Genomic DNA, 56,345 nt, shown 5'->3' with positions numbered 1-56,345 from the left:
AGACCCTCGATGTCGGAGGTCAACGGCGCGTTGTAGCCGATGTGGTAGGTGGCGTGCTGGCCGACGATGTTGACGATGCCGGAATGCGCCTTCTTGGCGTTGTGCAGATTGGCAAGGCCGTTGGCGAGACCTGGCCCGAGATGCAGCAGCGTCGAGGCCGGCGTTCCCTTCATGCGGAAATAACCGTCGGCCGCACCGGTGACGATGCCCTCGAACAGGCCGAGCACGCAGCGCATGCCCGGGACCTTGTCCAGTGCCGCGACGAAATGCATCTCCGAGGTGCCCGGATTGGTGAAACAGACATCCACGCCGCCCGCGACCAATGTCCGCACCAGACTTTCCGCACCGTTCATGAACTCGCTCCCATTTCGAGATGTTCTTGAGGTCGCTCCAGACCATGATCTGATCCAGTTGAATCAGATCATGCCCTTATCCTTTTGTTTGGTCGCGTTTTCTTTACGCGAACCGGTACCCACTTCGCTTGAAAACGCTCCAGATCAACCATTCTTCATCCGCTTCGTCAAAGGCTTGGCCGGACAATGCAGGTATCGCTTGCGAACTGTTGCCTTTTTAAACCGTGTTGTTCGAAAGTGCCGGAAGTCACGGCTTCGTCGCTTGCGAAACGCCGGCAATTGTGGCCTCTCTGGCTGCATATTTGATTGTTCGCGAGGGGACGGCCATGCGCCCGATTGCCTTGATGTTTGCCGCGCTCACGATCCTGGCTGGCGCCGGCCAGGCCCACGCCCAGTTCTTCGACTCCCGGGGCTACCAGTCCGACGCCTCGAGCTTCTTCGGCGGCGGGGACGCAAGCCCGATCCCGCGTACCACTGTCAACTACCCGACCAATTACGCCCCCGGCACCATCGTGGTGAACACGGCCGAACGCCGGCTCTATCTGGTGCTCGCGAACGGCCAAGCGCTGCGCTACGGCATCGGCGTCGGCCGCGACGGCTTCCGTTGGGGCGGTGTCCACCGCATCTCCGCCAAGAAGGAATGGCCGTCCTGGACGCCGCCGTCGGACATGCTGCGCCGCCGCCCCGATCTGCCGCGCCACATGGCCGGCGGCATCGAGAACCCGCTCGGCGCGCGCGCGATGTATCTCGGCTCGACGCTCTATCGGATTCACGGCTCGAACGAGCCCGAGACGATCGGCCAGGCGGTCTCGTCGGGCTGCTTCCGCATGACCAATGAAGACGTCAAGGACCTCTATGATCGCGTCTCGGTCGGCGCCACCGTGGTGGTGAAGAACTGATCGCGTCGATTTCAGCGGGACCAGGCCGCGGCCATCCGGCACGATCGCTGATCCCGCCACCTTGATCACGTCTTGCGCTGCCGCAAACCTTGCGGCAGCGTCGTCATGATGTCCCAGCCCCGCCTCTCGATCCTGTTCGTTGTCGCCGCAGCGCTCGCCGCTTGCCTTGCTGACGCCGCCAGACCCGCAACCGCCACCGAAGTACCGGCAATCACCGCGCGCCAGCGCCACGAGAAGAAGGTCTTCACCGACGCCGAGATCGTCGAGGGCTTTCTGAAGACCGCGTTCGGTGCCGAATATCATCTCGCCGGACGGGTGGACCGCATCCGCAAATACGACAGCCCGGTGCGCGTGTTCGCCGACGGCAGCCGCGCCGACCGCAAGGCCCAGCTCGCCCAGGTCATCGCCGACATCGGCGCGAAGGTGCAGCATCTCGACATCGCGATGACCGACGACAAGGATGCGGCCAGTGTCGTGGTCAAGTTGGTGCGCGATCGCGAGCTGTACCGCACGATCGCGACCTTCTACGGCCAGGAGCGCGCCAAGGAGATCCGTTCCTCGCTCGATCCGCAATGCCTGTCCGGCTTCCGCAAGAACGAGAAATACGAGATCGAGCATTCCGACGTGATCCTTACCGTCGACAATGGCGATTTCGTCTTCCTCGACTGCGCCTATGAGGAGCTGTTGCAGTCGCTCGGCCCGATCAACGACACTGCGACCGTGCCGTGGACCATGTTCAACGACAGCGTCTCGATGGGCTTCTTCGACGTCTACGACCAATATCTGCTCAATCTGCTCTACGACCCCCGCATCAAGCCCGGCATGAACGTGCAGGAGGTCAAGGCCGTGCTGCCCGCCGTGCTGACCGACGTCCGCGCCTGGGTGGCGAAGGTGAACCATCTGGAGTGAGGGTACTCTTGCTGCATGGGCACGGACGCTCACGGCATACACGGCCGTCGTCCCTGCGAAAGCAGGGACCCATACGCCGCGGCGGGTGTTGTGGACGGGACTCGTCGCTCCAGCATCGCGCACCAATAACCATTCGTGGTTATGGGTCCCTGCTTTCGCAGGGACGACACCGAGAATGTTGCACGGCTGGTGAGTCATATCCCGCTTGACCTTGCCCCTGCGGCCGCTCCATAAGAGGCGCGGTCAGACAATGCGAGGTGATTCGATGAATGCTGCTGCCGCCCGTTTCCTCAGCCCGTCCGAAGCTGCCAGGCAGCTCGGTATCTCGGCGAAAGCGCTGCGCCTCTACGAGGAGCGCGGCCTGATCGCACCCGGCCGCACGCCGGCGGGATGGCGCGCCTATGGTGCGGCCGAGATGGCGCGCTGCGCCGAGATCGTCGAGCTGCGCGCGCTCGGCCTCAGCGTCGGCGAGGTGGCGCGGATCCTGAGTGGCGACGCCGTCATGCTCGACCGCGTGCTGGCCGCGCACGAGGCCACGCTCGAAGCCCGCATCCGTCACTGCGGCGACAGCATCACCAGGGTGCGCCGGCTGCGCACCGACCTCGGCGGCGGCAAGATGCCCGCGACGCGCGACGTCATCGGCGCGGTGAGGACGCGGCCGGCGGTCGGCGTCGCGTTCGATCTGCCATGGCCGTGGGGCGGTGAGCGCTTCGAGCTGCGCGACATCAAGCCGCTGAACTACATCGTCGGCCCGCTCGGCAGCGGCAAGACGCGCCTCGCACAGCGCCTTGCGGAGGCACTGCCCGAGGCCAGCTTCGTGGGGCTGGACCGCACAGCCGACGGCGGTGCGCCCGTTCGCGCGCGCCTCGATGCCGACCCGGCGCATAACGCTCGGGTCGAAGCGAGCCTTGCCGTCCTCCGGGCCGGCGGCGCAATGGACTCGACCGCGCTGACCACCCTGCTCGCGGCCATCGAGGCCTGCGACGGTGCGATCCTCGTGATCGACATGCTCGAACAGGGGCTCGACGCGGCCAGCCAGGAAGCCATGATCGCGTTTCTGCGCCGTCGCGGACCGGAGGCCCGGCCGCTGTTCTTCCTGACACGCTCCAACGCGATCCTGGACCTCGACGCTGTCGGCGACGACGAAGCGATCATCCTGTGCCCCGCCAATCACAGCCGGCCGATCTGCGTCACGCCGGTGCCGGGCGCCCCCGGCTATGAAGCGGTCGCGACCTGCCTCGCCTCGCCGGAGGTGCGGGCGCGGACCGAAGGCATGATGGCGTGGCGACCATCCTGACTTCTCGCATTGGTTGTATTATAATCACATGACAATGCATGATGCAGGTCGGATGCACTCAGAAAAAGTGTGCTATAAGCTCACACACAATGAGCGAGCTTCCCCGTATCCAGGCCTTGCGTTGCTTCATCACGGTTGCCCGTGAGGGCACCGTGTCGCGCGCCGCCGCGATGCTGAAACTGACCCAGCCCGCGGTCAGCCTGCAACTGAAGGCGCTGGAGGAAAGCACCGGACTGCAGCTGTTCAACCGCACGCCCAGCGGCTTCACGCTGACCGAGGCCGGCGCCGCGCTGCTGCCGCTGGCGCACCGGGCGGTGGCGGCGGCATCCGACTTCAAGGCGACGGCGGATTCGCTGAACGAGGCGCAGCGCGGCACGCTGCGCGTCGGCACCATCCTCGACCCCGAATTCACCCGGCTCGGACCGTTCGTGCGCAGCCTTGCGATGTCCTCGCAACGCACCGAGGTCTTCCTGCGCCATGGCATCACCGACGACGTGCTGGCGCAGATCGGCCGGGGCGAGCTCGACGTCGGCTACTATGTCGACGCCACGCCGCCGGAGCAGCTCCTCCATCACAGCTTCGCCGAGCGGACCATCGCCGACGGCCGCTACCAGCTGGCGCCGCTGCTCAGCTACGACTACCGCGTCATCGCACCGATCGGCTGGCGGGACCGGGTGATCGGCAAGGGCTGGGCAGAGCTCGCCGAGATGCCCTGGCTGGCGACACCGCCGCATTCCGGCCACCGGCGGATGCTCGACGACATCTTCCGCCCGCTCGGCGCCCTTCCGAAGCGTGTCGGCTATACCGACCAGGAAGAGGCGATGATCGACTTCGTCGAATCCGGCCTGTGCCTCAGCCTCGCGCGCGACAATGTGCTGGCGACCCGGATGGCGCGCCCGCATCAGTTCGTCGTCGCCGACAAGGTGAAGCTCACCTGCGACCTCTCCTTCGCCACCCTCGCCGCCCGCCGCCACGAGCCGGTGATCGCCCACGCCTTCGCAAGCGTGCGCGCAGTGTGGAGTATCAAGCCGGCGATCGCCGGCGCCGGACCGACGCGGACACGGAAGGTCGCGAAGAACGTCTGACGCGGACACACGGACTAGACCGGCGGCGACAGAGGCCGGCCGGTCGGCGTTGGGGCCAAAAGCGGAAGTCTCGCTGCTCTTTCAGGGATACGGGAGATGGAGTAGTCTTCCGATCAGGAATTGCCTGCGGCCCGTCCCTTGAAAAGCAGGGAGCTTCGGGCAGGTAAAGCGTATTTCATGATGTGTGCGCAGTTTGGCGCAGAGAAGATGTCTGTCCGCACTTTTTTGCGCGACAGCAGGACGCCGGGAAAATGGAAAGGACGGTTTAGGCGCGCGTGACGGTCGGGCGAGCAAGCTCGCGCGCCATTGCCGTGCAAATGGAGATTTTAGAATGAGCACTTACTCGGCACGCATATTGTTTGCGACCAGCCTTATCACTGCGGCGCTGGCAGGCAGCGCAATCGGCCAGCAAGAACAGAAGCTCGGCACAGTGACCTTTCCTACATCCTGCGACCCCAATGTGCAGGCCGAGTTCAATCGCGGCGTCGCGATGCTGCATTCGTACTGGTTTCTGATCGCCCGGCGGAAATTCGAAGCAATCGCGCAGCAAGACCCCGGCTGTGCGATGGCTTATTGGGGCGTGGCGATGGATCTGCTTGGCAATTCGCTGGCAACCACGCCGACGGCGGCGGAGGCGCAGGCAGCCTGGGAAGCGCTGGAAAAGGCGCGGGCTGCCGGGCCGAAGACACCGCGTGAGCACGACTGGATTGAGGCACTGAGTGCCTACTTCCGCGATCATGACAAGGTCCCCGCAAATGCCCGTCTGGTGGCCTACAACGCCGCCATGGAGCGTATGGCGCAAAGCTATCCTGACGATTACGAGGTGCAGGCCTACTATGCGCTGACGCTGCAAGCATCGGCGCCGAAAAGCGACCTCACTTACGCCAATCAGCTCAAGTCGGCGGCAATCCTGGAAAGGCTGTTTGAACAGAACCCGCAACATCCAGGTGTGACCCACTACCTCATTCACGCCTACGACTTTGCGCCGCTCGCCGCAAAGGGGGTTGCGTCCGCCCGTCGCTATGCGGGCATCGCGCCGGCTGTGCCGCATGCGCGGCATATGCCGTCGCACATCTACTCCATGGTCGGGCTCTGGGAGGAATCCATCGCCTCGAACGCTTCGGCGCTCGAGATCCAGCCGGACTACTATCATGCGTCGGACTTCAGCGTTTATGCGTATCTGCAGCTCGCACAGGACGAGAAGGCAGATGCGATGATCAAGAAGTCGCTTGCCACCGCCGATCGCGGCGATCGACCGATCAACTTTGTCAATTTCACCGCCAAGGCGGCCATGCCGGCTCGCTATGTCCTGGAGCGGGCAGATTGGACCGGCGCTGCGACGATGCCGATGATACCGACCAAGTATCCGATGGCGGATTCGCTGATCCGCTTCACGCGCGGTCTGGGCATGGCGCGTACCGGTGATCTCGCCGGGGCCAAGCAGGAAATCGAAGCAATGAAAGCGTTGCGGGCGACGCTGCAAGGCGCCGACCAGTCCTACTGGGCCGACCGCACCGAAGAGCAGATGCTCGCCGTTTCCGCCTGGGTCGCACTGAAGGAAGGCGACCGCGGTCAGGCGTTACGGTTCATGCGGGCGGCGGCTGACGCCGAAGATGGCAGCCTCAAACACGTTGCGATGGAGAACCGCCTGTTTCCGTTCCGCGAATCGCTGGCCGAATTGCTGCTCGAGACAGGGCAGCCCGCAGCTGCTCTGAGCGAGTTTGAGACTGCGCTCAAGCAAACTCCCAATCGCTTCCGCGCCTACTGGGGGGCCGCCCGCGCCGCTGACGGTGCCGGCGATCGCCAGAAGGCAAGCGAGTATTTCGGCAAGCTCGTGGAGCTGACCAAGAGCGCCGATTCCGAGCGGCAGGAAATTCGTGAGGCCAAGGCATACTTGCAGGATCACACCGTCGGTAGTGCTCGACAATGACTGTAGGCGATCGGCTCGAGACCCGACGGCCGTCACTGCCGGGACGACAACAATGATCCGCGTGATCGCAGCGGCTGCCGTGCTCGGTGCGCTGGTCGGCAGCATCGCCATCTACTCGAAAACTTTGGCGGATCGGCAAGCCGGCCTGCCATTCGGCGGACACGACCGTGGAACAGAGGCGGCGATCAAGCCCGAGGCGTGGCCGATCTGCACGACCATGACGTCCGTCGCTCCGGATGCCGACTGGGTGCAGCTCGATCCGGATTTCAAGGCGGGCAAGAAGGCACTCGTCGCAGGCGATTGGAATCGAGCGATCGCCGCGTTCGAACTCGCCGCCTTGCGTGACCCCCTCAATGCCGACACCCAGAATTACATCGGGTATGCCTATCGGCGGCTACGCCAGCTTGGTCCGGCGATGGGCCACTACCAGCAGGCGTTGATGCTGAATCCAAGACACCGCAGCGCGCATGAGCACCTTGGCGAGGCATATCTCATGCTTGGCGAGCCCGCCAAAGCCGAGCAACTGCTTACCGCGCTCGGAAATCTCTGTCTCATTCCCTGCGAGGAATATGGCGATCTCAAGCGGATCCTTGCTGCCTACAAAGGGCAGAACGGCGAGATCAGATAGCCCGAACGGGCACGGAGCCGCACCGTTGAGCTTGCTCGATCATGTTTGTCCAAAGCCACCGTGCGAATGCCGGGAATGACCAAAGCGCGTCTCACGAGGCATTTCCTTCGGCGCATCTCCTACTTCAAAGCCAAGCTGGTGCAGAACGCAGAGACTTCACCGCTTCTCCAACCGTTATGCAGGCCGGTCTCCGTGCACTCATTATAGCTCTTGAAGTGGACGCCGCCGGGCCCGACGTTTCGGCATCCAGTGTAGGCGGACGCGCCGGCCGACCACGAGCATCCGACCCAGGGGCGGTCGCCCGACCTGAAGCTCGTCATGCAACCGCCGATGCAGAACACCGAGGTCGCAGCCGTATGCGCAGACGATGAGGCGGCGCTGCGGGCCGCCGCGTGCTGGCTCGACCGGTGTGGACCGGCAGCATGCCGCGGCGCGTCAACCGAAACCTCAGGCAGCGGGCTGGGTTGCGACCACGCTGGAGCGCTTGATCCGCACAGCAGCGGCACAATCGACAACGCGGCGACGGCGACATTCCTGACGAAGAGCGACGAGCCTTTCATAGCCAAGTCCTCCCAAATGCCGGATGGCAATTCCATCCCGGGATGCAGGCTAGCACACATTCAACCGCCTGAAATTTCTATTCGGCGGGTTGGCAGGTCATCGTGAGCCCCGACCTAGGCCGCAAACACCACCGGTTTCGTGATGTCCGCCATCGTCGGCACCAGCGACGGCGCCTCGCAATCCTGCAATGCGAGCTCGTCGACGAGCTCGCGCAGCCTTGGCGGCAAGTCGGCGTAATCGCCGCGCAGGGCATGACGCAGCCGCTCGCCGATCTCTTCGCAGATGGCGCGCGCGTGCTCGGACGCGATCGGATGAGGCTCACACATCGACGTGCACCGCTTGGGCGTGAGCTGCTTGCAAAGGCCGCGAGCCGTTAGACGGCATTTCCGCGAACGCGGATCCCGCATGCGCACATGCGATCAAAACCAGGATCCGAACGATGCTGAACATGGTTCGTACTCCCTCTTCTGATCTCTCAATAGCAGCAGGTCGTTGCCACCCGATTAGGGAAACTGGTTCTCGCGGCCTTTAAGGAAGTGGTAAACGCGAGGTTCAGGAACGGGCCGCAGCCGATCGTGTCCCCCGCGAAGGGGACAGACACAGCCAGCGGAATCAATATGATGCGGACCCGGACGCCGGTCGGCTATCATCGGCCGCGCATTCAACAAAAAGAACGTGCTGGGAGGATTTGCAATGAAGCTGGCCATGGCCGGACTCTGGGTACTCGCGGGTGCGATCCTGATTGCACCGGACGCGCGGGCCGACATCAAGGTCGGCGTCGTGGTGTCGGCGTCCGGACCGGGCTCGGCGCTCGGCCAGCCGCAGATGCGCACCATCGCCGCGCTGCCGAAGGAGATCGGCGGCGAGAAGGTCACCTATATCGCGCTCGACGACGAATCCGATCCGACCAAGGGCACGCAGAACGCCCGTCGCCTGGTGATCCAGGACGGCGTCGACATCCTGATCGGCTCCTCGCTTACCCCGGTGACCATGCCGATGCTCGACGTCGCCGCGGAAGCCAAGACGCCGATCATCTCGCTCGCGGCGGCGACCGCGATCGTGCGGCCGATGGACGACCGCCGTCGCTGGGCGTTCAAGGTGGTGCCCAATGACGACCTGATGGCGGCGGCGATCCTGAAATACATCGCCAAGTCCGGCATCAAGACGCTCGGCTATATCGGCGTCTCCGACGGCTATGGCGAAGGCTACTACAACGAGGTGTCGCGGCTGGCCCCTCAGCTCGGCCTCACCGTCACGACGCATGAGGTCTATGCGCGCGCCGACACCAGTGCGACGGGCCAGGCGCTGAAGGTGATCGCGACCAATCCGGAGGCGGTGTTCATCGCCTCCGCCGGCACGCCCGCCGTGCTGCCGCAGGAGGCGCTGCGCGGCCGCGGCTATGCCGGCAAGATCTTCCAGACCCACGGGGTTGCGTCGGAGGAATTCATCAAGCTCGGCGGCGCCAATGTCGAGGGCGCGATCTTCACCGGCGAAGCCTTCACGATCGCCGACGATCTGCCGGCGAACGATCCGTTCCGCCAGGTACGCGACGAGTTCGTGGCGTCCTATGAAAAGGCCAACGGGCAGAAGCCGAACATCTTCGGCGCGCATCTGTGGGACGCGGTGACGCTGTTCAGGCGCGCCGCGGCGATCGCGTTGAAGACGGCAAAACCCGGCACGCCGGAATTCCGCGCCGCGCTGCGCGACGAACTGGAACGCGGCAAGGACGTCTATCTGAACAACGGCCTCTCGACCATGAGCCCGACCGACCACAACGGCTACGACGAGCGGTCGGCGTTCCTGATCAAGGTCGACGGCGGCAAGTTCCGGCTGGTGAAGTAGGTCGCCAAGTTCAGCTAGTCGCCGCCCCATCGCCAGCGCGGCGGCTCGCCCTTCCACCAGCAGACGCCGGTGAGCAGGACGCTCAGCGCGAGCACGCAGCCGACAAAACGAGCCGGTGAGTGCGGCAGGTTCATCGCGCCGCTGACCGCGATCAAAGCCACGAAGCCTGCGAGAACCGACCAGCCCTGCCAGTTGTTGGGTGGTCCCCAGCCCCAGCCGTAGCGCTTGGCGGGAAACCAGTACCTGTCGTCACGCGGCATGGGATGGCTCCGGCTCTCGAGATCCCGATTTCGTAAATCCCTTGCGTTACACCTTGCCCTTGCCCGATCCGCAGATGCCCTTCAGCGCCTGCCATTCGGCTGATGACAGCAGCGGCTGGCCGTTGGGCTTATTGCCGGCGTCGGCCTTGTCCATGCGTGCGAGGCGGTCCTCGGTCAGCGGATGGCTGGAGATCAGCGAGAAGCCCTTGCCGCCTTCCTTGCCGGTGACGCGGAACATCAGTTCGCCCATCGGCTTCGCCGGACGGCCGAGCTTGTGCATGGTCTCGATCGCGAACGTATCGGCGTTGGTTTCGGCGTCGCGCGAATAGGATGACGTCACCAGCGAGCGCGACGCGAAGATCAGCGCGCCGGAGCCGGTGACGTCGCCGAACAACAGCCCGATCAGGAACGAGGTGCCGCCATTGTGGATCAGCTCGCGCATGCTGTCGCGATGCCGGAGATGGCCGAGCTCATGCGCCAGCACGCCGGCGATCTCGTCGGGGTTCTCGGCCTTCTCCAGCAGCCCGTCGAACAGAAACACCTTGCCGCCCGGCAGCGCGAAGGCGTTCGGCATCGGCGTCGCCAGCACGTCCGACTGCACCGAATTGTCGAAACCTGCGGACTCCCGCAACTTGCCGACCAGCTTCGCGAATGCCGCCTGGCCGGCCGCGTTGCTGCAGGGCTTGCCGTCGAACAGCACCTTGACCTGCGCCTCCGCGACATCGCCGATGCGGCGCTCGAAAGAGTCCGGCACCAGCGGCGTCAACCGCTCGGCGGCCAGCGGCACGCCGAACAGCACCACCAGCACGATCGACACCGCAGCCGCGACCGACCAGCCGACGATCGCGACGACGCCCTTGCGGTTCGGCAGGTCGGCCTCGAGCGTGGCGCAGCGCGCGACCAGTTCGGCGATCAGCGCTGGGTCGCGGATCTCGAGCCGCGCCAAAGATGGCGCGGTCAGGCAGCTCAGCCGCAACAGGCCGGACGGACTGTCGGCACGGCGGATGTCGTGAAACGCCCAGCGCGCGAGCTGTTCGTCGCCCTGCCTGATCTCCAGCGCATCGGACAGTTTGAGCGCGACGATGCGCCGCCGGTTCGACAGGCCGTCGAAGAAGACGCCGCCGGGATCGGGCGTCGCCGCGGAGTTGGTCGCGCTGGAGTCTGACTCCATGTCGCTAGAATCCGCCGACATCGAGGCCATCGGCAAAACCCTCGCCGAGCGCATTGGCGAGATCGCCGCGCGCGGTGACGTTGGCGGCGGCAGCGATGTTGTGCACGATGGTCGAGGACAGCACCCGGACCCAGAGATCGCGCATCAGATAGACCCGCATCACCACGTTCATCGCCAGCGCAAAGGCGAGATAGCCGATACCGAGCAGGACGATCAGGGGAATGCTCTTGGCGAACGCCTCGGTCTTGAAGAACGTATCGATCGAAGAGCCGCTCATGCTGGCGACCAGCAAGGTGCTGAGCACAACGTAGACCGCGAACACCACGACGAGCAGCAGGATGCAGCCGATGACCTTCCAGTAAAGGCCGATCAGCGCGCCGCGGCTGAGCGTCGATTCAAGCCGTACCTCGCCGAAGCGGATGCCCGACAGCCACCAGCGCCATTCGACCGCCTTGAACGCGGCATAGGCGAACGGGGCGAAGACGTAGGACGACAGCGCGAACGGCATCAACAGCCACAGCCACCAGCCGCGCTTGAAGAACTCCCAGCCGCGGCCTTCGAACGAGCCCTGCAGGTCGCCGTAATAGGAATGCCGCATCTTGTAGCGTTCGAGCGCCGCCTCGCGCCACGGCAGCGCCAGGCCGAACGTGATCACGACCAGCAGGCCCCACAGCGAGGCGTTGAGCGCATAGATCCAGCCCGAGCCGCTCATCCAGAAGCGGACGCCGCGCCACACCGTGCGGGTCAGGCGGTAGCGCCGCGCGCGATAGATCGCGAACTGGCCGAACACATAGAAGAACGCGACCAGCGGCAGCGAGGCGAACGCCTTGAGATGCTCCGCCTCGATACCGATCAGGAAGTAGCCGAGATAGACCGGCAGCAGGATCGCCAGCGCGACCAGGAAGCCGATCAGCAGCTCCTTGCCGCGGCCGGTATATTCCGGCGCGTCGCCATCGATCAGGGTGTTCGACCAGAGGTGGCGGCGGATGTCGGTGGTGAGCCAGAACCGGTAGAAGCCGACGGTGACCAGCTCGAGCCCGGCGCCGCGCGCGACCAGGCGGAGGAACTCCTTCCGGCTCCCTGAAAATGCCACAGGCATCGGCGGCGGAACCGGTTGCGGGGGCGGCTGCGGCGGCCCCAGCGGGGTCCAGCTCATGTCGTTCACGGGATAACTCCAGGACGGGACAATCTCTGCGCATCAAAAGCACAGGTTTGTCGCTCTGAGTGTGATCCAGGTTTCACACGAGGTCGAGATCGCCTGGCGATTTTTGGCTGGGTGCGGTTGGCTATGCCTTAACGGCTGCCCGGAAACAGACCGGTCCTCGATGCGGGTATCGACCAGCGTCGGAGCCTGGCGGCCGCCGCCCTGTGCGGACACTTTGAGAACGACTCGCTTTCGTTTTGAGAACAAGTCGATCCCAGATCCTCCTGAAAGAACTTGCGAATTTCGCCTCGATTTCTTCGCCGATTCTGGAGCTCAAAAATGCGAGGGAGGTCAATTCAGCGTCTTCGTGTCCCTCCTCCGGGAAACCCGGCGCGGTTCACTTTCTGAGATGGTCCTCCGGGATGGCCAGGATTGCTGTTCTCGCCGAAACGCGCCGCACCTTGCCGCATGAGACTGCGACCGCAGTTCGCTATCGCAGCTTGCCGAGCCACAGCGCAGCGAGCGCCGAGCGATTGCGCACGCCGAACTTGGCGTAGATCGACTTGACGTGGAAGTGCGTGGTGTTCGGACTTTGGTCGAGCCTCTGGGCGATCTGCTTTTCCATGTGCCCGTCGAGCAGTGCGAGCAACACCCTGCGTTCAGCCGGTGTCAGGGGCGCGTTGGCGATGAGCAGACCGTGGCTGAGCAGTTGTTGCCGGTAAAACCATCTCAACCCACGCATCACGAAGTCCAGGCGCTTGCTGTCCGGCGTCGAGAAGCGGGGCGCCTGCGCATCGCGAAACACGAATAGGTGAATCCTGACGTCGTCATTGAGTGCACAGCGCACGGAAATGCTGTCGGCGAGACCGACTTCCAGGTAGTGCCGCCGATAGTGTTCGCCCTCGAACCATGCCGGCGGCAGCGCTTCGAAGAGCAGGCGGGTGCGGAACGGCTCATCCCCCGACACGGCGAGGATCTGAGACAGGTCGACGTCGGTGGACCAGAGCGTATCGAACTGCTCCTGCACGGATGCGGCCACCGCCGGTATCGGGTCCAGCAGCCGGACGAGGCGAGGACGCCAGCCGAGCAAGGGATCGGTCCGCGTTGGCGACGGCAATCGCACGACCACGGCCCACAGCGCATTGCGTGCCGACAACATGGCACACAGGGTGGCCAGCAGGTGCGTCAGTGCGGCGTCGCCGTCGCCGACGGAGAACTCGGCCAGCCGATCCCAGAGTGCGTAGACGTTTTGATTCTGCGGATTGGTGGAATCCGTGGATAGATGCATGTCCCCCCTTCCCCCGAAAAGAGTGTGCAGGTCATCGAACTTCAGGCGAAGCATAAGGGACACCAGACCACCTTTCTAGGTAGTTCCCAGGCGCATCAAACGGCGCGATACAGTGCGGGTATTGCGAAGACTGGTCTTCTCACCGACACGATATTCGGAGATTAACGATGCGCACAGCAACGGGCGCGCGGCGGCTTGACACGCCCGACGACGACCGGACGGAGCGGCGATGGCGTCTCGGCTTTTTCATCGCCCTATCATGCGCAGTCTTGATTGCACTCGCGGCCTTCGTGCAGGAGCCACCCGGCGAAGGGGCAATCCGACCTACTGGCCCGCTGCCAGCGATCGACATTCCCTGATCGAGCGCTGTTGGCACCCTCCTGGAGATCATCATGCGCGCCGTTGCAGCTGCTGCGATTGCAAAGGCTTTTGTCCGGGTATTCCCGGCATCGTCAGTGCAAGCAAACGTCCTTAAGCAGACCGCGTCGTTCTGCGGAGCCGCCCTCCTGGTGTGGCTGCTATCGGTGACTTATGGGCTGGATCTCAGTGCCGGATTCTTCTAGCCGATCGGCATGTGATCTTGGGTTTGCTTCGGTATCCGGGCCCCTTCAGCCGCATGTGCAGGGGGCGTCGCGCTCTTCAGGGGCAAGTTCATAAAAGGACGCGGAAATGCTCTGCCCAGACGGTCTGCTCTGCGGCTCGAAGTCCTGGGTTGAAGCTGCCGGCTATCTCGCATCGCTTCTCGTCTTCGCCACGTTTTGCATGAAGACGATGCTCCCGCTCAGGATCGCGGCCATCTTGAGCAATGTCGCGTTCATCGCATACGCGTTCTGCGACGGCTTGTATCCAATCCTGATCCTTCACTCGGTTCTGCTGCCTCTCAACGTCGTCCGAGCAGTCCAGATGCTCCGCCTCAGGCGAATTGTGGAGCAGGCCTCCAAGGGCGAATTCACGACCGAACCGCTACGTCCGTTCATGAAAGCGGCGACGTGGAAGGCCGGGGAGATCATTTTCAGGCAAGGCGATCACGCCGATCGCATCTATCTGCTTGCAAAGGGAAGCGTACGCCTCAATGAAATCGATCTCGTTCTGGGGGCGGGAGAGCTGTTCGGGGAAATTGGCGTTTTCTCGACGGCACATCAGCGTACCCAGACGGCTCAGGCAATTTCCGATGTCGAGCTGCTCTGGCTCACCGAGGGCGAGCTGGCCCAGGTGTGCCACGCGGATCCTGCCCTCGCTTTCCACTTCCTGAAGCTGTCGATCAACCGCCTGCTGACCAACACGGGACGCCAGCCGGGTCGTTCTTTCGCGGTCCCTATACCCCCGGCCGGCGAGAACGAGCTTCGAACCTCAACGAGGGAAATCCATACTTACCGATCAGGTGATGGAACGACCAGCAAGGACGCCGCCGCAAGCGAGGACAGGTACGATGAACAAATGGATCCTGTCGGCATGCATTCTGGTGCTGACGGCGGCTCCCGCAGCGGCCGGCGACGTGCGGCTGGATTCCTATCGCAATCCAGCGAATGAGAGTTTCCGCATCTTCAATCATATGTACCTGGACGGCGTGAAAGGCGGCCTGATGGCCTACAATGCATGGCTGCGGCGCCACGGCCAACCGTCGTTCTGCATGCCCGGCAACCTCGCATTGTCCACCGAGCAAACCGAGGAGATCATGCTGAAGTCGGCCGACAAGCGGTCCGCAAAGGGCGATGCCTTGGTCGCGCTCCTGCTGCTCTGGGGCATGCAGGACACCTACCCCTGCGAAAAGCCCGGCACCGAAAAAACCGACAGCCAATAAAGGCCCAGCCCCGTTCGCACGCCTCCGCCCGGCCAAATCAAACACCGTTTCAAACGCGCATGGTCGCCGCTGCTCCGCCTCCACAACAGGAAAAGCCCGGATTCGGCCGTTTTGGCCGGCTACCAATGCGGCCAAATGCGCGCTGAGAGCCCTTGCGCAAACCGCGGAATGGGAATGTAATTCGGTAAAACATGTCGCGCCGGCGATGCCCCGGCAGCACAAACGGTTGAGGAGCCGCTCATGCACGGGACCATCGATCTCGCCGAGGCTACGAATCTGGACGCCGCCCGCGAACGCGCCAACACGCTTCCGCTCGCGGACTACGATCCCGGCGATCCCGAGCTGTTCAAGAACGATACCTTCTGGCCATATTTCGACCGGCTGCGCCGCGAGGATCCGGTGCACTACTGCAAGGACTCGATGTTCGGTCCGTACTGGTCGGTCACCCGCTACAACGACATCATGGACATCGAGACCAACCATTCGGTGTTCTCCTCGGCTGCCTCGCTCGGCGGCATCACCATCCGCGACGTGCCGCCGGATCTGCGCCGCGAAAGCTTCATCGCGATGGACCAGCCGCGCCATTCGGCGCAGCGCAAGACCGTGGCGCCGATGTTCACGCCGACGCATCTTGACGAACTCGCAACCAATATCCGCAAGCGCTCGACCGAATGCCTCGACAACCTGCCGCGCGGCGAGGTGTTCGACTGGGTCGACAAGGTCTCGATCGAGCTGACGACCCAGATGCTCGCGGTGCTGTTCGACTTCCCCTGGGAGGACCGCCGCAAGCTGACGCGCTGGTCCGATGTCGCGACCACCCTGCCCGGCGCCGGCGGCCTCGTCGCCACCGAAGACGAACGGCAGGCCGAACTGATGGAATGCGCGAGCTATTTCGCCAGGCTCTGGAAGGAGCGCAGCAACCAGCCGCCGAAGAGCGACCTGCTCTCGATGATGGCGCACAGCGACGCCACGCGGAACATGGACCCGAAGAATTTCCTCGGCAATCTGATCCTGTTGATCGTCGGCGGCAACGACACCACGCGCAACACGCTGTCCGGCAGCATCTATGCGCTCGCCAAGCATTCGGAGCAGTACCGCAAGCTGCGCGAGAATCCGGCGCTGATCGACAGTTTCGTGCCCGAGGTGATCCGTTGGCAGACGCCGCTTGCCCATATGCGGCGCACTGCGCTCGCCGATTTCGAATTCCGCGGACGCCAGATCAAGAAGGGCGACAAGGTCGTGATGTGGTACGTCTCGGGCAACCGCGACGAGGAAGCGATCGAGAAGCCCTACGAGTTCCTGATCGACCGCGCCCGCCCGCGCACCCACATCTCGTTCGGCTTCGGCATCCACCGCTGCGTCGGCCTGCGGCTCGCCGAACTGCAGCTCAAGATCATCTGGGAAGAGATCCTCAAGCGCTTCGACACCATCGACGTGGTGGAGGAGCCGCAGCGGGTGTATTCCAGCTTCATCAAGGGCTACGAGACGCTGCCCGTGCGCATTGCCGCGTGACGCATGGAAGGTTTACCCCTCTCCCGCTTGCGGGGGCGGGTTGGGGTGGGGTTTCGCCGCAGACGAAGTCTTTGAGTGGAGAAAGCCCCAACCGGATCGCGTCTTCGATGCGATCCGACCTCCCCCGCAAGCGGGAGAGGTGGAAGCCAGAGCATTCAGTGGAGCTACCGGAGATGAACGTCCAGACCGCCATCCGTGCCGACCGGGCCGAACTGCTGCGCCAGGCGCGCGAGGAAGCCTATGCGACGCCGCTGAAGGACTTCCATCCCGGCGCGCCGCGGCTATTCCAGAACGACACGCTGTGGCCGTGGTTCGAGCGCCTGCGCAAGGAAGAGCCGGTGCACTACTGCACCAATGCCCCGATCGAACCGTATTGGTCGGTCGTGAAGTACAACGACATCATGCATGTCGACACCAGCCACGGCATCTTCTCGTCGGACTCCACGCTCGGCGGCATCTCGATCCGCGACGTGCCGCCCGGCTACGACTACCCGAGCTTCATCGCGATGGACCAGCCGAAGCACGCCCATCAGCGCAAGACCGTGTCGCCGATGTTCACGCCGACGCATCTGGATGAGCTCGCCAAGCTGATCCGCCAGCGTTCGGCCAGCGTGCTCGACAATCTGCCGCGCAACGAGACCTTCAATTTCGTCGAGCGCGTCTCGATCGAGTTGACGACCCAGATGCTGGCGACGCTGTTCGACTTCCCCTGGGAAGAACGGCGCAAGCTGACGCGCTGGTCCGACGTCTCCACCGCGCTGCCGAAGAGCGGCATCGTCGACTCGCCGGAACAGCGCCGGCAGGAGATGGACGAGTGCTACGCCACTTTCTCGAAACTCTGGAACGAACGCGTCAACTCGGCCCCGCGCAACGACCTGTTGTCGATGATGGCGCATAACGACGCCACGCGGCACATGGATCCCGATAATCTGATGGGCAACATCATCCTGCTCATCGTCGGAGGCAACGACACCACCCGCAACACCATGAGCGGCTCGGTGCTGGCGCTGCACGAGCATCCCGATCAGTTCCGGAAGCTGAAGGAGAACCCCGAACTGATCGACACTATGGTGCCCGAGGTGATCCGCTGGCAGACGCCGCTCGCGCATATGCGGCGCACCGCCCTTCAGGATACCGAGATCGGCGGCAAGACGATCAGGAAGGGCGACCGCGTCGTGATGTGGTACGTCTCCGGCAACCGCGACGACGAGGTGATCGAGCGCCCCGACGAGTTCATCATCGATCGCGCCCGGCCGCGCATCCACCTGTCGTTCGGCTTCGGCATCCATCGCTGTGTCGGCATGCGGCTCGCCGAACTGCAGCTCAAGATCGTCTGGCAGGAGATGCTGAAGCGCTTCGACCGCATCGAGGTGGTCGGCGAACCGAAGCGGGTCTATTCCAGCTTCGTCCGCGGCATCGAAAACCTGCCGGTGCGTATCCCGGGCTGAGCTTAGATAGTCCTTGGCCACACATGCGATCGGCCCTATGTCTGGGCTGAGCGGTCGATGCGCCGCGTCTCGCAGTTTGGGCCAGTTGACGGAACATGAACCGAAAAGAACGGCGTGCGGCCGGTAAGCGACGGGACGAGTCCACCAGGAACGCACCTGCTTTCGGCTCCGCGGGCGTCAGCATTGCTGGCCTCGCTGCGGAGGCAAGCCGCTTCTACGGAATGCGCCGCTTCAATGAAGCGCAGGAGATTTGCCGGCAAATTCTCGCGCGTGAGCCTGCGCATGTGCAGAGCCTGAACCTTCTCGGCCTGATGGCGCAGGCATCCGGCGATCACCGGGTCGCGGCGAAGATGTTCGCGAAAGCCATCGCTTCGGACGAGGTGAACGCCGCCTGCCACTACAATGCCGGCAACTCCTGTTTGGCGCTGGGCAATCGCGCCAAGGCGTCCGCGCATTTCAGCAAGGCGCTTGCGCTCGGCATGGATGCGAAGGCTGTCAGCTTCATCCTCCAGAGCCCTACCGTCACCGCCTATGTCGGGCGGATCGCCGGTCAATGGCCGCTGCCGGTACCGAGCGTCGAACTGTTCGGCAGCGAAGGCATTGCGCCGCTTGCGGGCGACCTGTTCCTGCGGTCGGCGATGGAAGCGACGACGCTGGCGAGCATGCAGCTCGAGGTGCTGCTTGGATATGCGCGGACCGAGCTGCTGCGGCTCGCGAGCAACAAGAGCGACGTCGACGACGACATCGTTGCCTTTGCCTGCGCGCTCGCCCGGCAGTGCTTCATCAACGAATATGTCAATGGACAGGCTGCGGTGGAAAGCGAGGCAGCGGGCGCACTGCGCGATCGCTTGCTGCAGGACCTGGCATCAGGTGCCGCGATCACGCCGCTCACGCTGGCCGTCGTTGCGGCCTATTTCCCGCTTCATGCCCTGCCTGAGGCGGACGCACTGCTGCGCCGGGACTGGCCTGCGACCACAGCCGGCCTGTTGCGGGTGCAGCTTCGCGAGCCGCGCGAGGAGATGGAAGAGCGCAACGCCATTGCGGCGCTCACCCCGATCAGGAACGACGTATCCGTCGAGGTGATGCGCCAGTACGAGGAAAATCCCTATCCGCGCTGGACCGTGAACCCGCTAACGGCGTTCACCGCCGATCGCGCGCGGGGACGAACCGTCGCGACCGCGGAACAGCGAGCCGAGCGGGATATCCTGATCGCGGGTTGCGGCACCGGTTCGCACGCGATCCAGATCGCGCAGGTCTATCCGAACGCCCGCCTGCTCGCGGTCGATATCAGCATGACTAGCCTCGCCTATGCGCGCCGCAAGACGCGGGAGCTCGGCTTGCGCAACATCGAATATGCACAGGCTGATATCCTCGAACTGGGTTCGATCGATCGCACCTTCGACAGCATCGAGTCGGTCGGCGTGCTGCACCATCTGGCCGAGCCCATGGCCGGCTGGCGCGTGCTGGTCTCGCTGCTGCGGCCGGGCGGCACGATGCGCATCGGCCTGTACAGCGATCCGGCGCGCCGCGTCATCGTGGAGGCCCGCGCCCGTATCTCCGCGCGCGGCTATCGCGCCACTGCCGACGATATCAGACGATGCCGGCAGGATATCTTCCGCGAGGCGGACCAGTGGAGACCGCTGATCGGCGCCAAGGATTTCTACAGCATGAGCGGCTGCCGCGATCTGCTGTTCAACGTCATGGAGCACCGCCTCACGATTCCCGAGATCGCGGCATTCCTGAACGAGCATGGCCTGACATTCCAGGGCTTCGAGCCGTTTGACGATCCCGCGGTGCTCGAACAATTTCACAAGCAGTTTCCGGGCACGGCGGACGAGACCAATCTGGATCAGTGGCATCGCTTCGAGGTCGCTCATCCCGAGACGTTCTGGGACATGTACGTCTTCACGGTGACGAAGGACGCGCCCTGACGCTTTCGGACGCTGCCGATCCGGTCATGCCCCGGTCGGATTGAAGACGGCGTTGGTGCGCTCGCGCGCGATCCGCTCGCCGCGCAGGGCGAGGTCGCGCAACTGAACGAACATCATCGCCGTCATCAATGCATCATCGAACGCATCATGCTGGTTGAGGGAGGGAATGCAGAGGTCCTCGAGGATTGCAGAGAACGAGAGATCAATCGACGTGTTGGGCGGCGCGTCACCGTATTTGCGATCATAATACAGCCGTGATACCTCGATGCGTTCGTTCGGCAGTTCGATCCCCACCAGCGGCAGGATGTACTTGTCCAGCATAGCGACGTCGAAGTCGATATAGTAGCCGATCAGCGGGCGTGAGCCGATGAAACGCAAAAAGCTCGGCAACACCTTCCAGACGATCGGCGCGGCCTCGACGTCCGACTGACGCAAGCGGTGGATCTTGATTGCCTCCGCCTTCATCTCACTGTCGGGATGCACGACTGCTTCGAAATGCTCGCTGGTCAGAATGCGGTTGCCACGGATCTTGATGGCGGCAATGGTGACGACGTCGTCTGTCCGTACGTTGAGACCGGTCGTCTCGCAATCAATGACGACGACGTCGTCGTCCGGAGGACGATCGAACATGAAGCGGTACGACTGGTCGCTCAGAGTCGCCCGGTGGAGCAATCGTTTGATCGCACGAGGAAGCATCCTAGAACATCGTAAGCTTGAAGTGGTGCCGGATCATCTCGCGAAACTGCTTCACCACCTGGAGTGCGTCGCGCAGCAGATGACGTTCCATGCTGGACAGATGCGCCGGCCTCACCAGCGTGCCCGACGTGCCGGCGGACGCAGCCAGTTGTCCATCGAGCCGGAGCATCAGCAAGAACCGGAAGGCTTGCTTCAGGTCGCGTCCAAACTCGGCGCGTAATACGCCCAACTCGCACAGCCGGGATATCCGCTGGTCGGTGGAGGCCTCGCGCAGCCCCTGCTCCAGCGCCAGGCTGCGAACGCCGTGGACGATGGGAAAGATGCCGCCCTTCTTGAGATCGAGCGCATCCCCGGAGCCTTCAGACGTGATCAGCTGGTTGAACAGGCCGATTGGCGTTTCGAAAGCATCGATCGCGCGCGCGAAATGGGCCAGAAAGGCCTGCTCGCCCCGTATCAGGTCGATCAGCTCCGCCTTGGCACCGTCGAGCAGCTGCGCATTGCCGGCGATCGCTTGCGCATCGTAGATGATGGCGACATTCATGTGGGCGGTCTCGTCGGGGAGCGCGACCCAGCGACGAAAATCCGCGAGGTATTCGGGAAGCGGTCTGGACCACGCCGGATTGCTCACCATGACGTTGCCGGGACAGGGCGGAAAACCGAAACTCCGCAGAGCGCCGGAGAAAGCGCCCCGGAACGCTTCAAGAGTTCCTGCGTCGACTGGGGCGGACAGGATGAGACCATTGTCCTGGTCGGTGCGCATGGTTTGCTCGCCGCGCCCCTCACTGCCCATCACGATAAGGCAGCTGCCGCTGCGCAGCTCGTGCGGCGCTACCATTTCGAACAGCCTCGACAGCAGGCGCCTGTTGAGGTCGGAGACGATCTCAGCGATCACCTCCACCTTGACACCTTGTCGCCGCAACGCCCGTGTTTGCGCTTCGATCTCGCGCGCCGCGACGGCCAAATCCCGCTGGTTCAAGGCCCGGTCGATACGACCGGCCGTGACCTGGGCGCTTCCTGCCAGAAATCCCAGCAGGTCGATCTCCTCCAGAATGCCGACGAACTGTTCGCCGTCTTTCACTGCAAGCCGCCGCTTGTTGTGTTTCGTCATGAGCAGGAGAGCTGAGGACACGAAATCGTCGCGACGGACCGATACGATGTCGAAACTCGCGAGCAGGCCCACCGGGATCTGGGTCGACTCGCGCCGCAGCACCACCGCCTTTGACAGGCTCATGCCCGTAATGATGCCGACCCGCTCACCATCGCGAACGAACAGCGCATTGCTGTCGATCTGGCGCATCAGATGGCCGGCGGTCTCGATGGTATCCTCCACGGCGATAAATGCCGGAGGATGCAGGAAAAGCTCGCCCACCTTGGCGTACATCAGCGAGCCGTAACGCTTCGCCTCCTCGTCGTTGGCGAGTTCATCCAGCTTCTGCGATATCTCGCGGTAGAAGAACGCCGCAAAGCGCGGGTTCGACCTGATCAGGTCGAGCGCGACCTTGCGGGGAATGGTATAGCAAAGCGTCTCATCGCGTGCCAGAAACGTGTGCCCGTTCTGATCGTGGACGAGCGCACGGCTGTCAAAGGTATCGGTGTGGCCGAGCAGGGCCACCAACCCGGCGGCGTCCCGCTCCTCGACCGTGCCCTTGATGATGACATGGAGCGCATCCGCGGGCACTCCCTTGCCGAGGATCACTTCACCGGGACGAAAGTAGGCGACATCCAGCGACGCCCGCAGCATCTCGGCCTCGCCCGGCGCAAGGCGATCGTAAGGGGCATTGCTGATGTCGAACGCCTTGGGCATGTCGGTTCTGAGGGCCGGCCGGGAGGCGGTACCGGCGGGTTATGAACCCAGCCGGTACCAGATCAACGCCTGTTTCAATGCGTCGTGGCGGAGGCAGCCCCGATGCCGGTCTGACTCCTGACAAATTGCGCATCAAAGCCGTCGCGGTCGATGGACGCCCGCTTGCTGCGATCGAGGATCGAGAACAACCAGATTCCGGCAAAGGCGATCGCCATCGAAAACAGCGCGGGATTATCCAGCTTGATCGGTGCCGAACCCTTGGCGTAGCCCAGGGTCGCCTCCCACACGGCCGGCGACAGCACGACGCCGACCACAGCGCTGACGAGGCCAAGGAAGCCGCCGACCAGCGCGCCGCGCGTCGTCAGGCCCTTCCAGAAGATCGACATCACCAACACGGGGAAATTGCAGGAAGCCGCGATGGCAAACGCAAGACCGACCATGAATGCGACGTTCTGGTTCTCGAACACGATACCCAGAAAGATCGCAAGCACGCCAAGCACCAGCGTCGCAATCTTCGAGACCCGGATCTCGTCCTGTTCATTGGCGGCACCGCCCTTGATCACCATGCCGTAGAGGTCGTGACTGATCGACGATGCGCCGGCCAGCGCCAAACCAGACACCACCGCCAGGATCGTGGCAAAGGCGACGGCCGAGATGAAGCCGAGAAACAGGTTGCCACCCACCGCATTCGCGAGATGGATCGCCGCCATGTTCGAGCCGCCCTTGATCGCCGCGATGCCGCTCTTGGTCTTCTCCAGGATGGAACCGTCAAGGAACAGCGCATCGGTTGACACGAGCGTGATCGCGCCGAAGCCGATGATGAAGGTCAGGATGTAGAAATAGCCGATGAAGCCCGTGGCATAGAACACAGACTTGCGGGCAGCCTGAGCGTCCTTCACCGTGAAGAAGCGCATCAGGATGTGCGGCAGGCCGGCCGTTCCAAACATCAGCGCGAGGCCGAGCGAGATCGCCGATAGCGGATTGGAGATCAGGGTCCCGGGCTCCATGATCGCGAGCTTCTTGGGATGCACCTCGGTTGCCTTGGCAAACAGCGCTTCCGGGCTGAATCCGAACTTGTACAGAACGGCTCCGGCCATGAACGTCGCGCCCGCGAGCAGCAGCACGGCCTTGATGATCTGCACCCAGGTCGTTGCTTTCATCCCCCCGAAGGTCACATAGACCATCATCAGACCGCCGACGAGCACCACCGCGATCCAGTAATCGAGGCCGAACAGCAACTGAATGAGCTTTCCGGCACCGACCATCTGGGCGATCAGGTAGAACGCAACGGTGACCAGCGAGCCGCACGCCGCCAGGATGCGGATGTCGGTCTGTCCCAGCCGGAACGAGGTGACGTCGGCGAAGGTGAACTTGCCAAGGTTGCGCAGCTGCTCGGCAATCAGGAACGTGACGATCGGCCACCCCACGAGCCAGCCCACCGAATAGATCAGGCCATCATAGCCGGACGTGTAGACGAGGCCCGAGATGCCGAGGAAAGACGCCGCCGACATGTAATCACCGGCGATCGCCAGTCCGTTCTGGAAGCCAGTGATCCCACCGCCGGCAGAGTAGAAATCCGCAGCCGACGCGGTCCGTTTGGCGGCCCAATAGGTGATGAAAAGCGTTAGCATGACGAAGCCGACGAACATGCCGATCGCCGACCAGTTGACCGCCTGCTTCGAGCCGCCTTCGACGGAACCTGCGGCAAGCGCGAAAGTCGGTATGACGATGAGGAAAATCGTCAGCAGCCACGAGATCTTCTTCACGACCGGTTCTCCTCGACAATCTTGCGAACGAGCACGTCGTAGCTGGAATTCGCCCGGCGGACGTAGATGCCCGTCAGAATGAAGGCGAGCGCGATGACGGACAGACCGATCGGAATGCCGATCGTCATCACGCCGCTGCCCAGTGGCGTGCCCAGAAATTTCGGCGCATACGCCACCAGCACGATGAAGCCGAAATAGACGACGAGCATGACCAGCGACAACCCCCAACCCAGCGACGACCGCCGGCGCACGAGCTCCCGGTAGTTCGGGTCGCGTTCAATCCTTGCGAGATTAATCACATCAATGATCCCTGGAGTTCTTCCCGTTGAGACGCCCCTTGTGCGGCAAGGGTTATCTCAATCTGTATTCCCTGGATGGAACGGCTCCATGATCCAGATCAAAAATTCGCCCCTAGGTCTCGCGCATCAGACGCTCCACAAGGACACAGGGAGACATAGGGATAAGGTGGCAACCGCGGCGGAAGCGGCCATCGCTCGCCTTCCCGGTCAAAAGGCTTGAAACGGCGCCGGCACGGGAGCGATCTATTCGCGCGCGAGCCCGCAGGCTGCTTGAGCGCGGCCTCTCGCCCGCTGGCCCTGCAAGGCATCGCCTGCTAGCGCGCGTGCTGGCCCTTGCTGGTCGGCAACGGACAGTTGGTGCAGACCCTGTCGTCGCACATCCGGCAGATCGTGAAGCGATCCATCTCTGATGTATCCTGCCTAGCCAGCAACTCGCGGATCAGCGTTGCGAGCTGCTTTCGTTCTGCCGACGACAGCACGTCCAGCAGCGACGTCACGGCTGATATCCGCGACGCCAGCAATTCGTTGCGCGACGCAGCGCCTGACGCCGTCAGGTGCAAGGCGACCTCGCGGCCGTCCTTTCCCGCCCGGCGCTCGACGAGCCGATCCGAAACCAGACGGTCGACCAGCCGGACCGTTCCGGAATGCGACAGGCCGAGGATCCGCCGCAGCTTGTCGTTGGTCATGCCCTGGCCGTAGCCGATGACGATGAGCGCCGCGGGCGTCTCGCCGCCGCGGCCGACCACCTCGCGCGCGCCTTGCTCGATCCGATCCATGACGGCGAGCGAAAACGCGCCCAGCAGATTGGCGATTCCGTTTTCCATGCGGTGAATAATATGTGCGCTGCGCACAAAAAACAACTTGACCATATATGTGCGCTACGCACATATTTATCGGAAAGCAGGCAAGACCAAAATGGAGAACAGCGATGACGATCCGAAGCACCGCATTGGCAACGCCTGAGGCCGCCGGCAGCGAACCCGCGCTGAAATACGTGCAGGCCAACGGCGTGCGGTTTGCCTATCTCGAACAGGGCAGCGGTCCGCTCGTCATGTTCATGCACGGCTTCCCCGACAATGCCTGGTCGTATCGAAAGCAATTGCGGGTGTTCGCCGATGCCGGCTATCGCGCGGTTGCGCCGTTCCTGCGGGGCTATGCGCCGACCGAGATTCCGGCCGACGGCATCTTCGATCCGATCGCGCTGGGCAGGGATCTCGAAGCGCTGATCGCGGCGCTGAGCGACGACGGACAGGCGCGCGTCGTCGGCATGGATTGGGGCGGCACGTCGACCTTTCAGGCGCTGGCCACGGCGCCGTCGGCGATCAAGGCCGCGGTGGTGATGAACACCGCGCACCCGATCACAATCCCGAGCCTAAGGAGCGATCCCGATGCCGTTCGATCGGTCTTCCATGTCTATTTCTTTACGGTGCCTGGCGCTCACTCGGCGGTCAACATCGAGGGACTTCCCTTCGTCGACTACCTTTGGAAGTTGTGGTCGCCGACCCTCGAGAACGACGAGCATCTCCGCTCGGTCAAGGAGACGCTCAGCTCTCCAGGCACGATGAAGGCGGCGCTGAAATACTACAATGGCCTGGTCGATGCGGGCGTTGTGGGCCGGCTGCCGATCACCGACATGCATACGCCGACGCTGACGATTTATGGCGGCAACGATCCGACGGCGCGGTATTCGATGAAGGAAGAGCCGCTCTTCAAGGGGCCACATCAGCGCGTTGTCCTGCCCGATGTCGGGCACTTCCCGCACCTCGAGCGTGAGGCCGAGGTCACCGGCCTGATCATGGAATGGTTCAAGACCCACGCCCCCGATTGAACGCAGATGGCGGACGCTGGTCAGCGCCACCTGCCGAACGAAATCGCCGCCTTTGGCACGGATGCCCGACCAGGGCGGCGTTGACGACAACGTCATCAGATTCTCTGAACAGGAGTGCGCGCAATGGACGCCACAAGACAGCAGCAATATGCCGAAGCGTTTCACGGTCTTCACAAGCAGGGCGATCCGCTCGTGCTGTTCAACGCCTGGGACGTCGCCACCGCCAAGGCGATCGCGAAGTCCTCGCCGGCGGTCGCGACCAGCAGCGGCGCCGTCGCAGCCGCGCTCGGCTATGCCGACGGAGAAAACGCCCCGCTCGGCATGGTCGAGGGCCTGGTCTCGCGGATGACCGCTTCGGTCCCGGTTCCGGTATCGATCGATCTGGAGGCAGGCTATGGCGACACGGCGGAGGCAGCCGCGAACTCGGCGGCCCGGATCCTGAAGGCCGGCGCCATCGGCATCAATATCGAGGACGGGCTTGTTGGCGGAAAGCGGCAACTCGCTGATCCCGCGCAGCATGCCACGAAGATCGGGGCTGTGCGCGACACCGCGCAAACACTCGGAATTCACCTCTTCATCAATGCCCGAACCGACCCGTTTCTGCTGAAGTTCGGTTCGCCGGAGCAATGCCTGAATGAAGCGGCAAAGCGTGCCAAGGTCTATGCTGATGCCGGCGCCGATGGAATCTTCGTACCCGGACTGACCGACCTCGCGCTGATCGAGAAATTCGTTCAGCTCACGCCGCTGCCGGTCAACATCATGGTGACGCAAGGTGTCCCCGAAATCAGGGACCTTGCCCGCGTCGGTGTCCGCAGGGTGAGCCTTGGGCCGTGGCCGATGATGGCGGCGATGCGTGCCATCGGACAGGCCGCGGCCGCGGTCGCCACCAGCAAGCAGTACGGCACGTTCCTGCAGCCGAATGCCTGAACGGGAGATCGTCTGCCCCGTCATTGCGAGGAGCGAAGCGACGAAGCAATCCATCCGTCCACGCATGCGGATGGATGGATTGCTTCGCCGAGCCTGTCATCGGGCGCGCATTCGCGCGACCCGTTGGCTCGCAATGACGGGGTATACAATTCCGGCATAGCTGCACGAAACAGATGCGACGGGAGCTAAACCGCCCCGTACGCTAATGCTTCCGGTGTGAGGACGCGCCCATGCGCGTCCCCAGACCGAGGCCATGATGGACCAGATTGCCGTTCACCAGGACAGCGCGACCGGCAGCGACTGGCCGGTTGCGATCTACCGCACGCTGAAGAGCTTCGGCGTCGCACAGGTGTCCTACGTCCCGGATGCGGGACACTCCAAGCTGATCAAGCTGTCGCACGCGGATGCCGACATCAAGACCACGGTGCTGACGACCGAGGAGGAAGGCGTGGCGATGGCCGCCGGCGCCTGGCTCGGCGGCGACCGCGCCGTGCTGTTGATGCAATCGAGCGGTGTCGGCAACTGCGTCAACATGCTGTCGCTGATGGCGAGCTGCCGCTTCCCGCTGCTGACGCTGGTGACGATGCGCGGCGAATGGGCCGAGTTCAATCCCTGGCAGATCCCGATGGGCCGCGCGACGCCGCAGGCCTTCGAGATCATGGGCACCACGGTGCTGCGGCTGGAGAATCCCGACGACGCCGAGGAAGTGATCTCGGCTGCGGCCTCGCTCGCCTATGACGGCGACCAGCAGGTCGCGGTCTTGATCTCGCAGCGGATGATCGGCCGCAAGAAGTGGACCAAGGAGACGCACTGATGTCCATCACACTTGGCACCCTCGACCGCCGCGCCGCCGTGAAGGCGCTGCTCGCCGACCGCGGCGATCTGCTCGTGATCTCCGGGCTCGGCTCCTCGTCCTATGACGTGTTCGATGCCGGCGAGCACGCGGGCAATTTCTATCTCTGGGGCGCGATGGGCGGCGCGGCGATGGTCGGGCTCGGCCTCGCGCTGGCGCAGCCGAAGCGGCCGGTGCTGGTCGTCACCGGCGACGGCGAGCAGCTGATGGGGATCGGCAGCCTCCTGACCACCGCGACCAAGCAGCCCGGCAACCTCTCGATCGCGGTGCTCGACAACGGGCATTTCGGCGAGACCGGGATGCAGCCCAGCCACTCCGGCCTCGGCGCCAGGCTAGAGGTGATCGCGGCCGGCGCGGGGATCGGCAATGTGTCCGATATCGCCGACATGGCCGGCATCGAGCGCTTCCGCAACAGCTTGCGCGATCTCGGCGGCGGCCCGCGGCTGGCGCGGATCAGGATCGCGGCCGGCGAAGTCGAGCGCGCGCTGCCGCCGCGCGACGGCGCCTATCTGAAGAACCGCTTCCGCAGTCATCTCGGCTTCAAGGTGAGCTGAGATCTAATGTACACAGCGTCGTCATTGCGAGGAGCTCGCGACAAGATTGCAAGGCAATTTTGCGCTGAAGCGACGAAGCAATCCATGCCTCCGCGTATGCCGCGCGATGGATTGCTTCGCTTCGCTCGCAATGACGGAAATCAGTGCCACCGCGCTCAGGCGAGCTGGATATCCCAGAGCCCCTCGGCGCGGCACGCGGCGACCTCGTCGCGCAGCAATCGTGCGATCAGCGTGATCGCATTGGAGCCGGGATGCTCGACCGGCGAGGCCAAAGTCAGTTCGCGCCGCGGTGCCGGCCGCGCGATCGGCGCGGTCTCGAGCCGGCCCTCCGCGACCTCGCCGCGCACCGAGGACGGCGGCAGCATGGTGTATCCGAGCCCCTCCTCGACCAGGCTCGTCAGCACCCGGAACGAATCCGCCTCGAGCTTGACGTCGAGCGTGACCTTCTTCTTCGCCGCTGCGTGCTCGATCATGGCGCGGAGCCCGTGCGAATGACTTGGCAGCACCAGGCGCTGGCGCAGCAGCCAGCCGATGTCGACCTGCTTCTTCTGCTTCAGCCCGCTGCCGCGCGGGCCGACCGCGACGATCGAGTCGCGGCCGAGGCTCTGCACCGCCAGGTGCAGATCGACCGACGGACCATAGATCACCGCGAGATCCATCTCGCCGCGATGCAGCCATTCGATCAGATGGCCGCTGTAGCTTTCGACGATGCAGAGCGAGATGCCGGGATAGCGCTCCACGGTGCGCCGCGCCAGCCGCGCCGAGATCACACAGCTCACCGTCGGCACCAGCCCGAGCACGACGCGGCCGGACGGCGCGCCGCCGGCGGACTGGATGTCGTCGCGGATCTGGTCGATCTGCCGCACGATACCGCCGGTGCGTGCCAGCAGCAGCCGGCCGGCATCGGTCAGCACCATGCCGCGGCCATTGCGCGTGAACAATTCAGTGCGCAGCTCGTGCTCCAGCAGCTTGATCTGCCGGCTCAGCGCCGGCTGCGCGACCCGCAAGGTGTCGGATGCCTTGCTCAGACTCCCGAGTTCCGCGACGCACGCAAAGGTCCTAAGCTGGCGGAAATCCATACTTGCCAATCCTGGAAGGCAGGTTCATACGCTATAACAAAACAGCATAGGGAGTTTACCGGGGCCCCACAACAGCGGGCGTTTTCTTCATGCGAGCCGGTTTCCGTTTCGCTTGAAAACGCCTTGGTGCAACCTCTCGGCAAGACGAAGCAATGACCACACACGATCAGCACACCGACGACCACACCGACATCCGCGACGCCGTTGCAAAGCTCTGCGCGCAGTTTCCCGGCGAATACTGGCGGAAGCTCGACCGCCAGATGGCCTACCCGAAGGAATTCGTCGATGCGCTGACGGAGGCCGGCTATCTCTCGGTCCTGATCCCGGAGGAATATGGCGGCGCAGGCCTGAAACTGTCTGCGGCGGCGGCGATCCTGGAAGAGATCCAGCGCGCCGGCTGCAATGGCGGCGGCTGCCACGCGCAGATGTACACGATGGGCACGGTGCTGCGGCACGGCAACGACGCGCAGAAGGCGAAGTATCTCCCGAAGGTCGCGACCGGCGAATTGCGGTTGCAGGCGTTCGGCGTCACCGAGCCGACCAGCGGCACCGACACCTCCTCGCTGAAGACCTTCGCGCGCCGCGAGGGCGACCACTACATCGTCAACGGCCAGAAGATCTGGACCAGCCGCGCCGAATATTCCGACCTGATGATCCTGCTCGCGCGCACCACACCGAAGGAGCAGTCGAAGAAGCGCACCGACGGGCTCTCGGTGTTCATCGTCGACATGCGCGAGGTGAAGGGCAAGGGTCTGGAGATCCGCCCGATCCGCACCATGATGAACCATGCCACGACCGAAGTGTTCTTCACCGACATGAAGGTGCCGGCGGAGAACCTGATCGGCGAGGAAGGCAAGGGTTTTCGCTACATTCTCTCGGGCATGAATGCCGAGCGCATCCTGATCGCGGCCGAATGCGTCGGCGATGCCAAGTGGTTCATCGCCAAGGCCACGAACTACGCCAAGGAGCGCAGCGTGTTCGGCCGCCGATCGGCCAGAATCAAGGCATCCAGTTCCCGATCGCGAAGGCCTACGCCTCGATGCGCGCGGCGGAATTGATGGTGAAGGAAGCCACCCGCAAATATGAAGCCGGGCTCGACTGCGGCGCCGAGGCCAACATGGCCAAGATGCTGGCGGCGGATGCCTCCTGGGAAGCGGCCAATGCCTGCGTGCAGACCCACGGCGGCTTCGGCTTCGCCGAGGAATACGACGTCGAGCGCAAGTTCCGCGAAACCCGGCTCTACCAAGTGGCGCCGATCTCGACCAATCTGATCCTGTCGTTCGTCGCCGAGCACGTGCTCGGTATGCCCCGCTCCTATTGAGTTCTCTGATCATGCTGCCGCTTGAGGGATTGACCGTCATCGCCGTCGAACAGGCGGTTGCCGCGCCGTTCTGCTCGTCACGCCTGGCCGATGCCGGGGCTCATGTCATCAAGATCGAGCGGCCCGAGGGCGATTTCGCCCGCGGCTACGACGCTGCAGCGAAAGGCCAGAGCAGCTATTTCGTCTGGCTCAATCGCGGCAAGGATTCCGCGGTGGTCGATCTCGCCACCAAGGAAGGCCGCGCGCAGCTCGAGGCGCTGATCGCTGGCGCCGACGTGCTGCTGCAGAACCTCAAGCCCGGCTCAATGGACAAGCTCGGCTTCTCGCGCGAGCGGCTGCGCAAGGAGTATCCGAAGCTGATCATGTGCACGATCACCGGCTACGGCGATACAGGCCCCTATGCCGACCGCAAGGCCTATGATCTCCTGATCCAGGCCGAGAGCGGCCTTGCCTCGATCACCGGCGGCCCCGAGGGCGCCTCGCGCGTCGGCATGTCGATCGTCGACGTCGCGACCGGCGCCACCGCGCATGCCGCGATCCTCGAGGCGCTGATCGGCCGCGGCCGCACCGGCCAGGGTGCCGACATCCGCATTTCGATGTTCGACGTGATGGCCGACTGGCTCACCGTGCCGCTGCTCAATGCCGAGGACGGCAAGTCGCCCAAACGCATCGGCCTCGCCCATCCCTCGATCGCGCCCTACGGCGTGTTCCGCTCCAAGGATGGCAAGGAGATCCTGATCTCGATCCAGAGCGAACGCGAGTGGAAGACGCTCTGCGCCAAGGTGCTGGGCCAGCCGGGCCTCCCCGACGATCCGCGCTTTGCCAACATGGTGGAGCGCGTACGCAACCGCGCGCTGACCGACGGAATCGTCAGCGACAGCTTCGGCAGACTGACGCGCGAGGAATTGCTGACCAAGCTCGCCGAGGCCGACATCGCGTTCGCCGAGGTCAACAGCATGGACGATCTCGCGAAGCATCCGCATCTGCGCCGCATCGAGGTCGACACGCCGAACGGCAAGGTCAGCTATCCCGCGCCAGCCGCGATCGTGGTCGGCGAGGACAGGCACTACGGCAAGGTGCCCGCGATCGGCGAGCGCACCGGACGTTCCTGAAATCCCTCCTGCCCCGGGCAAGACAGTCATGACCGATAAACTCGACCTCGATCATCTCCGCCAGTGGATTGGCAAGACCACCGAAGCTTCCGACGTCGTCACCAAGTACCTGGTGATGGGGCTGCGCGCGACGCTGTTCCAGGAGATCGGCGAGCCGAAGGCGGGCGACGCCGCGCCGTGGACCACGCATTGGTGCCTGGCGCAGCCGGTGTTTCCGATGTCGCAGCTCGGACCGGACGGCCACCCAACCCGCGGCGGCTTCCTGCCGCCGGTGCCGTTGCCGCGCCGGATGTGGGCCGGCGGCGAGCTCGAATTCTTCGACTGCTTGCGGATCGGCGACGAGGCCAAGCGAACCTCGCGCATTGCCGACGTCACGGTGAAGTCGGGCTCGACCGGCACGCTGTGCTTCGTCTCGGTCAATCACGAGGTGACGACGTCGCGCGGGCTTGCGGTCCGCGAGCGGCAGGACATCGTCTATCGCGAGATGACGAGCACGCCAGCCGCCGCGCCCGCCAAGGCGCCGCCTCCGCCGGTCGCGCAGCATCGCGAGAGCCACGTCTCTGATCCGGTGCTGCTGTTCCGTTACTCGGCGCTGACCTTCAACGGCCACCGCATCCATTACGATCGCGACTACGTCACCAAGGTGGAGGGCTATCCGGGGCTGATCTTCCACGGCCCGCTACAGGCTTCCTTCATCGTCGAGCTCGCCGCCAAGCTGCGCGGCGGCAAGCCGCCGAAGAAGCTGTCCTATCGCGGTGTGCAGCCGCTGTTCGAAGGCAGCGAGTTCTCGATCAATGCCAACGACAAGGACGGCGGCCTGGAGCTGTGGACGGCGAATGCCGAGGGGCAGCCGACCATGAAGGGCACCGCGACCTGGTAGGCCGCGAGCGCGACCCACATCAGACTGCCAAGGATTAAAGGGGCGCTTTCATCAGCGCCTTGTATTCCGTATTGTGGTCGCATTCATCCCTGGATCGCAGATCATGAGTCGCTTCTGGAGTTCGGTCGTCCACAATCTGTCGCCATACGTGCCCGGCGAGCAGCCGAAGATCGATGGCCTCATCAAGCTCAATACCAACGAGAATCCCTACCCGCCGTCGCCGCGCGCGGTGGCGGCGATCACAGCGACGACGGATCGCCTGCGGCTCTATCCGGATCCGCGCGCATCCGCCCTGCGCGAGGCAATCGCGGCGCGCCATGGCGTCACGGCGGACGAGGTATTCGTCGGCAACGGCTCGGACGAGGTGCTGGCTCACACCTTTCCGGCGCTGCTGAAGCACGACGCGCCGCTGCTGTTCCCGGACATCACCTACAGCTTTTACCCGGTCTACTGCCGCCTCTACGGCATCAGCTACGAATTGGTGCCGCTCGATGCCGCGATGCGGATCGACCTCGCCGACTACCGGCGGCCGGGCAGCGCCATCCTGCTGTGCAATCCCAACGCGCCGACCGGCATCGCGCTGCCGCGCGCCGCGATCGAGGCGCTGGTCACCGAGCAACCGGACCGGCTGGTGGTGGTCGATGAGGCCTATGTCGACTTCGGCGCCGAAAGCGCGGTGCCGCTGGTGGCGCGCCACGACAATCTGCTGGTCATCCAGACGCTCTCGAAGTCGCGCGCGCTGGCAGGACTGCGCGTCGGCTTCGCCATCGGCCAGCGCCCGCTGATCGAGGCGCTGGAGCGGGTGAAGGACAGCTTCAACTCCTATCCGCTGGATTGTTTTGCGATCGCAGGTGCAGTCGCCTCGATCGAAGACGACGCGTGGTTTGATGAGACGCGGCAACGCATCATCAGGAGCCGCCAAGCGCTCACCAGCGGTCTCACCGAACTCGGCTTCGAGGTGCTGCCGTCGCTGGCGAATTTTGTGTTCGCCCGCCATGGCGCCCATCGCGGCGCCGATCTGGCCGCGAAGCTGCGCGAGCGCGGCGTCCTGGTCCGGCATTTCCAGAAGCCGCGGATCGAAGATTTCCTGCGCATCACGGTCGGCACGGACGATGAGTGCGGCCGCCTGATCAGCCTGCTGCGTCAGATCGTCTGATCTTTCACCCGCGCCGGAGGTCTAGGCGGCCGGCGTGCACCGCGTCGCGCTGATCTTGACGCCGAGCCTTGCTGACTCCTTGCGGAACTGCGTGATCGACCGCGCATTGCGATGCGCCTCGAATGCGGCGTCGTCCTGATAGACCTCATAGATCAGGAGCTTCGCGGCATCCTCGCGCGGCACCAAGATCTCGAAATGCAGCGTGCCCGGCTCATCCCTGAGGGAGCGGGCGCCATGCGCCGACAGCAGCGACTGCACCTGATCGCGCTTCTCCGGCGCGACTTCGACAGTGGCGATGAGTGCAAGCTTGGACATGATGGATACTCCTTTTGGGGTGCGTTCTCAGATCAGTTTGCGGAGCGGCCGGAACGCGTCGCGAACCTCCCGGCTGAAGATGTCGGGCTGCTCCCACGCCGCGAAGTGACCGCCGGCTGCGGCCTGATGGAAGTAGATCAACTTGTGATAGGCCTTTTCCGCCCAGCTGCGCGGCGCCACAAAACTCTCGCCGGGGAACGCGGTGACGGCGGCGGGGATCGTGACATTGGCCGGCAGATACAGATTGGTCTTGTTTTCCCAGTACAGGCGTGCCGAGGAAATCGCGCTGTTGGTGAGCCAGTACAGCGTGATGTTGTCGAGCACGTCGTCGCGGGTCAGTGCACCGGCGGAATGGCCGTTGACGGCATGTCCGAGCACGGCCGATTGCATCGCCGAGGCCGGCTGGGCATAGCCGTCGCCGTGGTCGAGCAGCCAGGCGGCGAGGCCAGCCGGCGAATCCGCGAACGCCGCAAGCGACTGCGGGCGCGTGCCCATGATCTGCGCGTAGGCGCGCCGCTTCGCGAACTGAAGCTTGATCTGGTCGAACGCGTGCCGCTCCTCTGCGGACAGATTGTCCGGCGCGGGGCCACCGGTCGCGACCGCCTTGAACACCTCGGGCGGAACGACGCCGGGCAGGTTGACATGGATGCCGAGCAGTTCCGGCGCACCCAGCTTGGCCATTTCATTGGAGACCGGCGAACCCCAGTCGCCGCCCTGCGCCACGAACTTCGTGTAGCCGAGCCGCTTCATCAACTGGACCCAGGCACGCGCGATGCGCTGCGGATCCCAGCCCGTCGCGGTCGGCTTGCCGGAGAAACCGTAGCCCGGCATCGACGGGATCACGAGATGGAACGCATCCGACGCGCTGCCGCCATGCGCGGTGGGATTGGTCAGGGGATCGATGATCTTCATCTGCTCGATGACCGAACCGGGCCAGCCATGCGTGACGATCATCGGCAGTGCGTTGTCGTGCTTCGAGCGAACGTGAATGAAGTGGATGTCCAGCCCGTCGATTTCGGTGATGAACTGCGGCAAGGCGTTGAGCCGCGCCTCGACTTTCCGCCAGTCGTAGTCGGTCTGCCAGTAGCGGACGAGATCGCGCAGCATGGCCTGCGGGACGCCCTGGGAGTCGTCGTTGACGGTCTCCTTGTCGGACCATCGCGTCGCCGCCAGGCGGCGGCGAAGGTCGACCAGGTCTTCCTCGGGGAAGTCGATGCGGAACGGGCGGATCGCATCATTGGCGGCTGCCGCGGCGGGATGCGAGGGGAACAGGCTGGCGGCAGCGGCGGCGGCAAGGCCGAACGCCGCGCCCGTGAGCAGCTTGCGTCTGTCGTGGTCGATCGCTTCCGGCGTCGGTTGGCTGATCGCGATTGCAGCTGCTGTATTCGATGTCGTGGTCATTTGACTGTCTCCCTGGAAGCGGAGGCCGCCGGCAAGGCCGCGATCGCCTCCGTGGTTTTCAGGATAGAATGGGCGTAGGTCGGGCCGTTCAGCTCGTGCGCGGCGTGCATCATGTCGTGCGAGAAGGCGGCGGTGGCGTCGCGCACCAGCGTCACGTGATAGCCGAGCTCCATCGCGAAGCGGGCGGTCGATTCGATGCAGGTGTTGGCCAGCAGCCCGACCACGATCACATGCGTGATGCCCTTTTGCTTCAACAGGAAGTCGAGATTGGTATTGGCAAAGCCGCTCTGCCCCCAGTGCTCCCCGGCGATCAGATCGCCGGGCTTGGGCGCAAAATCCGGATGCCACTCCCCGCCCCACTCGCCGCGCGCGAAACTGTGACGCTGCATGATCAGGCGCTGGCTCGGATTGGGATGATCCCAGCCCTCATAGTCACCCGGCTCCCAGCGACGGTGCGGGACGATGACCACCTGAATGCCGGCGGCCCGGACTGCACGATCGAGCCGGCGAAGGTTGTCGAGCAGCCCGACCTCGTCGGCGATCGGCTTGATGCGCGGAAACACCTTGCCGCCCTCGGACAGGAAATCATTGTAGGGGTCGACGAGAAGCAGCGCGGTTCGCTCGCGTGGATAGACGGTCTCGGACATCGATCGCTCCCTGGCCATCAGGCGGCCGGTTGGATTTGCTGCAACGACGCAGCTCGTTCACTCCGGCAGCGGCTTGCCGGCCTGTTCGCGGACGATGTGGTCGGCGTACCAATCGGGCCAGTTTGCATCGTGCCCGCCGGTCCGCTTCTCGTGCTCGCCATGGGCGATGGCTGCGCGGCGCAGCGCCGCCGCAAGATCCGCGGATGAGGAGAAGTTCGTGCTGTTGCCGTCGACGCGCCCGGGCAGGCGCTGCGTCACCTGCTGCAGCAGCCAGACATTGCCGTCGGGATCGTTGAAGGTGGCGAGCGCGCCGTAGCTCGGCCGCTGCGGACCCGGTCCCTTGATGCGGCCTTCCGGACCGCGGTGAAACACCTCGCTGACATCGGCGCCTCGCGCGATCAGCTCGGCACGCGCCGCCTCGATGTCGTTCACGATCAGGAAGCGTGGCAGCGCGGATCCCGAGCCGAGATGGATCGAGGTCGGCGAACCCGGAGGCGTCAGCTGAACCGCGCGTGAGCCGTCGGGCCTGACGAAGTCGGCATCAAGCCGCCAGCCGAGATCCTGGTAAAAGCGCTTGGCGCGGTCGACGTCCGAAACGGGAATGACGACGACCTCGAGCTTCAGATCGACTGACGCTGCTGCCTGGCCTTTGCTTTCCGTGGTCATGGCTCGCTCCCTTTGCGCTGATCGGTTGGGCCGGTGGGCCCCATTGCATTCGCGGTGGTGATACGCTATTTTACTATGAAAATCATAGTAACAAGCCCGATGAAGAAAACGTGATGATGAAAATCAGGGACAACATGGCTGACCAAACGCTCTGTCCTGTCGCCCGCGCCGAAACCGTCGTGGGCGACCGCTGGACCGTACTGGTTCTGCGTGAACTGTTCGCGCGAAATCATCGGTTCGAGGAGATCCAGGCGCAGACCGGGGGCACGCCGCAAATGATCACGGCGCGGCTGAAGAAGCTGGAGGCGGATGGGCTGCTGACGCGGCGGGTCTACAACAAGCGTCCGCTGCGCCACGAATATCACCTCACCGAGAAGGGCGAGGCGTTCTTTCCGGTGCTGATGGCGCTGCGCGCCTGGGGCGAGGCCTGGTGCAAGTCCCCCAGGGAAGGCCGCGCCATGAACTACACGCACCTCACCTGTGGCAAGCCGGCCGGACTAGGCCCGGTCTGCGAATCCTGCGGCAAGCCGGTCCGTCGCGAAGACATGGTCGGAGAACGGACCGCCAAATATCAAAAGGAGCGCGACGCACGATGGGACGCCTTCAAGGCGAGCCGCTGATTCTTCGGGCCGCCGATCGCCGTCACACTGCCGAAGGATCTCGATCACGCGGGGCGCGCCCGCACAACACAGGAGACCACCATGCCATTCGTTCGTATCGACCTGAAGCGCGGCAAGTCCGCCGAGTATCGCAAGACGCTGGGCGAGATCGTCTACAAGGCGATGCGCGAGGTGATCAACGTGCCCGAGAACGACAAGTTTCAGGTCATCACCGAGCATGACCGCGGCGACCTGAACTACGCCGACAACTATCTGGGCAACACCTATAGCGACGATCTCGTCTTCATCCAGATCACCATGAACGCCGGGCGCACGGTCGAGATGAAGAAGGCGTTCTACAAGCGGATCGTGGACGACTATCAGAGCCGGTTGCAGGGGCGGCCCGACGATGTCGTGATCAACCTCGTCGAGGTCGTCAAGGAGAACTGGTCGTTCGGCCACGGCATCGCGCAATACGCAAGCTGAACGCAGAACAGGAATGCGCCGGACGGACGGCCGCCTCCCCGGCGGCTCGCCTTCCGCCGCTTGCGGCCAGCATTGCCAGCACGCATAGTGCGGACCGTGCACGAACAACAACAAGCAGGGAGGCAACCATGAGGACGATCGCAGCCGCGCTGTGCGCGCTCGCGCTGATCGCAACCGGTGCGCAAGCACAGACGCTGAAGGATTTCATGGCCGTCGTCATGAAGAAATGGACCGCGCCGTTCGAACCGTTCGATCTGGTCGACAATATCTACTACGTGGGCACTGACGGGATCGCGGTCTACATCATCAAGACGTCGCAAGGGCTGATCCTGATGGACACGGCGATGCAGCAGTCGACCGGCATGATCAAGGACAACATCGCCAAGCTGGGCTTCAAGGAAGGCGACATCAAGATCATCCTCAACACCCACGCCCATCTCGACCACACCGGCGGCTTTGCCGAGATCAAGCAGGAGACCGGCGCGCAGATGATTGCCGGCGAGCGCGACAAGCCGCTGCTCGAGGGCGGCTATTATCCCGGAGACGAGAGCAACGTCGATCTCGTCTTTACGCCTGTGAAGGTCGACCGCACCGTCAAGGAAGGCGACAAGGTCACGCTCGGCGACGTGACGCTGACCGCGCACACGACGCCCGGCCATTCGCCCGGCTGCACCAGCTGGGAGATGACGGTCAAGGACGGCAACCAGACACGCAACGTACTGTTTTTCTGCAGCGGAACGGTGGCGCTGAACCGGCTGGTCGGCCGTCCGACCTATTCCGGCATCGTCGACGACTATCGCGCGACCTTCGCCAAGGTCAAGGCGATGAAGGTCGACGTGCTGCTCGGGCCGCATCCGGAGGTCTACGACATGCAGGCCAAGCGCGCCGAAATGAAGGACGGCGCGCCGAACCCGTTCGTCAAGCCCGGCGAGAACGCCACCTATGTAACCGGGCTCGAGCAGGATTTCGACAAGCAGCTCGCCAAACAGACCGCCGCGCTGCAGAAGGCCAATTAGGGGGCACCGTCATCCCCGCGCAACGGCTTTGCCTTTGACGCTGGAGGAGCGCGCACAGGGCGCGTCTCGAAGGATGCACGGCCCCACTCGGGCCACGCATCCTTCGAGGCTCGCTGCGCTCGCACCTCCAGCGACAACGGCAAAGCCGTTGCGCGGGGATGACGTGGAGTAACCTCTCGAGCGGTTTTTCAGCCGTTGCCGCGGCAACCATGGGCACGGCGGCTTGACATCGTCAGGCAATCCATCGACAGGTGGATTGCCTTTCCGCTTTTGCCGCGCGCAATGACGGAACCAAACAAGACCGAAATGGGAGCCGCCCGATGTCGTCGCGCAAACCCGCCGCCAGCAAAGGCAAGACCGTCACCGTCAAGGACGCCACGTTCGGGCTGCTGCGCGCGTGGGGCATCAAGAAGGTGTTCGGCAATCCCGGCTCGACCGAGTTGCCGTTCCTGAGCGACTGGCCCGACGACATCGACTACGTGCTCGGCCTGCAGGAGGCCTCCGTCGTCGGCATGGCCGACGGCTATGCGCTGGCGACGCGCAACGCCGCCTTCGTCAACCTGCATTCGGCGGCCGGCGTCGGCAATGCGCTCGGCAACATCTACAACGCCTATCGTAACCAGACCCCGATGGTGATCACCGCGGGCCAGCAAGCGCGCTCGATCATGCCGCTGCAGGCCTTCCTCTATGCCGAGCGCGCCTCGGAATTTCCGCGGCCTTACGTGAAATTTGCGGTCGAGCCGGCGCGCGCCGAGGACGTGCCGGCCGCGATCGCGCGGGCTTACTATGTCGCGATGCAGCCGCCCTGCGGGCCGACCTTCGTCTCGGTGCCGATCGACGACTGGGCGCATGCGACGCAACCGCTCGATGCGCGCCAAGTCAGCCGCGAGGTCGGCCCTGATGCGGCCGCGATGCAAGCGCTGGCGGCCGCGCTCGGCGAGGCCAAACACCCTGCCCTCGTCGTCGGCCCGGCGGTCGATCGCGCCGAAGCGGTCGGCCTCATGGTTGAGGTCGCCGAGAGGACGAAGGCTGCGGTCTGGGCCAGCCCGTTCTCGGCGCGCTGCTCGTTCCCCGAGCGCCATCCGCAATTTGCCGGCTTCCTGCATGCCGCACCTGGCCAGCTCTCCGATGCGCTGCGCGAGCACGATCTCGTCGTCGTGGTTGGCGCGCCGGTGTTCACTTTCCATGTGGAGGGCCATGCCGCGATCTTCGACGGCGCGACCCCGATCTTCCAGATCACCGACGATCCCGATGCCGCCGCGATGACGCCGACCGGCCACAGCATCATCGCGACGATGAAGCCGGCACTGACCGCGCTGCTCGGGCTGCTGCCCGAGACCAAACGCGCTGCACCCGCGGGCCGCATCCTCCCGCCGGCGCCCGCGGCCGGCGATCCCATTCCCGCCGAATACGCGCTGCACGCGCTCTCGGCCGCGATGGGGCCGCACGATGCACTGGTCGAGGAAGTGCCGTCGCACCGTCCGCTGATGCAGAAGGCGATGCCGATGCGCGGCCAGGACAGCTTCTACACCATGGCGAGCGGCGGCCTCGGTTACAGCCTGCCGGCCGCGGTCGGCATGGCGCTCGGCCGGCGCGAGGGACGCACGGTCTGCCTAATCGGCGACGGCTCGGCGATGTATTCGATCCAGGCGCTGTGGACCGCGGCGCAGCGCAAGCTGCCGCTGACGGTGGTCGTGATGAACAATTCCGGCTATGGCGCGATGCGTTCATTCAGCCAGGTGATGCAGGTACGCAACGTGCCCGGCCTCGATCTGCCCGGCATCGATTTCGTCAAGCTCGCCGAAGGCATGGGCTGCGACGCAATGCGGGTGACGAAATCGGCCGAGCTTCCGGGCGCCTACCAGCGCGCCCTCTCGCATCAGGGCACGAGCCTGATCGAGGTGGTGGTCGATTCCGCGGTGCCGCTGCTCTACACGCAGAAGAGCTAGGGGCGGCAACGGCAGATCCGTAGGAAGGGTGGAGCGAAGCGATACCCATCGTTCTAGCCGCGGACACGAGTTGATGGGTTTCGCTACGCTCTACCCATCCTACACGAGCACGTGTTGCTGCTCCAACCCGGCTGCCGACAGCGTCGGCACTGCCGTCGTAAGGACGGCACCGGCGGTTGGGTTCCCTCCCCCTTGCGGGGGTCCGAGGCGAGCGAAGCTCGCTCTCGAGGTTAGGGAGAGGGGTGCCACACGGCATGCTCTCTCAATATGAGTCTCAACGCGTACGATCGAGATTGCGAGAGCGGGACTTACTTCAACATCTCGCCCGGGGCTTACCCCTCTCCCCGACCCTCCCCCGCAAGGGGGGAGGGAGCCTGACTAGCGTACTCACCTCACTAGAGCAGGCTCATACTCCAGCGCCATCGCCGACGGCGTCGGCACTTCGCAGCCGGTGGCGCAGCAGCGGCCGGGTTGCTTCGACACCCGCTGCCCCTCGTCGACGAGGCCGCGGCCGAGCAGGTTCTCGACCAGCTCGGCCTTCTCCATCACAGGATAGTTGCGCCAGATCTCGCGCTTCATCGCCTCGGGCGAGCCGCCGCCATGCAGCGAGATCACCGAGTACCAGCCGGCTTCGTGCGAGACGGTGAGGTCCTCGATCAACCGCGCCACCTCGGCGCGCTGCTCGGCCGGAATATCCGGACGCCCGCCCATCACGGCGGCGAGCGAAGCGCGCGTCTCCGGATTGTGGTCCTCGTCGGGACCCGGCAGCGCCACGATCAGGCCGCCGGAGACGTAATGCGCGACGCGGTGCATGTCGTAGATCTTGGTCGCGAGCAAGAGCTTGCCGATGTTCGAGAACACCGCATCCGGCATCACCGATCCCGCCGGGTCCCTGGTGCAATAGACCGAGGACGCGACCCCGCAGGCATAGAAGCTCTCGGTGATGGTGATCAGTTCGACCATCGCTTCGCGGATATGAGCGTGCTTCTCGGCATCGAGCCCGTTGGCCTCGATCATCAACGCACCGGCGCCGATCAGGAGATCGCCGAAACCGGCGCGTGCGCCGATGCAGGAGTGGCGGTGATGCGTGGCATATGACGTGGTGAGGAAGCCGCCCTCCTCGGTCTCGCCGGCGAGGAAGACGCGGTCGTGCGGCACGAACACGTCGTCGAAGATCACGACGCCGACCGACTGGCCGTATTTCGCCGAGAATTTCGCCGCCGCGTCACCGGGCCGACCGGCCGGCCGCGCAACGATGGTGACGCCGGGCGCGTCGATCGGCACCGCGCAACAGACCGCAAAATCCTTGTCATCGGGCACATGGGTGCGGCACGGCATCACCAGGAATTCGTGCATGTAGGGCGCGCCTGTCACGATCGCCTTGGTGCCGCGGATCACGATGCCGTCGGCGCGGCGCTCCTTGATGTGGACATAGACGTCCGGATTGGATTGCAAGCCCGGACGCTTGGAGCGGTCGCCCTTGGCATCGGTCATGGCGATGCCAAGCGTCAGGTCCTGGTCCTGCACCTCGTGCAGATAGTTGAGGAAGCGCTGGCTATAATCGGTGCCGTGACGGTCGTCGGTCAGTTTCGTTGCCTGATAGAGCCCGTTGAGCGCGTCATGGCTGAGATAGCGCTGGGCGCAGCCGGATGTCCTGCACACCAGCCGCACCGCCTCGAGCTTGTAGAGCAGGTCCTGCGAGCTCTCATTGATGTGGAGCATGCGGTTGACGGTCTTGCCGGAGGTCGCCTGCCGCGCCGTCATGATCGGCGCGTGCTCGGCGCGATGCGCGAAATCATAGGTCACGCCGACACCGGCGACGCCCGGCGCCAGCAACGGCTCGTCCGCGACGCTCGCCACGGCTTCGCCGTTGACGAACACCCGCGGCTTGTAGCGGCGCAGGGATTCCCGGTAGTCCGCAGCCGTCATCAGCATGGCGCTTCTCCCTTGCTCATTTATTTTAACATTGTTAAATTATTGAACACTGTTAGAATTGAGTCAAGAACGGATTGGGGCCCGATGCGGATGCGCGAGAGCAGGAAGGAAGCGGTCAGCCGCCACAAGCGGGAGCTGATCCTCGATGCGGCGCGCAGCGTGTTCGCAGAAGAAGGCCTCGAGGGCGCGAGCCTGCGCGCGATCGCGACGCGGGCCGGCTATACGCCGGCGGCGCTGTATTTCCACTTCGATTCCAAGGAAGCGATCTATGCCGAGGTGCTGCGGCAATCGTTGGCCTCGCTCGGCGAAGCCGTCGGCGCCGCGGTTGCGACGACGCGCGGCGCCAAACAGAGGCTGCACGCGGCCGGCATGGGCTTCTTCCGCTACTACGCGGAGAACCCGCGCGATCTCGATCTCGGCTTCTATCTATTCCGCGGCGGCATGAAGCCGGCCGGGCTCGGCCATGACCGCGACCACGCGCTGAACGCCGCGCTGGAGACGGCGCTGCATCCGATTGCGGAAGCTGCCGAAGCGCTCGGTGCGTCCAGGCCGAAGGCGAATATGGTGGTGGTGGATTGCTTCGCCCACGCAACCGGCCTGCTGCTGTTGTTGCACACCGGCCGCATCAGGATGTTCGGCGCCTCGGCCCCCGACATGATGGACGCCTATCTGCGCGAGAAGGTCGCGCAGCTCACCAGGGAGTGAGTTCACCTTACGTGAGGATGGCACCAGCGGAAGGGTTCCCTCCCCCTTGCGGGGGAGGGATAGGGAGAGGGGTACCACACGGGTGCTCTCTCCCTTCAATCCCGACGGCGCGCGACCGAGATTGCGATAGCGACGCTTCGATCAATGATCTCGCCCGGGGCCACCCCTCTCCCCGCCCTCCCCCGCAAGGGGGGAGGGAGCCTGACTATCGTGCGCACCTCACGTCGTAGCGACATGCGCAGTCAATCACCGTCATTCCGGGGCGATGCGAAGCATCGAACCTCAGGTGCGCAATTGCGCACCGGGGAATCTCGAGATTCCACAATTCGCAATTGCGAATTGGGGTTCGCTTCGCGCCCCGGAATGACCTTCGGTCACTTTCCGTAGCTCTCGCGCATCTTGGCCTGGATCTTGGCCATGCCGCCGATCCAGCGGTCGTAGTTCTCGGTCTTCTTGCGCATGTAGCCAAGCACCTGCGGGTGCGGCAGGATCAGGAAGGTTTCCTGCTCGATGCCCTTGAGCGCATCTTGTGCGACCTGCTCCGCGGTGAGATCGCCGTCGCCGGATTGCGGGCCCTTCGGGATCGAGCGCAGCATGTTGGTGTCGACGCCCTGCGGACAGAGGATCGAGACCTTGATGTTGTCGGCGCGGTGCGAGATCGCCAGGTTCTCGGCAAAGCCGACCGCGGCATGCTTGGTGGTGGAGTAAGCAGGACTGCCGACCTGCGACAGCAGGCCCGCGGCGGAGATCGTGTTGAGGAAATAGCCCTCGCCGCGCGCCTTCATCCGCGGCACCAGATGCCGCGCAGCATAGACATGCGCCATCACATGGATCGCCCAGCTTCGAGACCACGGCTCATCCGAGGTGCCGCCGGCGTTTTTCGACAGCGGATCGAAGCCGCCACCGATGCCGGCGTTGGAGCAGAACAGCGCGATCGGGCCGAACATGCGTTCGGTCTCGTCGATCACGTGCAGGATGTTCTTCTCCTGACCGACATCGCATTTGAACGCGGCGCCGCCGACCGAGGCCGCGACCTTCTCGGCCGCGGCATGATCGAGGTCAACGACCACGACCTTGGATGCGCCGGCGGCGTGGAATGCCTCGCACAGCGCCTTGCCGATGCCGTTGCCACCGCCGGTGACCACCACCACTTTACCTGCCACCTGCATGGCCATCCTCCCGATATCTTTGCTTGCACACTGTCGATTTGCTCACCCACTCCTCGTGTCCCGTCATCCTGAGGAGCGCGAAGCGCGTCTCGAAGGATGCACGGCCCGGCTGGTGGCCGTCGACCCTTCGAGACGCGCGTACCGCGCTCCTCAGGGTGACGGGACAGGCGGAACGGGGCGTATCACGAAGCATGATAACCCATCCGCGGTGGATGGCGAGAACTTCAGCTCGCCAGCACGACGTCGAACACCGCGGTATAGTGGCAGGCAGCCCCACAGAGCACGAAACAGTGCCAGATAGCGTTCTGGAAACGCAGCCGGCGCCAGGAGTGGAAGATCACGCCGAGGCTGTAGAGGATGCCGCCGGCCAGCACGAAGCCGAGCGCCATCGCCGGCAGCGCCTTGACGACGCGGTCGTAGAGCATGACGCCGCTCCAGCCCATCGCGAGATAAAGCCCGACCGACAGCCGGTCGAAACGGCCGGGATAGGCGAGCTTCAGCCAGATCCCGACGATCGCCACCCACCACACACCGACCAGCAGCGCAATCGCAAAATAGCTGTCCTTCAGTTCCACGATGAACGGCGTATAGGTCGCGGCGATCAACAGATAGATCGCGGAATGGTCGAAGCGCCGTAGCACCCATTTGGCGCGCGACACCGGCCAGAGGTTATAGGTCGCCGACAGCATCAGCATCGCGAGCAGGCCCGCGACATAGACCGACACCACGGCAACATCGAACGGGCCGGCATAGACTGCGGTCAGCACGATCAGCGCGGTGGCGGCAATCAGCCCGAAAGCGACGCCGACGAGATGGACGACGCCGTCGGCGATCAGCTCGGCGCGGTCGTAGTTCCACAACGCGGCGCCGGCCGCATGGATCGAGGTCGAGGCAAGTTGCTTCAGGCGGAAGACCGTCATGCAGGCTTTCCCGTGGGCCGATGGACGATGGGTAGCGCGGGCAATTCCCCTGCAATCCCTCGCCTGCAAAGGCGCCGGAAATGTGAAGCTTGATTTTGGCCCGATAATCGCCACCTTGCGGGTGATCGCCCGCCCATTTTGGTCCCTCCTGCCGGGTCTTTCCTTAACCCTCCATGCCCCCCAGGTTTCGAGATATCGTCGAGGAAGCGCGTCTCTCGGCGCGGGCGCTGCTCGACTATAGCGAGGGTTTTTTCAACCCGACGGTGCGGCTCGGCGTCACCGGCCTGTCGCGCGCCGGCAAGACCGTGTTCATCACCGCACTGGTGCACGGCCTGACCCGCGGCGGCCGCTTCCCGGTATTCGAGGCCTATGCCTCGGGGCGGATCGCACGCGCCTACCTCGCTCCGCAGCCCGACGATGCGGTGCCGCGCTTCGCCTATGAGAACCATGTCCGTACATTGGTCGAGGAGCGGCGCTGGCCGAGTTCGACCACCGACATCTCCGAGCTGCGGCTGGTGATCGAGTATCAGCGGCAAAATGGCGCGGACCGCAAGCTCACCCTCGACATCGTCGACTATCCCGGCGAGTGGCTGCTCGACCTGCCGCTGCTGAACAAGAGCTACGAGCAATGGTCGGCGGACAGCCTTGCGCTGTCGCGCGAGCCGCTGCGCACAAAACTCGCGGCGCCCTGGCAGGCACATCTCACGACGCTGAAGCCCGAGGCCAACGCGGACGAGCAGGCTGCGCTCACCGCAGCAAGACTGTTCACCGGTTATCTGCGCGCCTGCCGCGACGAACGCTTCGCGATGAGCCTGTTGCCGCCCGGCCGTTTCCTGATGCCGGGCAACCTCGCCGACACGCCGGCGCTGACCTTTGCGCCAATCGACGTGCCCGTGGACGAGAGCGCGCCCGACGGCTCGCTGTGGGCGATGATGCGGCGGCGTTACGAGTCCTACAAGGACGTCGTGGTGCGGCCGTTCTTCCGCGATCACTTCGCGCGGCTCGATCGCCAGATCGTGCTCGCCGATGCGCTTGCCGCATTCAATGCCGGCCCCGAGGCGCTGCACGATCTCGAGGCCGCGCTCGCCGGCATCCTCGACTGCTTCCGGATCGGCCGCAGCACGATCGTGAGCGCACTGTTCCGCCCGCGCATCGACCGCATCCTGTTCGCAGCGACCAAGGCCGACCATCTGCACCACCAGAGCCATGACCGGCTCGAGGCCGTGCTGCGGCGGATCGTGGCGAAAGCCGCCGAGCGCGCCGAATATGCCGGCGCCGACATCGACGTGGTGGCGCTCGCCGCGGTGCGCGCCACGCGCGAGGCCCAGGTTCAGCGCGGGCGCGACCGGCTGCCGTCGATCCTCGGCACGCCGGCGCCGGGCGAAGTCGCCAACGGCGAGACGCTGGACGGCGAGACCGAGGTTGCGACCTTCCCGGGCGACCTGCCCGACAATCCAGAGGAAATGTTCAACGGCGGATTCCGCGGCCTCTCGAGCTCAGGTGCCGACGCCGCCGACTATCGCTTCCTGCGCTTCCGCCCGCCGAAGCTGGAACGCAACGGCGATGCGGAGCCGGCGCTGCCTCACATCCGCCTTGACCGCGCCCTCCAGTTCCTGATCGGAGACAAACTGCAATGAACGAGAAGACGCCCCCGCGGCGGCCGGCGACGTTCAAGCTCAACGATCCCGGCGTGGTCGTGATGGATCCGGACGCGGCCAGCCGTCTCACCCACGGCACGATCCAGATCGTTCCCGAGGTAGAGCCCGCGCAGCTCCCTGTGCCGGTCGATGCAGCGCTGGTGCCCGCGCGCCGCGGCTTTCGCTGGGGCACGCTGTTCTGGAGCGCAGTCGCGGGCCTCGTGGTGCTCGGCACCGGACTCGGCGTCCTCAATCTGGTCGAGGATCTGTTCGCACGCAATGAAGGGCTCGGCTTCCTCGGGCTGGCGCTTGCCGTCATCGCCACGGTGGCGCTCGCGGTCGTCACCACCCGCGAGCTCGTCGGCCTGGCGCGACTTGCGACCATCGAGAAGCTGCACCTGCGCGCGGAGGAAGTGCTGATCAGCGACGACCGGGCCGCGAGCCGGGCTGTTGTCGCCGATTTGCTCAAGTTCGCGCACCGGACCCCGCAGCTCGCCCGCGCCCGCAGCGCGCTGCAGAGCCACACCGATGATATCATCGATGGCGCCGACATGATCCGCCTCGCCGAGCGCGAGCTGATGACGCCGCTCGACGAGGAAGCACGGCGGCTGGTGTCGTCGGCGGCGCAGCGCGTCTCGGTGGTCACCGCAGTCAGCCCGCGCGCGCTGTTCGACGTGCTGTTCGTGTTCGTGGCAAGCTTGCGGATGATCCGGCAGCTGGCGCGGCTCTATGGTGGCCGGCCCGGCGCGCTCGGCATGATCCGCCTGCTGCGCCATGTCATCGCGCACCTGGCGATCACCGGCGGCATGGCTGCGAGCGACAGCCTGATCCAGCAGATGCTCGGTCACGGCATCGCGGCAAAACTCTCGCAGCGGCTCGGCGAAGGCATGCTCAACGGCCTCTTGACTGCCCGCCTCGGCCTCGCCGCGATCGACGTCACCCGCCCGCTCCCGTTCAATGCCCTGCCGCGCCCGGCGCTGACTGATCTGGCGAAGGACCTGATCCGCAAGCGCGACGAAGAGGAGTAGCTTGCTTGCCTCGCCCCGCTTGCGGGGAGAGGCCGGAATTTTCGCGAAGCGCAAATTCCGGGTGAGGGGAAGTCTCCGCGGATCAGGCCCTCACCGTCCTCGCGGAAGCTCCCCCTCATCCCGACCTTCTCCCCGCACGCGGGGAGAAGGAGAAGGCCAGCACGCGCCAGCGGAAGAATGTCGTGTCCGGCGGCGGCGACAGATTTGGTGTCCATCCGCTGATCTTCTCCAGCGAATAGGTGTCCATCACCATGCCGCGCCAGCTCCGGCTCACACGCTCCAGCGGCTGACGCACCGCTGATGTCTCGCTCCACAGCGGCAGATTGTTCTCGGGCTCACGCCCGACATAAATGCCGACGTGATCGCGGATCTGACTGATGCCCGGATCGGCAAAGCCCTGGAAGCGGCCGCGCTCGTTGATCTCGATCACAGGCACCCGCCCGCGCAGCATCCAGCGCAGCATCGCATAGGTGCGGTAGTCCGTGGTCGCGACCCAGGTCGCACCGTTCGCCTGCACCTGCGCCAGGGTACGCGCGGCGACCGCGTCGTATCCCGCTTCGGTGCCGATCGGATCGGTGCGGCCGATCAGATTCCACGGCGCGAACATGTAATAAAGGAAGACGCAGACCACGAATACGATGCCGGTCGAAATCGCAGTCCTTGCCCAATACACCGTCGATTTGATGAGCCCGATCGACCAGCCCTCGAACGGCATCCGTGTCACGTTGATGGCAACAGCGGCAAAGCCGGCCGGCCACAGAAACATCGGCCAGGTGTCGCCGACCCGCAAGGTCAGTGACTTCCAGAGAAAGTATGCAAACGGCACCAGCACCGCGGTCGCCAGCAGGATCGCGACCGGCTCGCGCCTGGTATAGCCGCGCCAGGCCGTCAGCACTGTCCCGAACAGCGTCACCGGCAGCAGCACGAAGCCGACCAGGCCGAACTGCATGCCGATGAATTCGCCGAGAGTGCGAAAGGTCAGATCGCGGTCGACGGTGGCGCGCACCGCCTGGAAACGGAACGAGGCCCAGTCGTGCTCCGCGTTCCAGATCAGCACCGGCGAGAACACGATGATCGCGATCAGCGCGGCGAGATAGGGATATGGGCTGCGCAGCCAACGCCAGCGCCAGTCCGGCACCAGCGCAAAGGCGAGCGCCGCTGGCGCGAACATGACCGCGGTGAATTTCGACAACAGCGACAGCCCGGCGAACAGCCCCGCGGCGAGCCACCAGCGCCCGTCATTGCTTTGCGCGAGCCGCACCAGCGACCAGAGCATCGCCACTGAAAACGGTATCAGCGCCGTGTCGGGCGCGACCTTGGCCATCAACAACCCGTAATAAAGCGCGGCCTCCGGCAGCAGCAGCGCCAGCATCACGGCGCGGACATTGTTCGATGTCGCGCGGCGGACGATGTCGGCGAGCAACAGCTGGGTGGCCAGCATCGCCACGATGCCACCGAGGCGGACGCCGAGATTGGTGTCGCCGAGAACAGCAGTGCCTGATCGGATGAACCATGCGACCATCGGGGGATGGTCGAGGAAGGACAGTACGTTTTCCTTCGACCAGGTCCAGTAATAGGCCTCATCGGTGCGCAGATCGAGCGCATGGGCATAGACCAGCCGCATCGCGGTCATGGCAACAATCACGGCGATGACGCCGCGCCAATCCGGCGCGCGCGAACGGGCCGGCTTAACGCTGTTGTTATCGGCTCCAGGTTTGGCTTGGGCTATCGTCACGGCGCTTTTTGTTCGACTCTTAACGGAGTGTCAACGTTCCGCACCGCCCGCTATCGCGGCTCGTCCCGACCCGTGGCGGTGTTCAGCGCGGGAATTAACCACTAGACTTGTCGATCATGAATCACATGGCCTCCCCCTCGCGCGAGCACCTGCACGAAATGGCCCGCGGCGTCGGCCTGCGGCAGGTCCGCCTGGTCACGGGGGCGATCATGTTCGCCTACCTGATCAGCCATTTCCTCAACCACGCGCTCGGCAATATCTCGACCGAGGCGATGGCGATCGGGGTGCACTACCACGCCAGGTTCTGGCAGTTTCTGCCGGTCGCGATCGTGTTCTACAGCGCCTGCCTGGTGCACACCGCGCTCGGCATCTGGGCGCTCTATCAGCGCCGCGAGTTCCACTGGAAGGCGATCGAGCCCCTCCAACTCACGCTCGGCCTCAGCGTTCCGATGCTGATCGTTGCGCATGTTGTCGGCGTGCGGCTCGGCCGGACCCTGTACGGGCACGAAAAGCTCTACCCGCAGGAGCTGTACACTTTCTTTATCGCCTCGCCGCACCGGCTGTGGGTGATGCTGGCGGTGCTTGTGATCGCCTGGGTGCATGGCTGCATCGGCCTGTATTTCTGGCTGCGGCTGCGCCCGTTCTTCCAGCGCGCCGCGCCGTTCCTGCTCGCCGCGGCCGTGCTGATCCCGACGCTCGCCATGCTCGGCATCTATCAGGGCGGCCGCGCCACTATGGAGGACTATCAGGATGCCGACTGGCGGCGCGAGGAGCTGTCGGTACAGAAGCTCGGCACGGCAGCCCAGGGGACCACGCTCGAGAAGATCGCCGATGACCTGAGCATCGGCTATCTCGCCCTGCTCGGCCTCGTGCTGCTAGCGCGCGGCGCGCGGGCCCTGCTGGAGCGCCGCGGCGGCATGATCGCGCTGTCCTACGGCAACGGTCGCACGCTGCGGGTGCCGAAGGGGCTGAGCGTGCTGGAGGCGAGCCTGCGCTACAACGTGCCGCATGCCAGCGTCTGCGGCGGCCGCGCGCGCTGCTCGACCTGCCGCATCCGCATCATCGGCGATCACGCCAAGCTGCCCGAGCCCTCGCCGCGCGAAGCCTTCGTGCTGCACCGGGTCGGCACCGACGATCCGTCGATCCGACTGGCCTGCCAGCTGCGGCCGACCGGCGACCTGACCTTTTTCCAGCTGTTCCTGCCGCAGACGATGTCGGCGAACTCGCACGCCTCCAATCCGACCCGGGTCGGCCAGGAGCGCTATCTCGTCAGCATGTTCGTCGACATGCGCGGCTCGACACAGCTTGCCGAGAAGCGGCTGCCGTTCGACACCGTGTTCATCGTCAACCGTTTCCTCGGGGCAGTGTCGCAGGCGGTGCTGGAAGCCGGCGGGCGGCCCAACCAGTTCATCGGCGATGGCATGCTGGCGCTGTTCGGGCTCTCTACCGACCGGCAGGTGGCATGCCGACAGGCGCTGCGCGCCGCGGCACTGATTGCCGCCAATATCGACGAGCTGAACCAGTTCCTCAGCCACGATCTGCACGAGCCGATCCGCTTCGGCATCGGTATCCATGGCGGCGAGGTGATCGTCGGCGATATCGGCTATCGCGACCACATGGTGTTCACCGCGCTCGGCGATGCCGTCAACGTCGCGGCAAGGCTGCAGGACATGACCAAGGCGCTGGCCTGCGAGGCGGTCATCTCCGACGAGGTGCGCGTCACCGCAGGCCTCGCCGACGATGTCCTGCCGGCGCAGGAGGTCGCGATCCGCGGCCGCAACGAGCCGATGACCGTGCGCACGGTCGAGACGACGCGCGTCCTGTCCGCGCTGGTCGACGACCGGCGTGCCGTCGCGGCCTGACCGGTTCATCTCCCCCTTCAGCGAATGTGACCTGCCGCACATCCGAAGCTGCGCTCGGCAGAGATGCTCGAACGCGCCCGCTGCCGGATGCGACTGACTGGCGATGGGTAACACTGCAACCGCGCCGCGACAGAGTTCAACGCGCATCCGAAGGAGACGACCATGCTTCGCAAAGTCACGCTCGCTCTCGCTACCGCCGCAACCCTCGGAGCCGCCGCGCTGGCGCCGACCGCAGCTTCCGCCAAGCCGTTCTTCTGGCATCCGTACCACCATCACTTCTGAGGTGGCCCGGGCATCTCCGTCGGCTTCGTCGACTCCGGCTGCTACGCGACGCGCCTGGTGCTGACGCCCTACGGCTATCGCTATCGCACCGTGAACGTCTGCTACTGATCGAGCCGACGACCTGGAATCGAAATGCCCCGGTCGCCTCATGCGATCGGGGCTTTTCGTTATTGCGATGCAACGCCGGCAACGCTGCGAAAGCTCAATTGACTCGCGGTTGTCAGGTGCGACATTTGTGGTCGCGCGCAGTCCATGATGCGAAGGCGCGCAAGGCAATCTGAGCCTGGTGATGACCAGCTCAGGACAGAACAGCTTCGGAGGAAGCGGAATGCTCGATCGACGAGACTTGATGAAGCGTGCCGGGTTGGCCGCTTTGGTGACGGGGCTGGGATCAAGGGGCGCACTCGCGCTCGACACCGTGACGCTGCCCTTTGGCAATGGCGAACGGCCGCTGGTGCACTACCCGCAGAAGCGCCCGATGATCGGCCTGACCGCCCGGCCGCCGCAGCTGGAAACGCCGTTTGCGATCTTCAACGACGGCCCGCTCACGCCGAACAACGCGTTCTTCGTCCGCTATCACCTCGCCGGCGTCCCCTACGACCTCGATCCGGACAAGTTCACCCTCGAGATCAAGGGCAAGGTCGACAAGCCGCTGAAGCTGTCGCTGAAGGACATCCGCAAGCTGAAGGCCGTCGAGCTCGTCGCGGTCAACCAGTGCTCCGGCAACAGCCGCGGCTTCTTCAATCCCCGCGTCGCCGGCGGCCAGCTCGGCAACGGCGCGATGGGCTGCGCGCGCTGGCACGGCGTGCCGCTGAAGACCGTGCTTGACATGGCCGGCGTGCAGGCCGGCGCCAAGCAGGTCACCTTCAACGGCATGGACGGTCCTGTCATGGAGACGACGCCCGACTTTGTGAAGGCGCTCGACATCGACCACGCACGCGACGGCGAGGTGATGCTGGCCTGGGGCATGAACGGCGAGGACCTGCCGTTCCTCAATGGCTTCCCGCTCCGCCTCGTGGTGCCGGGCTACTACGGCACCTATTGGGTGAAGCACCTCAACGAGATCACCGTGATCGACAACGTGTTCGAAGGTTTCTGGATGAAATCCGCCTACCGGATTCCGGATACGCCGAACAACGCGGTCGAGCCCGGCACCGCACCGAAGGCGACGATTCCGATCAACCGCTTCACGGTGCGCTCGTTCATTACCAGCGTTGCCGATGGCGCCCAGCTGAAGGCAGGCCACACCATGCTGCGCGGCATCGCCTTCGACGGCGGCAAGGGCATCAAGGAGGTCGCGGTCTCGATCGACGGCGGCAAGAGCTGGACGCCGGCGAAGCTCGGCAAGGACCTCGGCAAATACGCCTTCCGCGAATGGAAGCTGAAGGTCGCGCTCCCCGCAGGCCCCTCGGATCTGAAGGTGCGCGCCACCAATAATGCCGGCGACACCCAGCCGATGGACCCGTTGTGGAATCCGGCGGGCTATCTGCGCAACGTCGTCGAAACCGTGCGCGTCACCGCGGCATGAGGAGAAGCAACATGACCAGCAAGCTGCTTGCCTCCCTCGCCGCGATCGCGATGCTGTCGATCGGCGCCGTGATCGCCGCGCCCGTCAACTACACGCTCCCCGAGGAGACCGCGGCCTTCAAGCCGGGTCCCAACCTCGAGGTCGTGCAGGGCAACTGCACCGGCTGCCACTCGGCGGACTACATCAAGACCCAGCCGCAGGGCGAGAAGTTCAAGAAGGACTTCTGGCAGGCCGAGGTGACCAAGATGATCAAGGTCTACGGTGCGCCGATCGACCAGGCCGACGTCGGCAAGATCGTCGAGTATCTCTCCGCGACCTATTGAGGCGCATCGGTCCATCGCCCCGCGCGCCGGCCGAAAACCCACGCGCGGGCCACCGATCCAGCTTGGGCTCGGCGGAACCGATCTGTTTTGCAGCGCATCAATTGACCACGAAACAGGCAAACCGGCGGCAAATCCCCGCAAAGCGGGTTGTTTCCGGTCAAAAACACACCGTCGTTTGATCTACCCAGCTTTTTCCAAACTGCTATCCTGTGCGGCGCGGACTAGCCGGTTTTTGCGGGGACCGGCTGGTCTGTTTTCGATTGATTCCGCGGAGACGACTGGAATGCCCAAAGGTACAGTGAAGTGGTTCAACCCGACCAAGGGTTATGGATTCATCCAGCCCGCATCGGGCGGCAAGGACATTTTCGTCCATATTTCAGCAGTTCAGAAGGCTGGTCTTCAGAGCCTCAACGAAGGCCAGTCGGTTGAATACGAAGAAATTGCAAATCGCGGCAAGACGTCAGCGGAGAACCTCAAGGTCTAGCGTATCCGCGCCAGATCCAGCGGCGCACTCTCGGACCCGATCCGGGAGTGAGGGCCGATCCCAAATCCACACGACGTGACGTTCGGCGGAGCGGGCACGACGCCCGCGCGCCACGCCTTTGATTTTTCGGCCGCCATCGCCGGCGTGCCGACATTTATCCTTTACTCCGGGATGGGTCGCCGCCTCACAGACAAGTGCCGCCCTGGCCGATGCCGCACGGCACCCGCTTCGAGAGTTCCTGGACCTTGCGCTTCGACTCGGCCTGCGCCAGCACGTCGAACACGCTCGATGGCGTGAGCTGCGTCGCCTTGCGGAAATCCTCGGTCGCCTTGTCGGCATGGTTGAGCGCCTCGTGCGCCTTGGCACGGGCGAACAGGCCCTCCACCGTCTCCTTCTGCGCAATCGCCCGGTCGAGATCGTCGACCGCCTTGTCGTAGTTGCGCAGCGCCGACCAAGTGATGCCGCGCAAGGTCAGCGCCGGCTGATAATCGGGCCGCGCAGCGAGAACGAAGTTGAGATCCTTCATCGCGTCATCCGGCTTCTTCAGCCCGAGATAGGCCCGCGCGCGCAGCACATGCGGGAAGGCGTCGTTGGGCGTGCGCGTAACGATCTGGTCGAAGGCGGCGATCGCGCGGTCGTATTGGGAAGAGGTCAGCATCGCGAGGCCGCGGCCGAGTTGGGCCGTGGGATTGTTGGGGCTTCGCTCCAGCACGGCGTTGATATCGACCAGTCCCTCATCGGCACGGCCCTTGAGCATCAGCGCAAGGCCCCGCCACGATTTGGCGATCAAATTGGTCGACACCAGCGCCAGGGCCTGATCGAAATCCAGCAGCGCCTTGTCGAGCTGATTGAGGCTGATATAGGCAAGCCCGCGTTCGGTGAAGGCGAGCGTCTCCTTGGCGTTGAGCGAGATCGAATGATCATAGTCGGCGAGCGCATCCTGCACCTTGCCGGTGCCGGCCTTGACGAGGCCGCGCGCCAGATAAGCCAGCGAATTGTTCTGGTCGAGCGTGATGGCGCGGCCGGCATCAGTCATGGCCTCATCGAGCTGTCGCATGCCGGCAGCGTTGAGCGCGCGGAACGCCAGCAACTGGGGATCGTCCGGCTTGAGCTTGAGCAGATCGCTGAGATCGTTGCGCGCCTCCGCCATCCGGCCGAGCCGTGAATAGGCCACCGCGCGCAGGCGGAGCGCAGCCTCGTTGCGGGGATCGCCGCTCAGCACCTGGGTGAGATTGGCGATGGCGCCCGCGTAGTTGCCCTGTGCGACGAACTGCTTGGCCTGCTCGACCTGCTGGTTGCCCGCGGCGGCCGCCGGCGCGGCTGG

General features: G+C 64.5%; 53 protein-coding genes and 1 pseudogene (1 of these 54 running past the window's edge). 32 read left to right on the top strand and 22 right to left on the bottom strand.

Annotation, left to right across the window (positions count from 1 at the left end; all coding sequences use genetic code 11):
- A protein-coding gene (locus tag H8A92_RS05550) for an acetolactate synthase large subunit (RefSeq protein ID WP_229194838.1) crosses the window boundary here: on the bottom strand, nt 1-353 show its beginning. 1,195 nt of this gene lie to the left of the window's left edge; only the first 353 of its 1,548 coding nucleotides appear in the window; its start codon is at nt 351-353; its stop codon lies off the left edge, out of view.
- Between the two features lie 326 nt (nt 354-679).
- On the opposite strand from H8A92_RS05550, the gene H8A92_RS05545 reads away from it, so the two are divergent.
- From H8A92_RS05545 to H8A92_RS05520, 6 genes are all read left to right on the top strand, one after another.
- Nucleotides 680-1,252, top strand: a complete 573-nt coding sequence (locus H8A92_RS05545) for a L,D-transpeptidase (RefSeq protein WP_229194837.1) — start codon at nt 680-682, stop codon at nt 1,250-1,252.
- 108 nt (nt 1,253-1,360) lie between these two features.
- Nucleotides 1,361-2,161, top strand: coding sequence for a DUF2927 domain-containing protein (locus H8A92_RS05540; RefSeq protein WP_229194836.1), 801 nt, complete (start codon nt 1,361-1,363; stop codon nt 2,159-2,161).
- A 265-nt stretch (nt 2,162-2,426) separates the two neighbouring features.
- A complete protein-coding gene (locus H8A92_RS05535; RefSeq protein WP_229194835.1) occupies nt 2,427-3,458 on the top strand; it encodes a MerR family transcriptional regulator in 1,032 nt (343 codons plus the stop codon).
- Nucleotides 3,459-3,547: 89 nt separating this feature from the next.
- Nucleotides 3,548-4,543: a LysR family transcriptional regulator gene (locus H8A92_RS05530; protein WP_229194834.1), complete on the top strand. Its 996-nt coding sequence runs from the start codon at nt 3,548-3,550 to the stop codon at nt 4,541-4,543.
- Between the two features lie 331 nt (nt 4,544-4,874).
- The gene (locus H8A92_RS05525) at nt 4,875-6,473 is read left to right on the top strand and encodes a tetratricopeptide repeat protein (protein WP_229194833.1); all 1,599 of its coding nucleotides are present in this window, start codon (nt 4,875-4,877) and stop codon (nt 6,471-6,473) included.
- A 52-nt stretch (nt 6,474-6,525) separates the two neighbouring features.
- Nucleotides 6,526-7,101, top strand: coding sequence for a tetratricopeptide repeat protein (locus H8A92_RS05520; protein ID WP_229194832.1), 576 nt, complete (start codon nt 6,526-6,528; stop codon nt 7,099-7,101).
- Between the two features lie 674 nt (nt 7,102-7,775).
- Here H8A92_RS05520 and H8A92_RS05515 read toward each other — a convergent pair.
- Entirely contained in the window at nt 7,776-7,988 is a 213-nt protein-coding gene (locus H8A92_RS05515; protein WP_229194831.1) for a hypothetical protein, read from the bottom strand.
- The gene (locus H8A92_RS40740; RefSeq protein WP_274613241.1) at nt 7,981-8,112 is read right to left on the bottom strand and encodes a hypothetical protein; all 132 of its coding nucleotides are present in this window, start codon (nt 8,110-8,112) and stop codon (nt 7,981-7,983) included. Before H8A92_RS40740 ends, H8A92_RS05515 begins: the two co-directional genes overlap by 8 nt.
- A 243-nt stretch (nt 8,113-8,355) precedes the next feature.
- Between H8A92_RS40740 and H8A92_RS05510 the strand changes: the two genes are divergently transcribed.
- Nucleotides 8,356-9,504 carry an ABC transporter substrate-binding protein gene (locus tag H8A92_RS05510; protein ID WP_229194830.1) on the top strand — a complete coding sequence of 383 codons (1,149 nt, stop codon included), beginning with the start codon at nt 8,356-8,358 and terminating at the stop codon, nt 9,502-9,504.
- A 14-nt stretch (nt 9,505-9,518) separates the two neighbouring features.
- On the opposite strand, the gene H8A92_RS05505 is transcribed toward H8A92_RS05510, so the two are convergent.
- From H8A92_RS05505 to H8A92_RS05490, 4 genes are all read right to left on the bottom strand, one after another.
- A complete protein-coding gene (locus H8A92_RS05505) occupies nt 9,519-9,764 on the bottom strand; it encodes a hypothetical protein (RefSeq protein WP_229194829.1) in 246 nt (81 codons plus the stop codon).
- A gap of 46 nt (nt 9,765-9,810) precedes the next feature.
- A complete protein-coding gene (locus tag H8A92_RS05500; RefSeq protein ID WP_229194828.1) occupies nt 9,811-10,935 on the bottom strand; it encodes a M48 family metallopeptidase in 1,125 nt (374 codons plus the stop codon).
- A 4-nt stretch (nt 10,936-10,939) separates the two neighbouring features.
- Nucleotides 10,940-12,091 carry a DUF898 domain-containing protein gene (locus tag H8A92_RS05495; RefSeq protein ID WP_233285325.1) on the bottom strand — a complete coding sequence of 384 codons (1,152 nt, stop codon included), beginning with the start codon at nt 12,089-12,091 and terminating at the stop codon, nt 10,940-10,942.
- 478 nt (nt 12,092-12,569) lie between these two features.
- Nucleotides 12,570-13,367 carry a helix-turn-helix transcriptional regulator gene (locus H8A92_RS05490; protein WP_229194826.1) on the bottom strand — a complete coding sequence of 266 codons (798 nt, stop codon included), beginning with the start codon at nt 13,365-13,367 and terminating at the stop codon, nt 12,570-12,572.
- A 392-nt stretch (nt 13,368-13,759) separates the two neighbouring features.
- On the opposite strand from H8A92_RS05490, the gene H8A92_RS05485 reads away from it, so the two are divergent.
- The 6 genes from H8A92_RS05485 (at nt 13,760) to H8A92_RS05460 (ending at nt 20,059) form a co-directional block, all read left to right on the top strand.
- A complete protein-coding gene (locus tag H8A92_RS05485) occupies nt 13,760-13,930 on the top strand; it encodes a hypothetical protein (protein ID WP_163159273.1) in 171 nt (56 codons plus the stop codon).
- Nucleotides 13,931-14,036: 106 nt separating this feature from the next.
- Entirely contained in the window at nt 14,037-14,897 is an 861-nt protein-coding gene (locus H8A92_RS05480) for a Crp/Fnr family transcriptional regulator (RefSeq protein WP_229194825.1), read from the top strand.
- Nucleotides 14,863-15,168, top strand: coding sequence for a hypothetical protein (locus H8A92_RS05475; protein WP_229194824.1), 306 nt, complete (start codon nt 14,863-14,865; stop codon nt 15,166-15,168). The genes H8A92_RS05480 and H8A92_RS05475 overlap by 35 nt, the downstream gene beginning before the upstream one ends.
- Nucleotides 15,169-15,408: 240 nt before the next feature.
- A complete protein-coding gene (locus H8A92_RS05470) occupies nt 15,409-16,680 on the top strand; it encodes a cytochrome P450 (RefSeq protein WP_229194823.1) in 1,272 nt (423 codons plus the stop codon).
- A gap of 173 nt (nt 16,681-16,853) precedes the next feature.
- Complete coding sequence (locus tag H8A92_RS05465; protein ID WP_229194822.1) at nt 16,854-18,128, top strand: cytochrome P450; 1,275 nt, start codon at nt 16,854-16,856, stop codon at nt 18,126-18,128.
- Between the two features lie 221 nt (nt 18,129-18,349).
- Nucleotides 18,350-20,059, top strand: a complete 1,710-nt coding sequence (locus H8A92_RS05460) for a class I SAM-dependent methyltransferase (RefSeq protein WP_229194821.1) — start codon at nt 18,350-18,352, stop codon at nt 20,057-20,059.
- A 24-nt stretch (nt 20,060-20,083) separates the two neighbouring features.
- Here the strand turns inward: H8A92_RS05460 and H8A92_RS05455 are convergent, their stop codons facing one another.
- From H8A92_RS05455 to H8A92_RS05435, 5 genes are all read right to left on the bottom strand, one after another.
- Nucleotides 20,084-20,755: a 3'-5' exonuclease gene (locus H8A92_RS05455; protein ID WP_274613240.1), complete on the bottom strand. Its 672-nt coding sequence runs from the start codon at nt 20,753-20,755 to the stop codon at nt 20,084-20,086.
- Between the two features lies 1 nt (nt 20,756).
- A complete protein-coding gene (locus tag H8A92_RS05450) occupies nt 20,757-22,559 on the bottom strand; it encodes a putative nucleotidyltransferase substrate binding domain-containing protein (protein ID WP_229194819.1) in 1,803 nt (600 codons plus the stop codon).
- Between the two features lie 74 nt (nt 22,560-22,633).
- Nucleotides 22,634-24,325 carry a cation acetate symporter gene (locus H8A92_RS05445; protein WP_338026503.1) on the bottom strand — a complete coding sequence of 564 codons (1,692 nt, stop codon included), beginning with the start codon at nt 24,323-24,325 and terminating at the stop codon, nt 22,634-22,636.
- Nucleotides 24,322-24,624, bottom strand: coding sequence for a DUF485 domain-containing protein (locus tag H8A92_RS05440; protein WP_229194818.1), 303 nt, complete (start codon nt 24,622-24,624; stop codon nt 24,322-24,324). The genes H8A92_RS05445 and H8A92_RS05440 overlap by 4 nt, the downstream gene beginning before the upstream one ends.
- 314 nt (nt 24,625-24,938) lie before the next feature.
- Nucleotides 24,939-25,448, bottom strand: coding sequence for a MarR family winged helix-turn-helix transcriptional regulator (locus H8A92_RS05435; RefSeq protein WP_229194817.1), 510 nt, complete (start codon nt 25,446-25,448; stop codon nt 24,939-24,941).
- Between the two features lie 104 nt (nt 25,449-25,552).
- Here H8A92_RS05435 and H8A92_RS05430 point away from each other — a divergent pair, with 104 nt between their 5' ends.
- The 4 genes from H8A92_RS05430 (at nt 25,553) to H8A92_RS05415 (ending at nt 28,786) form a co-directional block, all read left to right on the top strand.
- The gene (locus H8A92_RS05430) at nt 25,553-26,452 is read left to right on the top strand and encodes an alpha/beta fold hydrolase (protein WP_229194816.1); all 900 of its coding nucleotides are present in this window, start codon (nt 25,553-25,555) and stop codon (nt 26,450-26,452) included.
- A gap of 123 nt (nt 26,453-26,575) precedes the next feature.
- Nucleotides 26,576-27,379, top strand: a complete 804-nt coding sequence (locus H8A92_RS05425) for an isocitrate lyase/PEP mutase family protein (RefSeq protein ID WP_229194815.1) — start codon at nt 26,576-26,578, stop codon at nt 27,377-27,379.
- A 253-nt stretch (nt 27,380-27,632) separates the two neighbouring features.
- A complete protein-coding gene (locus H8A92_RS05420) occupies nt 27,633-28,193 on the top strand; it encodes a thiamine pyrophosphate-binding protein (RefSeq protein WP_229194814.1) in 561 nt (186 codons plus the stop codon).
- The gene (locus H8A92_RS05415) at nt 28,193-28,786 is read left to right on the top strand and encodes a thiamine pyrophosphate-dependent enzyme (protein WP_229194813.1); all 594 of its coding nucleotides are present in this window, start codon (nt 28,193-28,195) and stop codon (nt 28,784-28,786) included. Before H8A92_RS05420 ends, H8A92_RS05415 begins: the two co-directional genes overlap by 1 nt.
- Nucleotides 28,787-28,941: 155 nt before the next feature.
- Here H8A92_RS05415 and H8A92_RS05410 read toward each other — a convergent pair whose 3' ends face one another.
- Entirely contained in the window at nt 28,942-29,865 is a 924-nt protein-coding gene (locus tag H8A92_RS05410; protein ID WP_050423797.1) for a LysR family transcriptional regulator, read from the bottom strand.
- 152 nt (nt 29,866-30,017) lie between these two features.
- Between H8A92_RS05410 and H8A92_RS05405 the strand changes: the two are divergent.
- The 4 genes and pseudogenes from H8A92_RS05405 to hisC all read left to right on the top strand — a co-directional run bounded on the left by H8A92_RS05405 (nt 30,018) and on the right by hisC (nt 34,334).
- A pseudogene (locus H8A92_RS05405) lies at nt 30,018-31,186 on the top strand (acyl-CoA dehydrogenase family protein).
- Nucleotides 31,187-31,197: 11 nt separating this feature from the next.
- Nucleotides 31,198-32,298, top strand: coding sequence for a CaiB/BaiF CoA transferase family protein (locus H8A92_RS05400; RefSeq protein WP_229194812.1), 1,101 nt, complete (start codon nt 31,198-31,200; stop codon nt 32,296-32,298).
- A 28-nt stretch (nt 32,299-32,326) separates the two neighbouring features.
- Nucleotides 32,327-33,178 carry an HTD2 family dehydratase gene (locus tag H8A92_RS05395; protein WP_229194811.1) on the top strand — a complete coding sequence of 284 codons (852 nt, stop codon included), beginning with the start codon at nt 32,327-32,329 and terminating at the stop codon, nt 33,176-33,178.
- Nucleotides 33,179-33,281: 103 nt separating this feature from the next.
- Nucleotides 33,282-34,334, top strand: coding sequence for a histidinol-phosphate transaminase (hisC, locus tag H8A92_RS05390; RefSeq protein ID WP_229194810.1), 1,053 nt, complete (start codon nt 33,282-33,284; stop codon nt 34,332-34,334).
- A gap of 21 nt (nt 34,335-34,355) precedes the next feature.
- Here the strand turns inward: hisC and H8A92_RS05385 are convergent, their stop codons facing one another.
- The 4 genes from H8A92_RS05385 to H8A92_RS05370 are packed head-to-tail and all read right to left on the bottom strand — an operon-like array spanning nt 34,356 to nt 37,363.
- Nucleotides 34,356-34,649, bottom strand: coding sequence for a putative quinol monooxygenase (locus tag H8A92_RS05385; RefSeq protein WP_229194809.1), 294 nt, complete (start codon nt 34,647-34,649; stop codon nt 34,356-34,358).
- Between the two features lie 27 nt (nt 34,650-34,676).
- Complete coding sequence (locus H8A92_RS05380) at nt 34,677-36,050, bottom strand: epoxide hydrolase family protein (protein WP_229194808.1); 1,374 nt, start codon at nt 36,048-36,050, stop codon at nt 34,677-34,679.
- Nucleotides 36,047-36,697, bottom strand: coding sequence for a cysteine hydrolase family protein (locus H8A92_RS05375; protein ID WP_229194807.1), 651 nt, complete (start codon nt 36,695-36,697; stop codon nt 36,047-36,049). Before H8A92_RS05375 ends, H8A92_RS05380 begins: the two co-directional genes overlap by 4 nt.
- A gap of 57 nt (nt 36,698-36,754) precedes the next feature.
- Complete coding sequence (locus tag H8A92_RS05370) at nt 36,755-37,363, bottom strand: VOC family protein (RefSeq protein WP_229194806.1); 609 nt, start codon at nt 37,361-37,363, stop codon at nt 36,755-36,757.
- Nucleotides 37,364-37,497: 134 nt separating this feature from the next.
- On the opposite strand from H8A92_RS05370, the gene H8A92_RS05365 reads away from it, so the two are divergent.
- From H8A92_RS05365 to mdlC, 4 genes are all read left to right on the top strand, one after another.
- Nucleotides 37,498-37,983, top strand: coding sequence for a winged helix-turn-helix transcriptional regulator (locus H8A92_RS05365; RefSeq protein ID WP_229194805.1), 486 nt, complete (start codon nt 37,498-37,500; stop codon nt 37,981-37,983).
- Nucleotides 37,984-38,064: 81 nt separating this feature from the next.
- Complete coding sequence (locus H8A92_RS05360) at nt 38,065-38,448, top strand: tautomerase family protein (RefSeq protein WP_229194804.1); 384 nt, start codon at nt 38,065-38,067, stop codon at nt 38,446-38,448.
- A 128-nt stretch (nt 38,449-38,576) separates the two neighbouring features.
- The gene (gene blaBJP, locus H8A92_RS05355; protein ID WP_229194803.1) at nt 38,577-39,464 is read left to right on the top strand and encodes a BJP family subclass B3 metallo-beta-lactamase; all 888 of its coding nucleotides are present in this window, start codon (nt 38,577-38,579) and stop codon (nt 39,462-39,464) included.
- Nucleotides 39,465-39,784: 320 nt separating this feature from the next.
- The gene (gene mdlC, locus H8A92_RS05350; protein ID WP_229194802.1) at nt 39,785-41,413 is read left to right on the top strand and encodes a benzoylformate decarboxylase; all 1,629 of its coding nucleotides are present in this window, start codon (nt 39,785-39,787) and stop codon (nt 41,411-41,413) included.
- A 387-nt stretch (nt 41,414-41,800) separates the two neighbouring features.
- Here mdlC and H8A92_RS05345 read toward each other — a convergent pair whose 3' ends face one another.
- Entirely contained in the window at nt 41,801-43,348 is a 1,548-nt protein-coding gene (locus H8A92_RS05345) for a 4-hydroxyphenylacetate 3-hydroxylase family protein (RefSeq protein ID WP_229194801.1), read from the bottom strand.
- 90 nt (nt 43,349-43,438) lie between these two features.
- Between H8A92_RS05345 and H8A92_RS05340 the strand changes: the two genes are divergently transcribed.
- Entirely contained in the window at nt 43,439-44,053 is a 615-nt protein-coding gene (locus H8A92_RS05340; RefSeq protein WP_229194800.1) for a TetR/AcrR family transcriptional regulator, read from the top strand.
- Between the two features lie 374 nt (nt 44,054-44,427).
- Here the strand turns inward: H8A92_RS05340 and H8A92_RS05335 are convergent, their stop codons facing one another.
- Both H8A92_RS05335 and trhA read right to left on the bottom strand, forming a co-directional pair.
- Nucleotides 44,428-45,222 (bottom strand): SDR family oxidoreductase, encoded by a 795-nt coding sequence (locus H8A92_RS05335; protein ID WP_229194799.1) that lies wholly within the window; start codon nt 45,220-45,222, stop codon nt 44,428-44,430.
- Nucleotides 45,223-45,446: 224 nt separating this feature from the next.
- Complete coding sequence (trhA, locus tag H8A92_RS05330; RefSeq protein WP_229194798.1) at nt 45,447-46,142, bottom strand: PAQR family membrane homeostasis protein TrhA; 696 nt, start codon at nt 46,140-46,142, stop codon at nt 45,447-45,449.
- Nucleotides 46,143-46,315: 173 nt separating this feature from the next.
- Here trhA and H8A92_RS05325 point away from each other — a divergent pair, with 173 nt between their 5' ends.
- Together H8A92_RS05325 and H8A92_RS05320 are read left to right on the top strand one after the other, a co-directional pair.
- The gene (locus tag H8A92_RS05325) at nt 46,316-47,779 is read left to right on the top strand and encodes a YcjX family GTP-binding protein (RefSeq protein WP_229194797.1); all 1,464 of its coding nucleotides are present in this window, start codon (nt 46,316-46,318) and stop codon (nt 47,777-47,779) included.
- Complete coding sequence (locus H8A92_RS05320; protein ID WP_229194796.1) at nt 47,776-48,807, top strand: YcjF family protein; 1,032 nt, start codon at nt 47,776-47,778, stop codon at nt 48,805-48,807. Before H8A92_RS05325 ends, H8A92_RS05320 begins: the two co-directional genes overlap by 4 nt.
- 115 nt (nt 48,808-48,922) lie before the next feature.
- Here H8A92_RS05320 and H8A92_RS05315 read toward each other — a convergent pair whose 3' ends face one another.
- Nucleotides 48,923-50,440, bottom strand: a complete 1,518-nt coding sequence (locus tag H8A92_RS05315; RefSeq protein WP_229194917.1) for a glycosyltransferase family 39 protein — start codon at nt 50,438-50,440, stop codon at nt 48,923-48,925.
- A 227-nt stretch (nt 50,441-50,667) separates the two neighbouring features.
- On the opposite strand from H8A92_RS05315, the gene H8A92_RS05310 reads away from it, so the two are divergent.
- The 4 genes from H8A92_RS05310 (at nt 50,668) to H8A92_RS05290 (ending at nt 55,021) form a co-directional block, all read left to right on the top strand.
- On the top strand, nt 50,668-52,404 hold the full coding sequence (locus tag H8A92_RS05310) for an adenylate/guanylate cyclase domain-containing protein (RefSeq protein ID WP_229194795.1): 1,737 nt from the start codon (nt 50,668-50,670) through the stop codon (nt 52,402-52,404).
- Between the two features lie 610 nt (nt 52,405-53,014).
- The gene (gene sorA / locus H8A92_RS05300) at nt 53,015-54,214 is read left to right on the top strand and encodes a SorA family sulfite dehydrogenase catalytic subunit (RefSeq protein WP_229194794.1); all 1,200 of its coding nucleotides are present in this window, start codon (nt 53,015-53,017) and stop codon (nt 54,212-54,214) included.
- An 11-nt stretch (nt 54,215-54,225) separates the two neighbouring features.
- Nucleotides 54,226-54,537 carry a SorB family sulfite dehydrogenase c-type cytochrome subunit gene (sorB, locus tag H8A92_RS05295; protein WP_229194793.1) on the top strand — a complete coding sequence of 104 codons (312 nt, stop codon included), beginning with the start codon at nt 54,226-54,228 and terminating at the stop codon, nt 54,535-54,537.
- Between the two features lie 283 nt (nt 54,538-54,820).
- Nucleotides 54,821-55,021, top strand: coding sequence for a cold-shock protein (locus H8A92_RS05290; RefSeq protein WP_163149424.1), 201 nt, complete (start codon nt 54,821-54,823; stop codon nt 55,019-55,021).
- A 184-nt stretch (nt 55,022-55,205) separates the two neighbouring features.
- Here H8A92_RS05290 and H8A92_RS05285 read toward each other — a convergent pair.
- The coding region (locus H8A92_RS05285) for a tetratricopeptide repeat protein (RefSeq protein WP_229194792.1) at nt 55,206-56,345 on the bottom strand (1,140 nt) is incomplete at its 5' end.

The sequence above is a fragment of the Bradyrhizobium acaciae genome (assembly GCF_020889785.1).
GTDB lineage: Bacteria > Pseudomonadota > Alphaproteobacteria > Rhizobiales > Xanthobacteraceae > Bradyrhizobium > Bradyrhizobium acaciae.
Note: the sequence above shows the minus strand (reverse complement) of the source record. Positions and strands in the feature narration are given on the sequence as shown.

Excerpts from the sequence above, each read along its gene's own strand:
- H8A92_RS05375 (WP_229194807.1), bottom strand. The coding sequence starts at position 36,697 with ATGTCCGAGACCGTCTATCCACGCGAGCGAACCGCGCTGCTTCTCGTC.
- H8A92_RS05395 (WP_229194811.1), top strand. The coding sequence starts at position 32,327 with ATGACCGATAAACTCGACCTCGATCATCTCCGCCAGTGGATTGGCAAG.
- H8A92_RS05400 (WP_229194812.1), top strand. The coding sequence starts at position 31,198 with ATGCTGCCGCTTGAGGGATTGACCGTCATCGCCGTCGAACAGGCGGTT.
- H8A92_RS05455 (WP_274613240.1), bottom strand. The coding sequence starts at position 20,755 with ATGCTTCCTCGTGCGATCAAACGATTGCTCCACCGGGCGACTCTGAGC.
- H8A92_RS05460 (WP_229194821.1), top strand. The coding sequence starts at position 18,350 with ATGCGCCGCTTCAATGAAGCGCAGGAGATTTGCCGGCAAATTCTCGCG.
- H8A92_RS05490 (WP_229194826.1), bottom strand. The coding sequence starts at position 13,367 with ATGCATCTATCCACGGATTCCACCAATCCGCAGAATCAAAACGTCTAC.
- mdlC (WP_229194802.1), top strand. The coding sequence starts at position 39,785 with ATGTCGTCGCGCAAACCCGCCGCCAGCAAAGGCAAGACCGTCACCGTC.
- sorA (WP_229194794.1), top strand. The coding sequence starts at position 53,015 with ATGCTCGATCGACGAGACTTGATGAAGCGTGCCGGGTTGGCCGCTTTG.
- H8A92_RS05515 (WP_229194831.1), bottom strand. The coding sequence starts at position 7,988 with ATGTGTGAGCCTCATCCGATCGCGTCCGAGCACGCGCGCGCCATCTGC.
- H8A92_RS05530 (WP_229194834.1), top strand. The coding sequence starts at position 3,548 with ATGAGCGAGCTTCCCCGTATCCAGGCCTTGCGTTGCTTCATCACGGTT.
- H8A92_RS05310 (WP_229194795.1), top strand. The coding sequence starts at position 50,668 with ATGGCCTCCCCCTCGCGCGAGCACCTGCACGAAATGGCCCGCGGCGTC.
- H8A92_RS05525 (WP_229194833.1), top strand. The coding sequence starts at position 4,875 with ATGAGCACTTACTCGGCACGCATATTGTTTGCGACCAGCCTTATCACT.
- H8A92_RS05315 (WP_229194917.1), bottom strand. The coding sequence starts at position 50,440 with ATGACCGCGATGCGGCTGGTCTATGCCCATGCGCTCGATCTGCGCACC.
- sorB (WP_229194793.1), top strand. The coding sequence starts at position 54,226 with ATGACCAGCAAGCTGCTTGCCTCCCTCGCCGCGATCGCGATGCTGTCG.
- blaBJP (WP_229194803.1), top strand. The coding sequence starts at position 38,577 with ATGAGGACGATCGCAGCCGCGCTGTGCGCGCTCGCGCTGATCGCAACC.
- H8A92_RS05430 (WP_229194816.1), top strand. The coding sequence starts at position 25,553 with ATGACGATCCGAAGCACCGCATTGGCAACGCCTGAGGCCGCCGGCAGC.
- H8A92_RS05410 (WP_050423797.1), bottom strand. The coding sequence starts at position 29,865 with ATGGATTTCCGCCAGCTTAGGACCTTTGCGTGCGTCGCGGAACTCGGG.
- H8A92_RS05485 (WP_163159273.1), top strand. The coding sequence starts at position 13,760 with ATGCGCGCCGTTGCAGCTGCTGCGATTGCAAAGGCTTTTGTCCGGGTA.
- H8A92_RS05495 (WP_233285325.1), bottom strand. The coding sequence starts at position 12,091 with ATGAGCTGGACCCCGCTGGGGCCGCCGCAGCCGCCCCCGCAACCGGTT.
- trhA (WP_229194798.1), bottom strand. The coding sequence starts at position 46,142 with ATGACGGTCTTCCGCCTGAAGCAACTTGCCTCGACCTCGATCCATGCG.
- H8A92_RS05465 (WP_229194822.1), top strand. The coding sequence starts at position 16,854 with ATGAACGTCCAGACCGCCATCCGTGCCGACCGGGCCGAACTGCTGCGC.
- H8A92_RS05545 (WP_229194837.1), top strand. The coding sequence starts at position 680 with ATGCGCCCGATTGCCTTGATGTTTGCCGCGCTCACGATCCTGGCTGGC.
- H8A92_RS05535 (WP_229194835.1), top strand. The coding sequence starts at position 2,427 with ATGAATGCTGCTGCCGCCCGTTTCCTCAGCCCGTCCGAAGCTGCCAGG.
- H8A92_RS05540 (WP_229194836.1), top strand. The coding sequence starts at position 1,361 with ATGTCCCAGCCCCGCCTCTCGATCCTGTTCGTTGTCGCCGCAGCGCTC.
- H8A92_RS05450 (WP_229194819.1), bottom strand. The coding sequence starts at position 22,559 with ATGCCCAAGGCGTTCGACATCAGCAATGCCCCTTACGATCGCCTTGCG.
- H8A92_RS05500 (WP_229194828.1), bottom strand. The coding sequence starts at position 10,935 with ATGGAGTCAGACTCCAGCGCGACCAACTCCGCGGCGACGCCCGATCCC.
- H8A92_RS05335 (WP_229194799.1), bottom strand. The coding sequence starts at position 45,222 with ATGCAGGTGGCAGGTAAAGTGGTGGTGGTCACCGGCGGTGGCAACGGC.
- H8A92_RS05435 (WP_229194817.1), bottom strand. The coding sequence starts at position 25,448 with ATGGAAAACGGAATCGCCAATCTGCTGGGCGCGTTTTCGCTCGCCGTC.
- H8A92_RS05385 (WP_229194809.1), bottom strand. The coding sequence starts at position 34,649 with ATGTCCAAGCTTGCACTCATCGCCACTGTCGAAGTCGCGCCGGAGAAG.
- H8A92_RS05470 (WP_229194823.1), top strand. The coding sequence starts at position 15,409 with ATGCACGGGACCATCGATCTCGCCGAGGCTACGAATCTGGACGCCGCC.
- H8A92_RS05420 (WP_229194814.1), top strand. The coding sequence starts at position 27,633 with ATGATGGACCAGATTGCCGTTCACCAGGACAGCGCGACCGGCAGCGAC.
- hisC (WP_229194810.1), top strand. The coding sequence starts at position 33,282 with ATGAGTCGCTTCTGGAGTTCGGTCGTCCACAATCTGTCGCCATACGTG.
- H8A92_RS05415 (WP_229194813.1), top strand. The coding sequence starts at position 28,193 with ATGTCCATCACACTTGGCACCCTCGACCGCCGCGCCGCCGTGAAGGCG.
- H8A92_RS05365 (WP_229194805.1), top strand. The coding sequence starts at position 37,498 with ATGGCTGACCAAACGCTCTGTCCTGTCGCCCGCGCCGAAACCGTCGTG.
- H8A92_RS05360 (WP_229194804.1), top strand. The coding sequence starts at position 38,065 with ATGCCATTCGTTCGTATCGACCTGAAGCGCGGCAAGTCCGCCGAGTAT.
- H8A92_RS05290 (WP_163149424.1), top strand. The coding sequence starts at position 54,821 with ATGCCCAAAGGTACAGTGAAGTGGTTCAACCCGACCAAGGGTTATGGA.
- H8A92_RS40740 (WP_274613241.1), bottom strand. The coding sequence starts at position 8,112 with ATGTTCAGCATCGTTCGGATCCTGGTTTTGATCGCATGTGCGCATGCG.
- H8A92_RS05425 (WP_229194815.1), top strand. The coding sequence starts at position 26,576 with ATGGACGCCACAAGACAGCAGCAATATGCCGAAGCGTTTCACGGTCTT.
- H8A92_RS05345 (WP_229194801.1), bottom strand. The coding sequence starts at position 43,348 with ATGCTGATGACGGCTGCGGACTACCGGGAATCCCTGCGCCGCTACAAG.
- H8A92_RS05520 (WP_229194832.1), top strand. The coding sequence starts at position 6,526 with ATGATCCGCGTGATCGCAGCGGCTGCCGTGCTCGGTGCGCTGGTCGGC.
- H8A92_RS05325 (WP_229194797.1), top strand. The coding sequence starts at position 46,316 with ATGCCCCCCAGGTTTCGAGATATCGTCGAGGAAGCGCGTCTCTCGGCG.
- H8A92_RS05510 (WP_229194830.1), top strand. The coding sequence starts at position 8,356 with ATGAAGCTGGCCATGGCCGGACTCTGGGTACTCGCGGGTGCGATCCTG.
- H8A92_RS05380 (WP_229194808.1), bottom strand. The coding sequence starts at position 36,050 with ATGACCACGACATCGAATACAGCAGCTGCAATCGCGATCAGCCAACCG.
- H8A92_RS05370 (WP_229194806.1), bottom strand. The coding sequence starts at position 37,363 with ATGACCACGGAAAGCAAAGGCCAGGCAGCAGCGTCAGTCGATCTGAAG.
- H8A92_RS05340 (WP_229194800.1), top strand. The coding sequence starts at position 43,439 with ATGCGCGAGAGCAGGAAGGAAGCGGTCAGCCGCCACAAGCGGGAGCTG.
- H8A92_RS05320 (WP_229194796.1), top strand. The coding sequence starts at position 47,776 with ATGAACGAGAAGACGCCCCCGCGGCGGCCGGCGACGTTCAAGCTCAAC.
- H8A92_RS05480 (WP_229194825.1), top strand. The coding sequence starts at position 14,037 with ATGCTCTGCCCAGACGGTCTGCTCTGCGGCTCGAAGTCCTGGGTTGAA.
- H8A92_RS05505 (WP_229194829.1), bottom strand. The coding sequence starts at position 9,764 with ATGCCGCGTGACGACAGGTACTGGTTTCCCGCCAAGCGCTACGGCTGG.